General features: G+C 65.4%; 52 protein-coding genes, 1 pseudogene and 1 riboswitch (1 of these 54 only partly in view). Of the genes and pseudogenes, 26 read left to right on the top strand and 27 right to left on the bottom strand.

All coding sequences use genetic code 11. The features are described 5' to 3' along the window. Positions 1-942 precede the first annotated feature (942 nt). The 3 genes and pseudogenes from QJT78_RS15740 to QJT78_RS15750 all read left to right on the top strand — a co-directional run bounded on the left by QJT78_RS15740 (position 943) and on the right by QJT78_RS15750 (position 4681). The gene (locus tag QJT78_RS15740; RefSeq protein WP_028147278.1) at positions 943-3006 is read left to right on the top strand and encodes a M23 family metallopeptidase; all 2064 of its coding nucleotides are present in this window, start codon (positions 943-945) and stop codon (positions 3004-3006) included. A 185-nt stretch (positions 3007-3191) separates the two neighbouring features. Next, positions 3192-4331: pseudogene (locus QJT78_RS15745) on the top strand (hypothetical protein); the annotation flags it as partial. 83 nt (positions 4332-4414) lie between these two features. Then, entirely contained in the window at positions 4415-4681 is a 267-nt protein-coding gene (locus tag QJT78_RS15750; RefSeq protein WP_014491677.1) for a hypothetical protein, read from the top strand. A gap of 79 nt (positions 4682-4760) precedes the next feature. Here the strand turns inward: QJT78_RS15750 and clpB are convergent, their stop codons facing one another. Beyond that, complete coding sequence (clpB, locus tag QJT78_RS15755) at positions 4761-7403, bottom strand: ATP-dependent chaperone ClpB (protein ID WP_038942662.1); 2643 nt, start codon at positions 7401-7403, stop codon at positions 4761-4763. 241 nt (positions 7404-7644) lie between these two features. Between clpB and QJT78_RS15760 the strand changes: the two genes are divergently transcribed. Beyond that, on the top strand, positions 7645-8433 hold the full coding sequence (locus tag QJT78_RS15760) for an MOSC domain-containing protein (protein WP_028147280.1): 789 nt from the start codon (positions 7645-7647) through the stop codon (positions 8431-8433). Between the two features lie 124 nt (positions 8434-8557). On the opposite strand, the gene QJT78_RS15765 is transcribed toward QJT78_RS15760, so the two are convergent. Continuing rightward, a complete protein-coding gene (locus tag QJT78_RS15765) occupies positions 8558-9244 on the bottom strand; it encodes a TIGR02594 family protein (RefSeq protein WP_038942663.1) in 687 nt (228 codons plus the stop codon). A gap of 214 nt (positions 9245-9458) precedes the next feature. Here QJT78_RS15765 and QJT78_RS15770 point away from each other — a divergent pair, with 214 nt between their 5' ends. Next, on the top strand, positions 9459-10322 hold the full coding sequence (locus QJT78_RS15770; RefSeq protein ID WP_028147282.1) for an alpha/beta hydrolase: 864 nt from the start codon (positions 9459-9461) through the stop codon (positions 10320-10322). A gap of 59 nt (positions 10323-10381) precedes the next feature. On the opposite strand, the gene metW is transcribed toward QJT78_RS15770, so the two are convergent. Then, a complete protein-coding gene (gene metW / locus QJT78_RS15775; protein WP_014491669.1) occupies positions 10382-11044 on the bottom strand; it encodes a methionine biosynthesis protein MetW in 663 nt (220 codons plus the stop codon). Positions 11045-11059: 15 nt separating this feature from the next. Continuing rightward, the gene (locus QJT78_RS15780; RefSeq protein ID WP_028147283.1) at positions 11060-12262 is read right to left on the bottom strand and encodes a homoserine O-acetyltransferase; all 1203 of its coding nucleotides are present in this window, start codon (positions 12260-12262) and stop codon (positions 11060-11062) included. Between the two features lie 85 nt (positions 12263-12347). Next, positions 12348-12427: riboswitch (SAM riboswitch) on the bottom strand. A gap of 217 nt (positions 12428-12644) precedes the next feature. On the opposite strand from QJT78_RS15780, the gene QJT78_RS15785 reads away from it, so the two are divergent. From QJT78_RS15785 to QJT78_RS15795, 3 genes are read left to right on the top strand one after another with little or no spacing between them, the layout of a single operon-like run. After that, on the top strand, positions 12645-13493 hold the full coding sequence (locus QJT78_RS15785; protein WP_028147284.1) for a chorismate mutase: 849 nt from the start codon (positions 12645-12647) through the stop codon (positions 13491-13493). Positions 13494-13529: 36 nt separating this feature from the next. After that, positions 13530-14624 carry a histidinol-phosphate transaminase gene (gene hisC, locus QJT78_RS15790; RefSeq protein WP_028147285.1) on the top strand — a complete coding sequence of 365 codons (1095 nt, stop codon included), beginning with the start codon at positions 13530-13532 and terminating at the stop codon, positions 14622-14624. Beyond that, complete coding sequence (locus QJT78_RS15795) at positions 14621-15559, top strand: prephenate/arogenate dehydrogenase family protein (protein WP_038942665.1); 939 nt, start codon at positions 14621-14623, stop codon at positions 15557-15559. The genes hisC and QJT78_RS15795 overlap by 4 nt, the downstream gene beginning before the upstream one ends. A 103-nt stretch (positions 15560-15662) precedes the next feature. Here the strand turns inward: QJT78_RS15795 and QJT78_RS15800 are convergent, their stop codons facing one another. After that, positions 15663-16847: a DUF2125 domain-containing protein gene (locus tag QJT78_RS15800; protein ID WP_038942666.1), complete on the bottom strand. Its 1185-nt coding sequence runs from the start codon at positions 16845-16847 to the stop codon at positions 15663-15665. 110 nt (positions 16848-16957) lie between these two features. On the opposite strand from QJT78_RS15800, the gene QJT78_RS15805 reads away from it, so the two are divergent. Then, positions 16958-17569, top strand: a complete 612-nt coding sequence (locus QJT78_RS15805) for a gamma-glutamylcyclotransferase (RefSeq protein WP_028147288.1) — start codon at positions 16958-16960, stop codon at positions 17567-17569. Here QJT78_RS15805 and QJT78_RS15810 read toward each other — a convergent pair. The 4 genes from QJT78_RS15810 to ftsE form a co-directional block, all read right to left on the bottom strand. Beyond that, entirely contained in the window at positions 17566-18339 is a 774-nt protein-coding gene (locus QJT78_RS15810) for a lysophospholipid acyltransferase family protein (protein ID WP_028147289.1), read from the bottom strand. The two genes, QJT78_RS15805 and QJT78_RS15810, sit on opposite strands and share 4 nt — an antisense overlap. Before the next feature lie 11 nt (positions 18340-18350). After that, a complete protein-coding gene (locus QJT78_RS15815; protein WP_028147290.1) occupies positions 18351-19055 on the bottom strand; it encodes a YdcF family protein in 705 nt (234 codons plus the stop codon). Between the two features lie 72 nt (positions 19056-19127). Then, positions 19128-20096: an ABC transporter permease gene (locus tag QJT78_RS15820; protein ID WP_028147291.1), complete on the bottom strand. Its 969-nt coding sequence runs from the start codon at positions 20094-20096 to the stop codon at positions 19128-19130. After that, positions 20089-20748 (bottom strand): cell division ATP-binding protein FtsE, encoded by a 660-nt coding sequence (gene ftsE, locus QJT78_RS15825; protein ID WP_028147292.1) that lies wholly within the window; start codon positions 20746-20748, stop codon positions 20089-20091. The genes QJT78_RS15820 and ftsE overlap by 8 nt, the downstream gene beginning before the upstream one ends. 181 nt (positions 20749-20929) lie before the next feature. Between ftsE and QJT78_RS15830 the strand changes: the two genes are divergently transcribed. After that, positions 20930-21808, top strand: a complete 879-nt coding sequence (locus QJT78_RS15830) for an MJ0042-type zinc finger domain-containing protein (protein ID WP_028147293.1) — start codon at positions 20930-20932, stop codon at positions 21806-21808. Positions 21809-21867: 59 nt separating this feature from the next. Further along, positions 21868-22242: a response regulator gene (locus QJT78_RS15835; protein WP_028147294.1), complete on the top strand. Its 375-nt coding sequence runs from the start codon at positions 21868-21870 to the stop codon at positions 22240-22242. A gap of 135 nt (positions 22243-22377) precedes the next feature. On the opposite strand, the gene QJT78_RS15840 is transcribed toward QJT78_RS15835, so the two are convergent. Together QJT78_RS15840 and QJT78_RS15845 are read right to left on the bottom strand one after the other, a co-directional pair. Further along, the gene (locus QJT78_RS15840) at positions 22378-23283 is read right to left on the bottom strand and encodes a DUF4175 family protein (protein WP_038942667.1); all 906 of its coding nucleotides are present in this window, start codon (positions 23281-23283) and stop codon (positions 22378-22380) included. Between the two features lie 3 nt (positions 23284-23286). Further along, positions 23287-25404 (bottom strand): TIGR02302 family protein, encoded by a 2118-nt coding sequence (locus tag QJT78_RS15845; RefSeq protein ID WP_028147296.1) that lies wholly within the window; start codon positions 25402-25404, stop codon positions 23287-23289. A 177-nt stretch (positions 25405-25581) separates the two neighbouring features. Here QJT78_RS15845 and QJT78_RS15850 point away from each other — a divergent pair, with 177 nt between their 5' ends. Beyond that, entirely contained in the window at positions 25582-25965 is a 384-nt protein-coding gene (locus tag QJT78_RS15850; protein WP_014491654.1) for a carboxymuconolactone decarboxylase family protein, read from the top strand. 231 nt (positions 25966-26196) lie between these two features. Further along, a complete protein-coding gene (locus QJT78_RS15855; RefSeq protein WP_038942668.1) occupies positions 26197-27105 on the top strand; it encodes an NAD(P)-dependent oxidoreductase in 909 nt (302 codons plus the stop codon). 188 nt (positions 27106-27293) lie between these two features. On the opposite strand, the gene lysA is transcribed toward QJT78_RS15855, so the two are convergent. From lysA to argH, 3 genes are all read right to left on the bottom strand, one after another. Further along, complete coding sequence (gene lysA, locus QJT78_RS15860) at positions 27294-28559, bottom strand: diaminopimelate decarboxylase (RefSeq protein WP_028147298.1); 1266 nt, start codon at positions 28557-28559, stop codon at positions 27294-27296. A 23-nt stretch (positions 28560-28582) separates the two neighbouring features. Next, positions 28583-28876: a lipoprotein gene (locus QJT78_RS15865; RefSeq protein WP_028147299.1), complete on the bottom strand. Its 294-nt coding sequence runs from the start codon at positions 28874-28876 to the stop codon at positions 28583-28585. A 93-nt stretch (positions 28877-28969) separates the two neighbouring features. After that, on the bottom strand, positions 28970-30367 hold the full coding sequence (gene argH, locus QJT78_RS15870; RefSeq protein WP_028147300.1) for an argininosuccinate lyase: 1398 nt from the start codon (positions 30365-30367) through the stop codon (positions 28970-28972). 109 nt (positions 30368-30476) lie between these two features. Between argH and QJT78_RS15875 the strand changes: the two genes are divergently transcribed. After that, positions 30477-31142, top strand: a complete 666-nt coding sequence (locus QJT78_RS15875; protein ID WP_028147301.1) for a TlpA disulfide reductase family protein — start codon at positions 30477-30479, stop codon at positions 31140-31142. Positions 31143-31152: 10 nt separating this feature from the next. On the opposite strand, the gene QJT78_RS15880 is transcribed toward QJT78_RS15875, so the two are convergent. The 6 genes from QJT78_RS15880 to QJT78_RS15905 form a co-directional block, all read right to left on the bottom strand. After that, positions 31153-31347: a hypothetical protein gene (locus QJT78_RS15880; protein ID WP_028147302.1), complete on the bottom strand. Its 195-nt coding sequence runs from the start codon at positions 31345-31347 to the stop codon at positions 31153-31155. Between the two features lie 237 nt (positions 31348-31584). Continuing rightward, entirely contained in the window at positions 31585-32466 is an 882-nt protein-coding gene (locus QJT78_RS15885; protein ID WP_014491647.1) for a 3-hydroxybutyryl-CoA dehydrogenase, read from the bottom strand. A 209-nt stretch (positions 32467-32675) separates the two neighbouring features. Beyond that, positions 32676-33620: an FAD-binding protein gene (locus QJT78_RS15890; RefSeq protein WP_028147303.1), complete on the bottom strand. Its 945-nt coding sequence runs from the start codon at positions 33618-33620 to the stop codon at positions 32676-32678. Then, on the bottom strand, positions 33620-34369 hold the full coding sequence (locus tag QJT78_RS15895) for an electron transfer flavoprotein subunit beta/FixA family protein (RefSeq protein WP_038942669.1): 750 nt from the start codon (positions 34367-34369) through the stop codon (positions 33620-33622). Before QJT78_RS15895 ends, QJT78_RS15890 begins: the two co-directional genes overlap by 1 nt. Positions 34370-34494: 125 nt before the next feature. Next, positions 34495-35067: a cob(I)yrinic acid a,c-diamide adenosyltransferase gene (locus QJT78_RS15900; protein ID WP_028147305.1), complete on the bottom strand. Its 573-nt coding sequence runs from the start codon at positions 35065-35067 to the stop codon at positions 34495-34497. 2 nt (positions 35068-35069) lie between these two features. Further along, positions 35070-35264, bottom strand: coding sequence for a twin transmembrane helix small protein (locus tag QJT78_RS15905; RefSeq protein ID WP_028147306.1), 195 nt, complete (start codon positions 35262-35264; stop codon positions 35070-35072). Positions 35265-35584: 320 nt separating this feature from the next. On the opposite strand from QJT78_RS15905, the gene QJT78_RS15910 reads away from it, so the two are divergent. Next, positions 35585-36478 carry a YihY/virulence factor BrkB family protein gene (locus QJT78_RS15910; RefSeq protein WP_028147307.1) on the top strand — a complete coding sequence of 298 codons (894 nt, stop codon included), beginning with the start codon at positions 35585-35587 and terminating at the stop codon, positions 36476-36478. On the opposite strand, the gene QJT78_RS15915 is transcribed toward QJT78_RS15910, so the two are convergent. Both QJT78_RS15915 and gluQRS read right to left on the bottom strand, forming a co-directional pair. Further along, entirely contained in the window at positions 36405-37667 is a 1263-nt protein-coding gene (locus tag QJT78_RS15915; RefSeq protein ID WP_028147308.1) for an ATP-binding protein, read from the bottom strand. The two genes, QJT78_RS15910 and QJT78_RS15915, sit on opposite strands and share 74 nt — an antisense overlap. 103 nt (positions 37668-37770) lie before the next feature. Then, the gene (gluQRS, locus tag QJT78_RS15920) at positions 37771-38643 is read right to left on the bottom strand and encodes a tRNA glutamyl-Q(34) synthetase GluQRS (protein ID WP_028147309.1); all 873 of its coding nucleotides are present in this window, start codon (positions 38641-38643) and stop codon (positions 37771-37773) included. Positions 38644-38863: 220 nt separating this feature from the next. Between gluQRS and QJT78_RS15925 the strand changes: the two genes are divergently transcribed. Continuing rightward, positions 38864-39517, top strand: a complete 654-nt coding sequence (locus tag QJT78_RS15925) for a DNA-3-methyladenine glycosylase (RefSeq protein ID WP_028147310.1) — start codon at positions 38864-38866, stop codon at positions 39515-39517. Here the strand turns inward: QJT78_RS15925 and QJT78_RS15930 are convergent. Next, positions 39514-40401, bottom strand: a complete 888-nt coding sequence (locus tag QJT78_RS15930) for a LysR family transcriptional regulator (protein WP_028147311.1) — start codon at positions 40399-40401, stop codon at positions 39514-39516. The two genes, QJT78_RS15925 and QJT78_RS15930, sit on opposite strands and share 4 nt — an antisense overlap. 181 nt (positions 40402-40582) lie before the next feature. Between QJT78_RS15930 and QJT78_RS15935 the strand changes: the two genes are divergently transcribed. The 7 genes from QJT78_RS15935 to QJT78_RS15965 all read left to right on the top strand — a co-directional run bounded on the left by QJT78_RS15935 (position 40583) and on the right by QJT78_RS15965 (position 49242). Beyond that, positions 40583-41557: a nitronate monooxygenase family protein gene (locus QJT78_RS15935; RefSeq protein ID WP_028147312.1), complete on the top strand. Its 975-nt coding sequence runs from the start codon at positions 40583-40585 to the stop codon at positions 41555-41557. 51 nt (positions 41558-41608) lie between these two features. Further along, entirely contained in the window at positions 41609-42784 is a 1176-nt protein-coding gene (locus QJT78_RS15940; protein WP_028147313.1) for an ABC transporter substrate-binding protein, read from the top strand. A 10-nt stretch (positions 42785-42794) separates the two neighbouring features. Then, a complete protein-coding gene (locus tag QJT78_RS15945) occupies positions 42795-44321 on the top strand; it encodes an acyl-CoA synthetase (protein ID WP_038942672.1) in 1527 nt (508 codons plus the stop codon). Positions 44322-44419: 98 nt separating this feature from the next. Continuing rightward, entirely contained in the window at positions 44420-45505 is a 1086-nt protein-coding gene (locus tag QJT78_RS15950; protein ID WP_028147315.1) for a DUF2855 family protein, read from the top strand. Between the two features lie 77 nt (positions 45506-45582). Further along, a complete protein-coding gene (locus QJT78_RS15955) occupies positions 45583-47358 on the top strand; it encodes an NAD(P)/FAD-dependent oxidoreductase (RefSeq protein WP_038942673.1) in 1776 nt (591 codons plus the stop codon). Positions 47359-47486: 128 nt separating this feature from the next. Continuing rightward, the gene (locus tag QJT78_RS15960) at positions 47487-48464 is read left to right on the top strand and encodes a peptidyl-alpha-hydroxyglycine alpha-amidating lyase family protein (RefSeq protein ID WP_038975525.1); all 978 of its coding nucleotides are present in this window, start codon (positions 47487-47489) and stop codon (positions 48462-48464) included. Positions 48465-48684: 220 nt separating this feature from the next. After that, a complete protein-coding gene (locus tag QJT78_RS15965; RefSeq protein ID WP_014491631.1) occupies positions 48685-49242 on the top strand; it encodes an HNH endonuclease in 558 nt (185 codons plus the stop codon). A gap of 88 nt (positions 49243-49330) precedes the next feature. Here the strand turns inward: QJT78_RS15965 and QJT78_RS15970 are convergent, their stop codons facing one another. The 3 genes from QJT78_RS15970 to QJT78_RS15980 all read right to left on the bottom strand — a co-directional run bounded on the left by QJT78_RS15970 (position 49331) and on the right by QJT78_RS15980 (position 53344). Then, a complete protein-coding gene (locus tag QJT78_RS15970; protein ID WP_049807520.1) occupies positions 49331-50620 on the bottom strand; it encodes a hypothetical protein in 1290 nt (429 codons plus the stop codon). A gap of 241 nt (positions 50621-50861) precedes the next feature. Next, positions 50862-52340: a GH1 family beta-glucosidase gene (locus tag QJT78_RS15975; RefSeq protein WP_028147317.1), complete on the bottom strand. Its 1479-nt coding sequence runs from the start codon at positions 52338-52340 to the stop codon at positions 50862-50864. A gap of 2 nt (positions 52341-52342) precedes the next feature. Continuing rightward, positions 52343-53344 carry a glycoside hydrolase family 16 protein gene (locus QJT78_RS15980; protein ID WP_028147318.1) on the bottom strand — a complete coding sequence of 334 codons (1002 nt, stop codon included), beginning with the start codon at positions 53342-53344 and terminating at the stop codon, positions 52343-52345. A 332-nt stretch (positions 53345-53676) separates the two neighbouring features. Here QJT78_RS15980 and QJT78_RS15985 point away from each other — a divergent pair, with 332 nt between their 5' ends. Next, the gene (locus QJT78_RS15985) at positions 53677-54924 is read left to right on the top strand and encodes a glycosyltransferase family 87 protein (protein ID WP_028147319.1); all 1248 of its coding nucleotides are present in this window, start codon (positions 53677-53679) and stop codon (positions 54922-54924) included. Positions 54925-54929: 5 nt separating this feature from the next. On the opposite strand, the gene QJT78_RS15990 is transcribed toward QJT78_RS15985, so the two are convergent. Beyond that, positions 54930-55811 carry a DMT family transporter gene (locus QJT78_RS15990; protein WP_028147320.1) on the bottom strand — a complete coding sequence of 294 codons (882 nt, stop codon included), beginning with the start codon at positions 55809-55811 and terminating at the stop codon, positions 54930-54932. 146 nt (positions 55812-55957) lie between these two features. On the opposite strand from QJT78_RS15990, the gene QJT78_RS15995 reads away from it, so the two are divergent. Together QJT78_RS15995 and QJT78_RS16000 are read left to right on the top strand one after the other, a co-directional pair. Further along, a complete protein-coding gene (locus QJT78_RS15995; RefSeq protein ID WP_038942678.1) occupies positions 55958-56179 on the top strand; it encodes a dodecin in 222 nt (73 codons plus the stop codon). A 276-nt stretch (positions 56180-56455) separates the two neighbouring features. Continuing rightward, positions 56456-56694 carry the beginning of a helix-turn-helix domain-containing protein gene (locus tag QJT78_RS16000; RefSeq protein WP_028147322.1) on the top strand. It continues 793 nt past the right edge of the window, so only the first 239 of its 1032 coding nucleotides appear in the window; it begins with the start codon at positions 56456-56458; its stop codon lies beyond the right edge, outside the window.

Below are 56694 nucleotides of genomic sequence, written 5' to 3' on the forward strand. Positions count from 1 at the left end.
AGGACTCCGCCGTCCACGTTTCTCTTTCTTCATCTTCACTTGTCAAACAGCCCGGGACCAGGAGGCCCCAACCTTCCAGAGTGGAAGGGTTCCGACACCCTTACCGACGATTAATGAACTCCAATCGACTTACGTCGACTGTTGTGTCACTCAACAAGGTGAGGAGCATCAGTGGCGCGTTCGCTCGCCTTGGTCAGTGACCCGGCGGCGCCGCGCTCAGTGGTCGGGTTATAGCCCCCCCCGCCCGGGATTGTCAACGCCCATTGTCAACAAATCGTCGCACGGTGGAGCATCGAAAGAAAATCTAGCGATTCCAGTCAATTAGAAGGGCAGCCAGCGGCCGGATCGAAGCTGCACCGCAAAAAATCTCAAAAAAAGTTTGCCCGCCGGCGGGCTCCGGAGGGGGCTTTGGACGCCTCCCCGGGCACCCTCCCCCTGCGTCCTTCCAGACGCCCCCGGGCCCTGGCAGGCCGAGGCGCATCCGCGCCGGACCCAGCCCTCGTTCACGGCAGACGAGCCCCATCCCAGGCCGGACCGAGCTCCACCCCAGGCCAGACCTAGTCCCCCGGCGCCGGCCAGACGGGCTTCTTGCGCCCGGCCGTTCAGGAAACTTTTTCCATATTAGGCGCCGTACTAGAGCCACAATCCCGCGGCGTTCTGATACAGACAAGCTTGAATCGCGGGATGCCAGTGGGGGCTGCCGGCGATTTTCATGGGGTCAGAGGAAGGCGATCTTGCAGATGACGCGGCCTTCCTTCGACATTCGAGAGACATCGAGAGACCTTTACCCGTCCAGCTGTTCGTAATTTCGGCCGGCCCCATCGAGGGCTTTCTGAGCGCGGGCGCCTGTGCGGCTTGCCTTTTCCGGCGATCCCCCTTCAAGAGGGCGGCCAGGAGAGGTTCGAAAGCAGGCATCTTGGGTCGTTGATTGGGGGACTTGGTTTGAACCACAGGACGTCGCGCGGCGCTTACGGGCGTGAGACCGGGATCATCGATCTCGGCCACGAGCCGCCGCTGTCCGTCGATGGTTCCGAGGCCGCCGTCATCGATCGCCGCCGCGTTTCCGTGCAATGGTTCAGCGGGACAATTCTGACCGGACTCTGCGGCGCAGCCCTGATCGGCGGCGCCGTTTTCGCTTCTCTCGACGGTGAGATGACCTTCGCCAAGGTGCCTGAGCGCGTCGAAGGCGCGCTGCGCGGCGCATTCGGCGCGGCCGATCGCGCCGCCACGCTGCACAAGAGCGACCGCCTGCCGCCGCCGAACGAATCCACGGCCTCGCGCAACATCATGCGCGTCTCCACCGTCGCCCGCGTCGGCAACCGCGACGTGATGCGGGTGCGCCCGTTCGTCCGGATCGCCGGCAACCTGTCGATGACGACGAGCGATCTGTCGGCGAAAATCCCGCCGTTCAACGCCCAGCGCCTGCTCACCGATGTCGGCTCCGATCCGAAGACCGCGGCGGAAGATCCGAACAATCCCGAAGCCGTCGAGCCCGATGCCGAAGTCTCCTTCGTCACCAAGGACCTGTCGCCGGTGCTGCCGAAGGCCAAGATTTCCGCTGTGGTGGCGCTCGACGACATCCTGATGCGGGTGCGCGACGCCGCCAACTGGCGCGGCAATGGCGGGGTGCGCTACGCCTCGCTTACCAATGCCACCGCCGACGTCTCCGGCGCGACCGGCCCCTCCGACATGAAGATGGCCTACGCCACCGAAGCGTCGCCGTCCGATCCCTATGCCGGCTTCGAGACGCGCGTGGTGCCGGAAAACGTCACGCTGCTGCCGAAGACCAAGGAGCAGATCACCGGCGGCAATCCCAACGGCGAGCGCGTCCACGTGGTCAAGAAGGGCGACAGCGTCGGCTCGGTCCTGCGCGATCTTGGCGCGACGGCCGAGGAGATCAAGGCGATCACCGTAACGCTCGGCCCGCGCGGCCGCGATGGCGGCCTGAAGGAAGGCGAAAAACTCCGCATCCTGATGGCGCCCGCAAGCCCCGGCGCCCGCCTCCAACCCTATCGCGTCGTGGTTGCAAACGACACCATGGTCGAGGCGATCGCGGCGCTGTCCGATCTCGGCAAATACGTCGCGGTCGACGTCTCCAGCATGAACACCGTCGCCGATGCCGCGGCCAACGCCAACAGCGACGACGATGACGACGATGACGGCACCGGCGTAAGGCTCTACCAGAGCATCTACGAGACCGCGATGCGCAACAAAGTCCCGATGCCGGTCATCGAGGACATGATCAAGATCTACTCCTACGACGTCGATTTCCAGCGCAAGGTGCAGCCGGGCGACTCGTTCGACGTGTTCTATGCCGGCGAAGACGAGGGCGTGACGTCGAGCGAAAAGAACGACGTGCTGTTCGCCTCCCTCACGGTCGGCGGCGAGACCAAGAAATACTACCGCTACCAGAGCCCCGACGACGGCGTCGTCGACTACTACGACGAGACCGGCAAGAGCGCGAAAAAATTCCTGGTCAGGAAGCCCGTCAACAACGCGATCATGCGCTCCGGCTTCGGCGGCCGCCGCCATCCGATCCTGGGCTATGTGAAGATGCACACCGGCGTCGACTGGGCCACCTCCTACGGCACGCCGATCTTCGCTTCCGGCAACGGCGTGCTCGAGAAGGTCGGCCCCGAAGGCGGCTACGGCAAATATATCCGCATCAAGCACTCCAACGGCTACGAGACCGCCTACGGCCACATGTCGGCCTTCGCCAAGGGCATGGAGATCGGCAAGAAGGTGCGGCAGGGTCAGGTGATCGGCTTCGTCGGTTCGACCGGCCAGTCGACCGGCCCTCACGTCCACTACGAAATCCTGGTCAACGGCCGCTTCGTCGATCCGCTGCGCGTGAAACTGCCGCGCGGCCGTTCGCTGGAAGGCACGGTGCTCGCGGGCTTCGAGAAGGAACGCGACCGGCTCGACGCCATGATGAGCGGCCGCAACGGCGCCATCGCCCGCATTTCGGACGCGACCGGCGGCCCGTTGCAGGTCACCAACCGCTGATCCCTTAACCGGTCGAAATCGACCGGACATCTCTGGAAAACATGATCTGGGTGCGACGTCGTTTCACCGCGCCACAACGTCAAGTTTTGTTTGCCAAAGCGGCATCAGGGGCGAATACTTTCCAAAAAAGGGAGGTCTCGCCATGAAGAACAGGCTAGCCTGCGCAGCTTTCGTCACTGCGATTGATGGGCGGCCTCAACGGCTTCGAGTTCGGCCCCGACGACAAGCTCTACGGTCCGCTCTGGTTCAAGGGGCAGGTCGCAAAAGTCGACGTCGACAACGCCGAGCTGACCGTCGTCGCAGACGGCTTCAAGGTCCCGGCCGCGGTGAACTTCGATTCCAAGGGGAATCTCTGGGTGGTCGACACCGCGCTCGGCCAGCTCGTTCGGGTCGATCCCAAGTCGGGCGCCAAGACCATGGTCACGCAGCTGAAGCCGTCGCTGGACAATCTCGCGATCGACGACAAGGACCGCATCTACGTCTCCAACATGGCCGACATCGGCATCCAGGAGGTCGATCCCGCGACCGGCCAGGCCCGGCAGATCATCATCGGCAAGCTCGCTTTGCCCGGCGGCATCGGCGTCACCTCGGACAACGGCAAGGATACGATCCATGTCGCCGACGTGTTCGCCTATCGTACGGCGGACGGTGCGACCGGCGAGGTCACGGAGAAGGCGCGGATGCACGCCGACGGCACCACGCTCGAATATCCGATGAGCGCAACGGCGAAAGGCGACGACGTGGTCCTGTCGAGCTGGTTCACGGGCACGGTGCAGGTGATCGACGCCAAGACCGGCGCCACCCGCGACATGCTGCACGATTTCAAGGCGCCGCATGACGCAATCGTGCTCGCGGACGGCAGCATCCTGGTGGCCGAGCTCGGCACCAAATCGCTGGTCCGCGTCAGCGGCGAGCATGGCAAGGACCGCACCACGCTGATTGGCGGCCTCGAAGGTCCGGTCGGGCTCGTCGGCGGATCGAGCGGCGATGTCTACGTCACCGAAGCCTTCGCAGGTGTCGTTTCCAAGATCGAGACGAACGGCGAAAAGACCGTGCTCGCCAAGGAGTTGAAAATGCCCGAAGGCATCGCGCGCGGGAGCGACGGCAGACTGATCGTGGCGGAAGTGGGCGCCAGGCGACTGATCGAGATCGCGCCGGACAGCGGCAAGGTCACCGAGATCGCTGCCAATCTTCCGATCGGCCTGACGGGCGCCCCCGGCGGCCTGCCCAGCAACATCCCGACCGGCGTCGCCATCAGCGCCTCCGGCGTCATCTCCTTCTCCTCTGATATCGAGAACGCGATCTACAAGGTCACCAGGAAGTAGCGCGGAGGAAACCAGCCCGGTGGAACCGGCACACGCGTTTGCCGGTTAAATGCTGACGGAAGCCGACCAACAGGAGGATCCCCATGCGGCGCCTCTCACGCGACGATGTCGTCAAGACAGTGGATCGGGCCGACGAAGTCACCATCGCCCAGATCATCGGAACCGGCGCGACGGTCGAGGAACTCGCCGAAGCCCAGGCCTGGCTCGCCAATGACGAGCCCATGATCAACGATTTGCGCCCGCTGGCGCACGGACGCGTGCGCGAGCTTGTCGACATCCTGTCGGAGCTCGAAGAGGACAGCGACGAGCAAGGTCCAGCCGAACCCGGCTCAACATCCGCGGTCAGCTAGAGCGAACCTCGTCAAAGCAATTCGCCCCGGAGAGTTGGCCTCTCCGGGGCGATTTTTCGTTTTGCAGTGCGTGCAACGATCAGTTCAGCTTCCGCTTCGACGCCGGCGGCGCCTCGAACTGGGCGATCTCCGCGGTCTGCTGCGCCTTGCCGTTGAAGGTCAGCACGTTGCCTTCGGACGAGATCGCGACCGTATCCCCGTCCTTGACGTCGCCGGCCAGGATCATCTCGGCGAGCGGATCCTGGAGGTAGCGCTGGACCACGCGCTTCAGCGGCCTTGCGCCGTAGGCGGGATCCCAGCCCTTCGCAGCGAGCCAGTCGCGGCCCGCCGCATCGAGCGTCAGCACGATCTTGCGATCGGTCAGAAGCTTCTGCAGCCGGGCGAACTGGATCTCGACGATCCGCCCCATCTCGCTCCTCTGCAGGCGGTGGAACAGGATGATCTCGTCGACACGGTTCAGGAACTCGGGCCGGAAATGCCCACGCACCATTCCCATCACCTGCTCACGCACGGCTGAGGTGTCTTCGCCCTCCGGTTGATTCACCAAATACTCCGAACCGAGGTTCGAGGTCATGATGATCAGCGTGTTGCGGAAATCGACGGTGCGGCCCTGGCCATCGGTCAGGCGGCCGTCGTCGAGCACCTGCAACAGGACGTTGAAGACGTCAGGATGCGCCTTCTCGATCTCGTCGAACAGCACCACCTGATAAGGCCGGCGCCGCACCGCTTCGGTGAGCGCGCCGCCCTCGTCATAGCCGACATAGCCCGGAGGCGCACCGATCAGCCGCGAGACCGAGTGCTTCTCCATGTACTCGGACATGTCGAGGCGAACCATCGCGGTCTCGTCGTTGAACAGGTACTCCGCCAGCGCCTTGGTCAGCTCGGTCTTGCCGACGCCGGTGGGCCCCAGGAACATGAACGAGCCGGTCGGCCGGTTCGGGTCCTGCAGGCCCGCGCGCGAACGGCGCACGGCGGTTGCGACCGCACGCACGGCCTCGGCCTGGCCGACGACACGCTTGCCGAGCTGCTCCTCCATCTTCAGGAGCTTCTCCTTCTCGCCTTCCAGCATCTTGTCGACAGGCACGCCGGTCCAGCGCGAGACCACCTGCGCGATGTGGTTGGCGGTGACCGCCTCCTCCATCATATCGCCGGAGCCCTCACGCGCCTCGATCTCCGCCAGCTGCTTCTCGAGCTGCGGGATCCGGCCATAGGCCAGCTCGCCGGCCTTCTGGAATTCGCCGCGCCGCTGCGCGTCGGCGAGATCGACGCGTAACGCGTCCAGCTCCGACTTCAGCTTCTGGGCGTTGGAGAGCTTGTTCTTCTCCGCGCTCCAGCGCGACGTCAGGACCGCGGATCTCTCTTCGAGCTCGCTGAGCTCCTTCTGAAGCCCCTCGAGACGGGTCTTGGAGCCGAGATCGCTCTCCTTCTTGAGAGCTTCCTGCTCGATCTTGAGCCGGATGATCTCGCGGTCGAGCGAATCCAGCTCTTCCGGCTTGGAATCGACCTGCATCTTCAGCCGCGCAGCCGCCTCGTCCATGAGGTCGATCGCCTTGTCCGGCAGGAAGCGGTCGGTGATGTAGCGGTTGGACAGCGTCGTCGCCGCCACGAGCGCGGAATCGGTGATCCGCACGCCGTGGTGCTGCTCGTACTTGTCTTTCAGGCCGCGGAGGATCGAGATGGTGTCCTCGACGGAGGGCTCGCTCACGAAGATCGGCTGGAAGCGCCGCGCCAGCGCCGCGTCCTTCTCGACGTGCTTGCGGTACTCGTCGAGCGTGGTAGCGCCGATGCAGTGCAGCTCGCCGCGCGCGAGCGCGGGCTTGAGCAGGTTGGATGCGTCCATCGCGCCATCGCCCTTGCCGGCACCGATCAGCGTGTGCATCTCGTCGATGAACAGGATGAAATTGCCCTCGCTCGCGGTGACTTCCTGGAGCACCGCCTTCAGCCGCTCCTCGAACTCGCCGCGGTATTTTGCACCCGCAATCAGCGCGCCGAGGTCGAGCGAAAGCAGCTTCTTGTCCTGGAGGCTCTCGGGCACGTCGCCGTTGACGATGCGCAGCGCGAGACCCTCGGCGATGGCGGTCTTGCCGACGCCGGGCTCACCGATCAGGACGGGGTTGTTCTTGGTCCGGCGCGAGAGCACCTGGATGGTGCGGCGGATCTCCTCGTCGCGGCCGATGACCGGGTCGAGCTTGCCGTCGCGCGCAGCCTGGGTCAGGTCGCGGGCATATTTCTTCAGCGCGTCATAGGCGTTCTCGGCGGTCGCGGAGTCCGCCGTGCGGCCCTTGCGCAGCGCCTCGATCGCGGCGTTGAGGTTTTGCGGGGTGACGCCGCCCTTGGCCAGGATCGCGCCGGCCTCGCTGGTTTTTTCCAGCGCAAGGCCGAGCAGCAGCCGCTCGACGGTGACAAAGCTGTCGCCGGCCTTCTCGCCGGCCTTTTCGGCGGCATCGAAAGTGCGGGCGAGCTCGGGCGCCAGATAGATCTGGCCGGCGCCGCCGCCGGAGACCTTCGGCACCTTGTTGAGGGCGTCCTCGGTCGCCTTCAGGATGGCGCGGGAATTGCCGCCGGCGCGGTCGATCAGACCCGCAGCGAGGCCCTCATTGTCGTCCAGCAGAACTTTCAGGACGTGCAGGGTCGAAAACTGCTGATGCCCCTCGCGCACCGCAAGCGATTGCGCTGACTGGACGAAGCCCCTGGAGCGTTCGGTATATTTGTCGATGTTCATGTCTTTTCTTTCCCTCGGCCTGCCCCTGGAGCCCTCTAAGGCACTCCAAACGGCATCTTCATTGGGTTTCCGCTGGACGCGTTGACGTTCCTCAACCGGCAGCGATCGTTATCAGCCGGCGCTGGCGCCGGCCTGACCCAGATGTGGGAAGCTTGGCCTCGGATCGGAAGAGGCGTGTTCACAATTTCGTGCACGGGTCCGCCTGCTTGGCGCCAGCAGGTCGAATCCCTTAAGTAGCGACATGACAGCCAGCCAGACCGCCGAAATCACCGGCCTTTACCGTTACCCGATCAAGGGCCTGACGCCGGAATCCCTGCCCCGGGTCCCCTTGCGGATCGGCCAGACCCTGCCCGCCGACCGCCGCTACGCCATCGAGAACGGACCGAGCGGCTTCGATCCGGAGGCGCCGGCCTGGAAGCCGAAAATCCAGTTCCTGATGCTGGCGCGCAATGAGCGGCTGGCGTCCCTCGACAGCCGGTTCGAGGACGCGACCAACCGCCTGACCATCCGCAAGGACGGCCAGATCGTCGCCAGCGGCGATCTGGAGACCACGGCCGGGCGCACCGCGATCGAGGATTATTTCACGGAGAATTTTCAGCCGGAGCTGAAGGGCCCGCCAAAAGTTCTGTCCGGCCGCGACCACAGCTTTTCCGACGTCGCCCGCAAGGTCGTGTCGATCATCAATCTCGGCAGCGTCCGGGCGATCGAGACCATGCTCGGCGGCGCCGCAGTCAATCCACTGCGCTTCCGCGCCAATCTCTACGTGAAGGGCTGGCCCGCCTGGTCCGAGCTCGACCTCGTCGGCGAGACGCTGGCGATCGGCGAGGCCCGGCTCAAGGTGGTCAAGCGCATCGTCCGCTGCCCGGCGGTCAACGTCGATCCCAAGTCCGCGCAGCGCGATCTCGAGATACCGCCGACGCTCTCGCGCAATCTCGGTCACATGGATTGCGGCATCTATGCCGAGGTCATCGCCGACGGCGAGATCGGCGTCGGTGACGCGATCGCGGTGGAAGCGCCGAGATTGGTGTGAGCGGGTCGCCGCTGCCGTAGGGTGGGCAAAGCGAAAGCGTGCCCACCATTTCGGCTCTCGCACGTTGACACACCGCTGGTGGGCACGGCGCTTGCGCGCCTTTGCCCACCCTACGGCTCCGTCCTCAGTTCGGCATCACATACGCATAGATCCGGCCGCGCGAGACCGGCGCCTCGCGAACACGATTGCCGTTGTTGCCGGAAATCATGATCGGATTGCCCTGCGCGTCCACGCCGGTGATGATGCCGACATGGCCGCCCCGGCGACCGCGCGACATGACCGCGATGGCACCGACCTGCGGACCGGAGACACGCGTGCCGTAGCGCGCGAACGAGCTCGCCATGTCGGAGCCGGTGCCCTGATGGCCGGTGTGCTGCAGCACCATGTTCATGAAGCGCGCGCACCACAGGCTGCCGCGCCCGGTCGGATTGCCGCCGATATAACGGCGCGCCTCGGACACGAGTCCCGATCCGCCGCCGAAGCCGCCACCGCTATTGGCCATTCCGCTGTTGGTCATGCCGTTGTTGGCCATGCCGCCGACATTGGCATTCGGATTGTAGCTCGCCTGGGTGTCGGCGAAGCCGCTCGCCTGCAACTGCGCCGCGCCGCGCTCGAAGCGCGAGCTGCGGGCATGGTGCCGATAATGACGGTCATGATGATGTCTGGCGTGGTGCACGTAAGCGTGCCGCTCTGCGCTATGACGATGATGCGGCCGCGCTGAGGCCGGAGAAACGAACGCGGCAACCGCCGCGAAGAAAATCGCCAGCGCGACAGCACAACGCGACAGGCGAGACGCAAACAACTCCAACATACTTCATCCTTCGTTGACACCCCCACTCCAGCCGGCCCGTGCCGAGGCCGGCATCCGGCTGGCCGTTAAGCGGCCCGATGTGGCGAGAAAAAGACGCCACGCCCGCGAATAGCTGCGATGATTTTGTGCCGGTGCTGGTTTGAGGCTGCCGCATTGCGGACAACAACGTTAACTGCAATCCTGCAAAGGCGGCTTGAAGAGAGGGAAACAGTTAATGCCCCACGCCACGACCAGCGATGACGTCCGCATCTATTTCGAAGAAGCGGGTCAGGGAACGCCGATTATTTTTCTACATGAGTTCGCGGCCGACTACACCAATTGGGAGCCGCAGATGCGCTACTTCTCGCGCGGCCATCGCTGCATCACCTATTCCGCGCGCGGCTACACGCCGTCGGACGTACCAGATGGCGAAGTCTACAGCTACAAGCACTTCTACACCGACGCACTCGCGGTGCTCGATCATCTCAAGATCGAGCGCGCGCATCTCGTCGGCCTATCGATGGGCGCCTATTCGTCGCTCCAGATCGGGTTGAACGCGCCGCAGCGCGCGCTGTCGATGACGCTGGCCGGCGTGGGCTCGGGATCGGAGATCGAGAATCTCGACAACTGGCGCAAGCAGTGCCGCGCCAATGCCGAGCAGTTCGAGACGCTCGGCTCCGCCGAGGTCGCAAAGGTCACGCGCGAGGCGCCGAGCCGGATTCCGTTCCTTGTGAAGGACCCGCGCGGCCACGCCGATTTCTACGCCGCGCTGGCGCGCCACGATGCCAAGGGCTCCGCGAACACGATGCGCGGCTTCCAGGGCGGCCGGCCATCGATTTACACGATGCCGGATGCCATTCGAGGTGTGGCAACGCCCGCACTGATCATCTGCGGCGACGAGGACGATCCCTGCGTCGGGGCAAGCCTGTTCCTGAAGAAGCACCTGCCCGCGGCGGGCCTCGCGATGTTTCCGAAATCAGGCCACGTGCTCAATCTCGAAGAACCCGCGCTGTTCAACGAGAGCGTGGAGCGGTTCGTGACGCTGGTGGAAGCCGGGCGCTGGCCGGTGCGCGATCCGCGGTCGCTGGCGGCGCATTAGACTGCCAGCCGCTGTCATTCCGGGATGCGCCGACAGGCGCAGGCCCGGAATGACGGCAGCTACTTCCCCTGCCCGCGCGTGAGCAAGAACACGCCCTGCTCGCCGAACATGTTCCACACCCACCACGGCAAGCGCAGCCGCAATGGACGGCCGTAGAGATCCAGCGCCTCGGCGCGCTCCATCTTGACGTCAATCGCGTCGCAGAGCTCGACGAAATCCTTGATGGTGCAGAAATGGATGTTGGCGGTGTCGTACCAGGTCGCGGGCAGATTCTCGGTGCGCGGCATGTGGCCGCCGACCAGGAGCTGGAGCCGCATCTTCCAGAAACCGAAATTCGGGAACGACACGATGGCGCGGCGGCCGATGCGCAGCAGATTCTCCAGCACGACCCGCGGCTGCCGCGTCGCCTGCAGCGTCTGCGACAGGATGACGTAATCGAAGGCGTCGTCGGGATAGTTGACGAGGTCGGTGTCGGCATCGCCCTGCACCACCGCGAGGCCCTTGGCGACGCAGCGGTTGACGCCCTCGCGCGACAGCTCGATGCCGCGCCCGTCGATGCCGCGGGTCTCCAGAAGCTGGAGCAGATCGCCCTCGCCGCAGCCGACGTCGAGCACTTTCGAGCCGGGCTTGACCATCTCGGCGACCAGCAGATGATCGGCCCGAAACTGGCCGGACTGCTCCGTCGCAACGCCGCCCAGCGGCAGCACTTCCTGCACAGACATCGCTAGCCGTCCTTGTCAGTCAATCCTGGCGGTGAGCCCGCGCGCCTTCCCTGCCGATTGCAGGAAGGCTCGGGCGATATCGAAGAATTCGGGCACGTCGAGCAGAAAGGCGTCGTGGCCGCGATCGGTCTCGATCTCGGCGAACGACACCCGCGCGCTCGACGCGTTAAGCGCATGCACCAGTGCGCGCGATTCCGAGGTCGGGAACAGCCAGTCGCTGGTGAAGGAGACCACGCAGAAGCGCGTCTCGATGCCCGCGAACGCCTTCGCCAGCACGCCGCCGTGGTCGCCGGCGATGTCGAAATAATCCATCGCACGGGTCAGATAGAGATAGGAGTTGGCGTCGAACCGCTCGACGAAGGACGAGCCCTGGTAGCGCAGATAGCTCTCGACCTGGAAATCGGCGTCGAACGAGAAGGTCGGCAGCTCGCGGTCCTGCATGCGGCGACCGAACTTGCGATGCAGCGCGGCGTCCGAAAGATAGGTGATGTGCGCGGCCATCCGTGCCACCGCAAGTCCGCGATGCGGATGGATGCCCTGATCCGTGTAGCGGCCGTTGTGCCAGTCGGGATCGGCCATCACCGCCTGGCGGCCGAGCTCGTGGAAAGCGATGTTCTGCGCCGAGTGCCGCGTCGCGCAGGCAATCGCCAGCGCGGAGTACACACGCTTGGGATAGGCCGCGGTCCATTGCAGCACCTGCATGCCGCCCATCGAGCCGCCGACCACCGCGAACAACGTGTCGATGCCGAGCCGGTCGATCAGCATCGCCTGCGCGCGCACCATGTCGGGAATGGTGATGACGGGGAAGTCCAGGCCCCACACCTTGCCGGTCGCGGGATTGATCGAGGCCGGTCCGGTCGAGCCCATGCAGCCGCCGATCACGTTGGCGCAGATGATGAAGTAGTGCTGGGGATCAAGAGGTCGGCCGGGACCGACCAGCGTCTCCCACCAGCCCGACTTGCCGGTGACGGGATGCACGTTGGCGACATGCTGATCGCCGGTCAGCGCATGGCAGATCAGCACGGCGTTGGAGCGATCGGCGTTGAGCTCGCCATAGGTCTGGTAGGCGATCTGGAACGGGGTGAGATCGATGCCGCAATCGAGCCGCAGCTGCTGCTCGGCGCCGAACTGCGCGACCTGCGAATTCGGATGATCCGCCTCATGCGACCGGTCGTCGGCACTGATCGCGGGACTCGGCACGGGCTTCACGCCAACCATCATCGACCTCGTTTGCGGCACCCGTCAGGCTGCCGCTGGAATCAGGCCATGAAAAACCCGGCCTGAACGATAGGTTCGGCCGGGATCGGAAGCGTCCCCGGCCTGTTTAGCGAGTTTTTTAACGTGGCTGCAAGCCGGCCGGCTCAAATGACCACGGAACGGGCAAAAGCTACTGTCTTGGGCGGTTTTCGTCAAGTCACGGTCCGGATTAGCCAAATTCATCCCTGAAAGGCCGGCCCAAAAGGCCTGGTTTCCCTTTGCATTTCTCTTTGCTTTCGCCGCGCCGACTGCCTAATCAGGACGTCGACCGCAGCGGATCCGGCCTTGCCGATTGACCTTGGCCGACCCGCATTGGAACGCCTCTCACCAGCATCTCGCAGATATGTCCCAACGTCCGCCCGCGCCACCATCGCTCCAGGAATTGCGCAAGGAGATCGACGCGATCGACGAGGGCATGCATCGTCTCCTGATGCAGCGCGGCGACATCATCGACCGCCTGATCCAGGTGAAGCAGACCCAGGAGGTCGGCTCGGCATTCCGCCCGGCGCGCGAGGCCGCCATGATGCGCGAGATCGTGCAGCGCCATCGCGGCATCCTGCCGCTCGACACCGTCGAGAGCATCTGGCGCGTCATCATCTCGACCTTCACCTATGTCCAGGCGCCGTTCTCCGTGCATGCCGACATCTCGGTGAGCGAACCGGCTATGCGCGATTCAGCGCGATTCCATTTCGGCTTCACCGTGCCCTACGTCGCGCATTTCAGTGCGCAGGCGGCGGTCGAGGCGGTGGCAAAATCCAAGGGCGATCTGGCGCTGGTGTCGGCAACCTCGAGCCGCACGCCGTGGTGGCTGTCGCTGGAAGAAACCGGGGCGCCCAAGATCATCGCGCGGATGCCCTTCGTCGAGCGCGCGGACCATCCGGCCGCGCTGCCCGTGTTCGCGATCTCCCGCGTCGCCGACAGTGCCCTGGTGACTGAGGTTGAGACCTTCAGCGTGCGCGTATCAGGGTGGAACGCCGAGGTCGCGCGGGCGCTGTCGCCGCTCGCCGAGATCGTGGCGGTGCCCGATACCGCCTTCGACGGCGCGGCGCTGCTGGTCTCGGTCACGAGCGCCACCAGCATCGACAAAATCAGGGCTGCCCTGATCGAAGCGGGGGCCTCGGTGCGCTCCACGGCCCTCGTCGGCAGCCACGCAACGCGCTATACGGTGCCCCCGACCGGGTCGAAATCGTAGATCGCGAACCGCCTAAAGCTACTTCCGGAGTTGAAGATGTCCCGCCCCGTGCCGAATCCCGGCATTCTCGATATTGCGCCCTACACGCCCGGCAAGAGCCCGGTGGCTGAGCCGGGCCGCAAGGTGTTCAAGCTCTCGGCCAACGAGACGCCGTTCGGGCCCTCGCCCAAGGCGATCGAGGCGTTCAAGAACGTGGCGGCGCATCTGGAAGACTATCCGGAAGGAACCTCGCGCGTGCTGCGCGAAGCGATCGGCCGTTCTTTCGGGCTCGACCCCAACCGCATCATCTGCGGCGCCGGCTCGGACGAGATCCTCAATCTGCTCGCCCACACCTATCTCAGCCACGGCGACGAGGCGATCTCGACCACGCACGGCTTCCTGGTCTACCCGATCGCGACCATGGCGGTCGGCGCCAAGAACGTGGTCGCGCAGGAGACCAACCTCACCTGCAATGTCGACGCCATCCTCAAGGCGGTGACGCCGAAGACGAAGCTGGTCTGGCTCGCCAACCCAAACAATCCGACCGGCACCTATGTGCCGTTCGACGAGGTCAAGCGGCTGCGCGCCGGCCTGCCGTCGCACGTGCTGCTGGTGCTCGATGCCGCCTATTCCGATTACGTCTCGCGCAACGACTACGAGATGGGGATCGAACTCGTCGCCACCACCGAGAACACCGTGGTGACGCACACCTTCTCCAAGATCCACGGCCTCGCCGCGCTGCGCGTCGGCTGGATGTTCGGTCCCGAGCACATCATCGACGCGGTCAACCGCATCCGCGGTCCCTTCAACGTGTCGACGCCGGCGATGTATGCCGCGGTCGCCGCGATCGAGGACACCGCGCACCAGGCGATGTCGAAGCAGTTCACCGAGACCTGGCGCAACTGGCTCTCCGAGGAGATCGGCAAGCTCGGTCTGAAGGTGACGCCCGGCGTCGCCAATTTCGTGCTGATCCACTTCCCGGAAACGGGCAAGACCGCGGACGAGGCCGACGCGTATCTTACCAAGCGCGGGCTGGTGTTGCGCGCGCTGAAGAACTACCGCCTGCCGCATTCGCTGCGCATGACCATCGGCACCGAGGAGGCCAACCGCCTCGTCGTCGAGGCCTTGCGCGACTTCATGGCCGGCAAATGAGCACCACACCGCACTTCCAGCGCGTTGCGCTGATCGGCTTCGGCCTGATCGGCGGCTCGGTCGCGCGCGCTGCGAAGCTCCAGGGCTTGGCTGGCGAGATCGTCACCACCGCGCGCTCGGAGAAGACGCGCGCGCGGGTGATGGAGCTCGGCATCGTCGACCAGGTCGTGGCGACCAATGCGGAAGCGGTGGAGGATGCCGATCTCGTCATCCTCTGCATTCCCGTCGGTGCCTGCGGGCCGGTGGCGCAGGAGATCGCTGCGCATCTCAAGCCGGGCGCGATCGTCTCCGACGTCGGCTCGGTCAAGGGCGCGATCGTCAGGGACATGGCGCCGCATCTGCCGAAGACCATTCATTTCGTGCCGGCGCATCCCGTCGCGGGCACCGAGCATTCGGGTCCCGATTCCGGTTTCGCCGAGCTCTTCATCAACCGCTGGTGCATCCTGACGCCGCCGGAAGGCGTCGATGCGGCGGCCACAGATCGCCTGCGCGCGTTCTGGGCGGCGATGGGCGCCAAGGTCGAGATCATGACGCCGGATCATCATGATCTCGTGCTCGCGATCACCAGCCATCTACCGCATCTGATCGCCTACACCATTGTCGGCACCGCCGACGAGCTGGCGCAGGTGACGGAGTCCGAGGTGATCAAGTTCTCGGCCGGCGGCTTCCGCGATTTCACCCGCATCGCCGCGTCCGATCCGACGATGTGGCGCGACGTCTTCCTCGCCAACAAGGAAGCCGTGCTGGAGATGCTCGGCACCTTCACCGAGGATCTCGCCAAGCTCACCCGCGCGATCCGGCGCGGCGACGGCGAGGCGCTGTTCGACCACTTCACGCGCACGCGCGCCATCCGCCGCGGCATCGTCGAGATCGGCCAGGATTCGGCAGCGCCCGATTTCGGCCGGCCGCATGCGCAGCTCGGCAAGAAGCCGTAGCGTTCAAGTAGCCCGGATGGAGCGCAAGCGTAATCCGGGATCTCTTTCAGCGGCGCGACCCGCCCCGGATTGCGCTTCGCTCCATCCGGGCTACGGGAGACACCTAATACAGCGGTGGGATCTGGCCGACCTTGACCGGGCCAAGCAGCACAGCGCCGTCGACGAACTTCAGCGGGAAGCTCCTCGCCTTCTTGCCTTCAAGCGTGCTCTCGGTGCCGATCGAATTGATGCCGGCCGCGACGCCGGCATTGGCGTTCTGCTTGATGACCTTGCCGAGGCCGGGAACGGCGCGGTCGAGTGCGCCGAACAGATTGTTGAGGTCCTGCGACTTCACGCCCGGCGCAACGCGGTCGAGGGTTGCCTGCGGCACGCCCTCCTCCAGCATCTTCTCGATGCCAAGCGCCGGGATCACGCGTTCGAGGCCGGTCACCGTCATCTGCAATTCGCCGTCGAGTCGGCCATTGGCCGAGAGGCCGAGCGTGCCGGCCGCAACCGCGATCATCTCGCCCTGCTGGACGCGCGACTGCACGATCTCGATGTGACCGCCAGCGGCCTGGATCTCGCGGAAGCGTTGCGGCCACGGCTTTGGCGTGAGGTCGGAGAGGCCCGTGATCTTCGCACGCGTGTCCGCCTCGAACGGCTCGGCGAGCAAGGGATGAACGCCCTGGATGCTGCCCTGCGCGACGTGCAGCACGGTCTCGATCACAGGATGATCCGACGGCGACCCGTCCGCGAGACGACCGTGCAGCTCGACCTGCTTGGCGCGCGCGAGCGGCACCTGCACGCTGCCGTCGAGACGATTGATGACGGGATCGTCGAACACGATGGAGGCGCGATCCGGCACCGCCGGCAGGCCGACCACGCTGCTGCGGCCCTTGCTCCAATTCACCACGAAGGTGTTTTGCGTGACGCCGTCGGTGAGCGTCGCCGGTGCGGAGAATTCGGCGATGACGCGCTTGGGATCGTAGACCTGGGCGACGACCAGGATGTTGTCGAGCCTGGCCGTGAACGGCGTCTTGCTGGCGTTCTGCGACACCAGCGCGACGCTGGCGCCGGAACACTGGACCTCGAAGCGGAACGGGAAGCCGGCGATCGAGCGCTTGGCGCAATCATAGATGCGGCCGGACTTAGCCTCCTGCGCCCGCCAGGCGTCTGCAGCGATTTCGGCCTGCGAGGCCGCATAGAACCAGAAACAGCTCCACGCGACGGCGAGGATCAGGAGGATAATGGGGGCGATGAAAAGGCCCCAACGGGGGCGGCGGCCTGTGGCAACGGTCATATCTGACATGCGGCGACCCTTTGACCCCAGATTTTGTCAAATGTAAGCGGGGTTCGGCCGCGCCGAAAGGCCGAGAATTCGCTTCGCTTGGGGGCGTCGTTCTGGTAGCCGTGCCCGAAATGTCGGAAATCACCCTCCCCTCCGTCACCACAGCCAAGGGCGACCTCTGGGTGTTCGGCTATGGCTCGCTGATGTGGCGGCCGGGCTTCGAATTCAGGGAACGCGTCCCGGCGCGGCTGGTCGGCGAGCACCGCGCGCTCTGCGTCTATTCCTTCGTGCATCGCGGCACGCCGGAGCAGCCGGGCCTGGTGCTCGGGCTCGACCGCGGCGGCGCCTGCCGCGGCATTGCTTTTCGCGTCGCCGAGAAGGACCGCGCCGACGTCGTCGCCTATCTGCGGGCGCGCGAGCAGGTCACGTCCGTCTATCGCGAGGTGATGCGCTCGGTGTGGCTTGAGAACGATGCGCGACAGCGCGTCTCCGCGCTCGCCTATGTCGTCGACCGCGGCCATGTCCAATATGCCGGCCGGCTCTCGCTCGCCGACCAGCATCGCCATGTCGTCCAGGGCCACGGCCAGTCCGGCGCCAACCGCGACTACGTGACGGCAACGGTGAAAGCGATCGAGGCCGAAGGTTTTCGCGACACGCAATTGCATCAGCTCGCGACCATGCTGCATGGTGATGCGCATTCCCTGCACGCGCCGGCTCCCGCAGAAGATCGAGAGAACCGCTAGCCCTGCGACGGCGCGTAGCTCGGGGACGAGCCGATCAACTGCTCCTGCTCTTTCCGGCCCGCTTCGACGAGGCGAGCGGTCGCGTCTTCGATGGCGGTTTGCACGCGCGAGAGAAACTCATCTTTCGGCAGGCCTGACGGCAGCGGATCGAGGAACTCGACCACCAGCGTGCCGGGATAGCGCATGAAGGTGCGGCGCGGCCAGAACAGGCCGGAATTGAGCGCGATCGGCAGGCACCGCACGCCGCATGACGAATAGATCTGCGCAAAACCGGTCTTGTAATCGGGCGCAGCTCCGGGCGCCCGGCGTGTGCCTTCCGGAAAGATCACGAGCTGCCCGCCCGCGCGCACCGCCTCGCGCGCCCGCCGCGTCATATCCAGCAGCGCCTTCACGCCGGCCTTGCGGTCGATCGCGATCATTCCGGTCTTGACCAGGAACTGGCCGAACACCGGGATCTGCATGAGCTGACGCTTGAGGATGAAGATCGGACGGTTGAAGAAGCCCGGCAGCACGAAGGTCTCCCAGAACGACTGATGCTTCGCCGCGATCACCAGCGGCCCTGCCGGGATCTTCTCCTGCCCGCGGAATTCGACCTTGATGTTGCAGATCACGCGCATCAGGAACAGCGTCGCCTTCGCCCACCATTGCGCGACCGTCAGCATGGCGCGCGGCGGCAATGCGAAGGTCGGCAGCGCCACGATCGCGAGGCACACCAGCACGGCGTAGAACAGCACGTTGAACAGGAGCGAGCGCAGGAAAATCAAAAACATCGATGGTCCGATCAATTGGCCTGTGCCGTGGCGGGCCGCTTCGGCGCCACGCCAGCAGGCTGCTCCGACATCTCGGGCGAAACGTCAATCCCGAAATCCTCTAGCCGCACCCTCATCTCGGCGGCGATGTACTTGACGTATTCGGACAAGAGCAGCCGCAAGGTGGAGGCCGAGGTCCACCACGGCTCCTCACGCCATTTTTCGCCGACCACCGCGAACGGGATCAGCGTGGTCTCCGGCATCGCATGCGAGAACTCCACCAGCGCGCGCGGCATGTGATAGTTCGAGGTGACGACGATCAGCGATCTGAAGCCGCGCCCCTCGGCCCAGCGCCGCGCTTCCGCCGCGTTGCCGCGGGTCGAAACCGCGGTGCGGTCGAGATCGACACAGCAATGCATGAAGGACTGGTTCTCCGGCAGCGTCCGGGAGATGTCGCTCGCCGTCGAGGTCGGGTGCACGCCGGAGATCAGGAGCCGCTTGCCGTAGCCGGCCGCCAGGAGCTCCATCGCATCCGACACCCGCGAGGAGCCGCCGGTCAGGACCACGATGCCGTCCGCCTTGCGGTCCGGCGCGATCTCGGCGCCGCGCAATTGCGACAGGAAGGCGACGAAGCCCGCCGCCGCGCTGACGAAGACGAACGCGATCGCCGATACCAATGCCGCGCGCAGCCAGCCGCGCGGCAATTTCGGCGATCGATCGTCGGTCGGCGAGGTCATATGATGTCGGTGATCCCTTCCCTGGATGATTTTAGGACGTTTTGAGGCGAAGTGGAGTCTGGTTTATCGGGCTCAATCGACGTCATTCAGCGTCGCGAACAGCGTCTGGCGCGAGGCAGCCGCGGTGATGGCGCCGATCAGCACCGCCTGCACGGCGAGCACGATGTAGCCCGACGGCCGCAGCGAGAAGGTGCCGAGCAGAGCTGCGAACTGGTCGCCGACGGGGGTCCCGGAAAACCAGCCGGCGATCGACTCGGAGAAGCCGAACACCAGCATGGCGGCGCCGCCGCCGATCACGCCGCCCTCCAGGCCCAGCCTGAGGAAGTGACGCAGGAAGCGGTTCGCGATGTAACGGTCGCCGGCGCCGACGAAATGCAGGACCTCGACGATCGGGCGGTTCGCCGCCATGGCGCCGCGGGTCGCGAACGAGACCGAGATGATGGTCGCGATGATGACGAGGGCGAGGATGCCGATGCCGGCGAGCACGGTGGCGTTGGTCATCGAGCGCATCCGCTCGATCCAGGCGCGGTGATCGTCGACGCTGGCGCTTGGTGCGGCCTGGGTCACGCGCGCGCGCAAGGCGCCGAGATCGAGCGGCGTGCCGGGCTGCACGCGCGCGATGATCATGCGCGGCACCGGCAAATCGTCCATCGACAGGCCGGTGCCGAGCCAGGGCTCGAGCAGCTTGCCGCTCTCGTCCTTGGTGAACGGCTTGACCTCGATGATGCCGGCCTGCGCGCGGATGGCCTCCGTCACTGCCGCGGTGTCGCGATCGAGATCGCGGCCGGTCTGCGGGCGGACCTGGATGGTGATTTCGCTTGCAACGTCCGACTGCCATTCCGCGGCGGAGGCGCTGACGAGCAGCACCGTGCCCGTGGTCATCGAAGCGAGGAAGGTCATGATGGCGACGACGGCAACCAGCGCGCGGCCGTGGATCGAGGCGCGCGGCACGATCGGCGACATGTTGCGCGCCTTGGGCGGAAGCTGCGGACGCTCCTGTCCGAGATCGACCAGCACGCCGCGGTCTTCGGGCCTACTCATAGACGTGCAGCCGCCCCTGGTGCAGCACGAAGCGTCGCGCCTCGTACTGGTCCATCAGGCCGATATCGTGGGTGGCGATGATGACGGCGGTGCCCGATTTGTTGAGCTCGATGAACAGCCGCAGCAGCCGGCGGCCGAGCGTCGGATCGACGCTGCCGGTCGGCTCGTCGGCGAGCAGGAGTTGCGGCCGCGAGATCACGGCGCGCGCGATCGCCGCGCGCTGCTTCTCGCCGCCGGACAGGATCGGCGGCAGCGCGTCCATGCGGTCACCAAGGCCGACCCAGCGCAACAGGTCGATCACCTCCTTGCGGTAGCTCGACTCGCTGCGGCCCATGACGCGGAACGGCAAGGCGACGTTCTCATAGGTCGTCATGTGGTCGAGCAGGCGGAAGTCCTGGAGCACGATGCCGATGCGCTTGCGAAAATCCGCGATCTCGTCCTTGCCGAGCTGCGAGATGTCGTGGCCGAACAGGTTGACAAGGCCGCGCGTCGGCCGGTGCGACAGGAACAACAGACGCAGCAGCGAGGTCTTGCCGGCGCCGGATGGACCGGTGAGAAACTGGAAGGAATGCGCCGGAATTTCGAAACTGAGGTCGCGCAGAATCTCCGGCCCCAGTCCGTAACGCAATCCGACATTTTCGAACCGAACCAAGCTCAGCTCCGTTCGAGAGGGGGCGCGGGCCGCGCTGCTGCGCTCCGCCACACGCGATCAACGGGTTTTGCGGCCGTTATGGTTTCCGGTTCGTTAACGGTCGCTCTGTAGCATCTAGGATGCCCGGTTCTCTGCGACCGGAGCATCGTCAAGACCAGTCCGTGCATCAAGGCTCGTGTCCATGCATATCGTCTGCCCCCATTGTACGACATCCTACGCCATCAAGCCCGCGAGCCTGGGGGCGAACGGACGAACGGTCCGCTGCTCCCGCTGCAAGGAGACCTGGGTCGCCTATGCCGAGGATGCCATCGAGGGGGCGTCCGTCCCGGCCATGGCGGCGGCCAGCCAGGCCGACGACCAGTCCGACCTTGCCGAGCAGTGGAACTCCTACGCCAGGGACGACGGCGCCGCCGACACGCCGGTCGTCGACAGCCCCTCGATCGCCAGCGACTGGCCGGCCGAGGACACCCAGGAGACCGAGGACGAATGGTCAGCGGCGGCCCGCGCCGCCGAGGATGACGTCGCCGGCGCGCAGCACCAGTCCTGGTTCCGCGGCCTGTTCAGCCGCCGCGGGGCGCGGGTGAGGCGTCAAGCCCCCACCGAGGCTCCGCGAAAATCCCATTTCGGCCTGCCGACCGCCTGCGCCGCCATGGGCGCGCTGGTGCTGGCGCTGGTCATCTGGCGCGGCGACATGGTCCGGCTGCTGCCGCAGACGGCGGCGTTCTACAAGATGGTCGGACTCGAAGTTAATTTGCGCGGGCTGGCGTTCAAGGACGTCAAGCTCTCCAGCGAGACCGTGGACGGTAAGCAGGTGCTGGTGATCGAGGGTGTGATCGTGGGTCAAAGCAAGAAGCCGCTCGATATCCCGCGGCTGCGCTTTGCGGTGCGCGACGCGCAGGGAGCGGAAATCTACGCCTGGAACACCGTGCTGGAGCAGACCGTGCTGCAGCCGGGTGAGCGCGCCTTCTTCCGCTCGCGCCTGGCCTCGCCGCCGCCGGAGGGCCGCAATATCGACGTTCGCTTCTTCAACCGCCGCGACATTGCCGGCGGCAGCGTATAATCGATTTCGCAGATCCCGCGAGGAAGGTTGGCCGCGAGGTTCGTCCCAAGGTTGGTCTCATGCCGAAAATCCTGATCGCCGACGACGAGGATTCGATGCGCCAGCTGGTGGCGCGCGCCATCGCCATGGACGGCCACGAGACCGTCACCGCGCAGGACGGCGCCGAGGCGCTGGAAATCCTGACCCGCGAGAACGGCGCGTTCGATCTCCTGCTCACCGACATCCAGATGCCGGTGATGGACGGCATTGCGCTGGCGCTCTCGGCCGCGCGCGATTTCCCCGACCTGACCATTTTGCTGATGACCGGCTTTGCCGACCAGCGCGAGCGCGCCTCGAATTTGAATGCGCTGGTGCATGACGTCGTGACCAAGCCGTTCTCGGTCGCCGACATCCGTACGGCGGTTGCCGACGCGCTGGCAGCGAAGAAAGCGTAGCGGCGCGGCATATTCCGCTGTCAGGCCCCGGCCTTGACCGGGGCAGCCAGTACGCCGCGGTCTCTCGGTTCAATCACAACCGTCTCTGGAATACTGGATCGCCCGCCTGCGCGAGCGATGACACCGAGTGTGACGTCAAAAATCCTTCAGCAGACGCTCGAGGTAATCGAGCTCGATCTGCGGACGCGCGGGATCGCTCAGGCGGCGGCGGAGCTCTTCGAGGATGCGGCGCGCGCGCTGGGCATCGATCTCGCCGGGAATCTTGACCGTGTAGTCGTCGCTATATTCCTTGCCGCGCAGTGGCCGGCCCAGCGGATCGGTCCGTTCGCCGCCGCTCTGCTGGCGGCCGACAGCCTGACCGGGGCCGTCACCGTCGCCCGGATCCTGGCCTTCGCCGTTCTGCTGCCCGCCGAGCGCGTCGGCGAGATCCTGCATGCCCTTGCGCAGGGCGTCGATGGCCTTGCCCTGCGATGCCGTCGCACCGTCGGCATCGCCTTCGCCAATCTGATTGCCGGCGTCTCCCATGGCGTTCTCGGCGGCGTCGAAGCCGTCATCGCCATCCTGGTCGCCGTCCTGACCCTGACCTTGGCCCTGCTGACCTTGTTGGCCCTGCTGCCCCGGCTGCTTCTGCCCGCGCTGGCCTTTCTGGCCATCCTGCTGCAAGCCCATCTCGGCGAGCTTCTTCTTGAGGGCCTCCAGCCGCTTCTTCAATTGTTCCTGCCGGCCCTGCGTATCCTGCGACCCTTCGCGCGACGCCGAGGGATCGTTCGGGTCGGGATAGAGATATTTCTCCATGTCCCGGATCGCCCGGGACTGCTGGCCGATGCTCTCGTCCGAATTCTTGTCCTTCAGGCTGTCGGCGGATTGCTTCATCGACCGCTCGGCGCTGTCCAGCAGTGCATCCAGACTCTTCTGGTCGGCGCGCGACGACTGGGCGAGGCTAATCGAAGCCGTGGAACAGGACAGCATCAGCACGAGACAAGCCGTGGCGAGGCCTCCGCGCGCGAGCTTGCCGCTCTGCCAGATTGAAGTGTGTTTCATGAGCTATCTCGCTCCCTGGGATTCACGCCAGGTCCTGAGCTCTTCGCGCAAGGCGTCCTGCTGCCTTGCCAGGTCCTCCAGCTGATCGCTGGTCGCGCCGCGCGTCTTTTGCCGCAGCTCTCTCGATTTACGCAGGATCTCCGCGACCTTGGGCGGCAGAGGCTTGGTACGTTGGCCGCGCTTGGAGTCCTTGCTCTGCCGGTCGGTCTCGTCGCGAAGCGCGTTCTGTTCGCGGAGCAGATCGTTCAGCTCGCGCGCGATCTCGTCCATCTCTTTCTGCTCGGCGCTGGGCGGCCCCGGAGGATTTTCCAGCGCGCGGGCCAGACGGTCCAGCTCGCGCGCCGCCGCTTCACGGTTGCCGCGCTGGATCAGCCGCTCGATGCGCTTCATCTGGTCGTCGAGGCCGATGGCCGGCCGTGCCAGCGGATTGCTGCGCATCTGCTGCGCGTACTGGCGCATGTAATTGTCCAGCGCGGTCCGCAGATTGTCCATGAGCTTCTTGAGCTCTTCGTCGCTGGCGCCGCGCTGAAGCGCCTGCTTGAGCGCGTCCTGCGCCGCGCGTAGCGCCTTGGCGACGTCGCTGATGTTGCCGTCCTCGATCGTCACCGCGAGCGCCCACAGGCTCGCCACGACCTCACGCAGCGAGTCGTCGGTGCGCGCCGCCTCGAGCTGGCGTGCGACGCTGTGCAGGCCGAGATACTGCCCGGCTTCGGGCGTGAACATCTCGGGCGCGATCATCAGTGCGTCGAGCGCGGTATAGACGTCGGAATTCTTGTTGGCGTCGAGCGCCAGGACGCGGCGCTGCTCGATCAGCGCGCGGGCGAGCGGCTTGGTGAACAGCCGGCCCGGCAAGCGCATGTTGAAGGGCTCGCTCTTCGCCTCGTTGCCGGCCTCGTCCTTGGCGGTGAGCGTCAGCGTCACGTCCGCGCCGGAATAAGGATCCTCGCTAAGGTCCTTCACGGTCTGCCCGACGCCGTTGCGGGTCCGCGCATTGGGCAGGGTCAGCGCGAATTGCGGTGGCTGGAACAGCGGCCGCGCGGCCTTGCCGTCCGCGTCCTTGGTTCCGTCCTTGTCTTCGGTTGCGCGCGGAACGAATTGCGCGGCGGCGCCGGTGACGCCGTAATCGTCCTCGATCTTGTAGGAGAGCTGCAACGCGCCGTAGGCCTGACGCTCGGGATCCTTGGCGAGGGCGATCGTCGGCGGGCGGTCCGGCGTCGCCGCGAAGGCCCATTGCGGCTGGCCGGAGGGCGCGCGGACATGTGCGGTGCCATCGCCGGTGATGGTAAAATGCTTCTCGTTGGTGCCCTTCGGCGCGGCCTCGGTGGGCGCGACCTCCTTGAGGCCGCCGGCGGTGACGACATCGAGGTTGCTACCGGAGGAGCGCACGATCAGGGTCGAGCCGGCCGGAACTGCGAGCGGGCCGCTGGCAGGCAGCGCTGCCGCCTCCTTGTTGGCGGCCGACAGAATGACCGGCGGCTTGCCGGTGTAGAGCGGCGGGGTGATCCAGGCATCGACGCGGACGTTGGTGGGCGCCAGCACGCCGTTCCAGTCGAACGCGGCACCTAACCGCATCGCGCGCTCGTCGCCGGCGGCGAAGAAGGTCGCGACCAGCATCACCATGACCAGCGCGCGCAGCGCCCAGGGATCGTGCAGGGCGAGGCGCGGATGCGGCAAGCCGGCGCGGATGCGCTTGAGCGAAGCCAGCGTGCGCTCGCGCTGCGCCTGCCACAGCGCCAGCGCGACCGGGTCTTTCGAGCTCAGCGTGTCCGTCAGCGTCGTCGCCGGGCGGTGACGAATACCGGAGCCACGGTCGAGCCGGCTCAGAGCCTCGTCGCGGCCCGGCCAGCGGAAACGAATCAGCGGGACCAGAGCGGCGATTGCGATGCCGGCAAAAGCCACGAGACCGATGGCACGGATGATGGACGGCAGCACCAGCCAGAGGCCGGCCCACGACACCACCAGGAACAGGCCGACAACAGTCAGCACCCGCGCCAGATGTGGCCAGGCACGTTCCCACGCGATGGCATAAATGGCCCGATCGAGGGCCTGCGCCAGCTTCAGCCGCGACAGAGCGTCGCCATCGCGGATCGGGTCTGACGGGTCGGGGGTGACGCCGTTCAATCAACTCTCCAGGTTGCCCGGGACAAAAGCGTATCACAACGGCAGCACTGAGGCATCCGTTCCCGTACGGGAGAGACCCCTTTTCCCGCATAACACGAGGACGTGACTGGCCGGGCGCAACCCCGTAATTTCCGCGCGCCATTCCCGGGGAAACGCAAGGGAAATAGAGGAAACGCCATGGACAAGAAGATGCACGACAAGGGCCTGGAAGTCCGCAAAGCGGTGCTGGGCGAGGCCTATGTCAACAATGCCCTGAAGAACGTCGACGATTTCAACCGTCCGTTCCAGGAGATGCTCAACGAATATTGCTGGGGCACCGTGTGGGGCCGCGAGGAACTGCCGCGCAAGACCCGCAGCATGCTCAACATCGCCATGATCGCGATCCTCAACCGCCAGCACGAGTTTCGCGCGCATCTCAAGGGCGCGCTGACCAACGGCGTCTCCCGCGACGAGATCCGCGAGATCCTGATGCAGGTCGCGATCTATGGCGGCATGCCGGCCGCCGTCGACAGCTTTCGCATCGCGCGCGAGGTGTTCGCGGAGATCGACGGCAAGGCGTGAGGAAAGGCTTGAGGCCAACCTCTCTCCGACGTCGCCCGGGGCGCGCGAAGCGCGAGCCCGGGACCCATAACCACAGGCAGATGTGGTTAGCGGGACTCGGAGTGACCGCTTTCGCGCAACAACTCCTCCCTGCGGATATGGGTCCCGGGCTCATCGCTTCGCGATGCCCCGGGACGACGAGCGTAAAATGTGACCCCGCTCTCACGCACAACAACAAACAAAGGAAACACCATGCACATCGGATTCATCGGCCTCGGAAACATGGGTTTCCCGATAGCGCGGCGGCTGGTCGAGGCGGGACACAAGCTCGTCGTGTTCGACACGCGCAAGGAGGCCGTCGACAAGCTCGTGGCGCGCGGCGCCACCGCTGCAACCTCGCCGAAGGACGTCGCCGATCAGGTCGAGACGGTCATGGCGAGCCTGCCCTCGCTGCAGGCCTCGCTCGAGGTCGCCACAGGGGCTAACGGCGTGATCGAAGGGAGCCGCGCCAAGCGCTTCATCGATCTCTCCACCGTCGGCTCGACGATGGCGGCGAAGATCCACGGCCTGCTGGCAAAACGCGACATCGTGCAGATCGACTGCCCAGTCTCCGGCGGCGTCGGCGGCGCCGAGAAGGGCACGCTGGCGGTGATGGTCTCGGGGCCCAAAGCCGAGTTCGAGCTGCTCAAGCCCGCGCTCGACGTGATCGGAAAAGTGTTCTTCATCGGCGAGAAGCCGGGCGCGGCGCAGACCATGAAGCTCGCCAACAATTTCCTGTCGGCGACCGCGATCGTGGCGACCTCGGAAGCGGTGGTGATGGGCGTCAAGGCGGGGCTCGATCCCGCGGTGATGATCGACGTCATCAACGCCGGCTCCGGCATGAACACCGCGAGCCGCGACAAGTTTCCGCGCTCGGTGCTGCCGCGGACGTTCGACTTCGGCTTCGCCACGGGGCTAATGGTGAAGGACGTGCGGCTGGCGCTGGAGGAGATGAAGCAGCTCGGCCTGTCGATGGAAGTCGCCGATGCCGTCGGCCGATTGTGGGAGACCGTGATCAGCGCGGAAGGCGCCGAGTCCGATTTCACGGCGGCGATCAAGCCGATCGAGAAGAAGGCGGGAGTTGTGGTTGGCGGAGCGAAGGGCGGATTGGCCGGGAAGTAGCGCCACGCACTCAGCTCGTCGTCCCGGGGCGCGCGAAGCGCGAGCCCGGGACCCATAACCACAGGCGGACGTGGTTACGGGGACTCGGAGTTACAGCTCAGCCAACAACTACACCCTGTGGTTAGGGGTCCCCGCGTACGCGGGGACGACAGCGAAATTGTTGAAGCGCTTTGCCGCCCCTCAATCCCTCACAACCACGGCGCCGGCGTGTCCATCGCGATCAGCTGCTCGACCTCGATGCGCGGGCGCACGACGGCGTATTGATCGCCCTTTACCAGCACCTCGGGCACCAGCGGCCGCGTGTTGTAGGTGCCGGCCTGCACCGCGCCATAGGCGCCGGCGGTCATGATGGCGATGAGATCGCCAGGCTTCGGCGTCGGCAGCGTGCGATCCAGTGCGAGATAGTCGCCGGTCTCGCAGACGGGGCCGACGACGTCGGCCATGATCGTGGCGGCGCCCGCGGCCGGCTGCGTCACCGGCAGAATGTCGTGATGCGCCTCGTACAGCGTCGGGCGGATCAAATCGTTCATGGCGGCGTCGATGATGACGAAATTCTTGCCGTCGCCGTGCTTCACATAGATCACCTTGGCGACCAGGATGCCGGCATTGCCGACGATCATGCGGCCCGGCTCGAACATCAGCGTGCAGCCGAGATTGTGGCTGACGCGCTTGACCATGGCGGCATAGGCGTCGGGCGCCGGCGGCGCCTCGCGGTCCATGTAATAGGGAATGCCGAGGCCGCCGCCGAAATCGACGTGGCTGATGTTGTGACCGTCGCTGCGCAGGGTCTGCACGAATTCGGAGAGGATGCGGAACGCGGACTCCATCTTGGAGAGATCGGTGATCTGGCTGCCGATATGCACGTCGGTGCCGGTGACCTCGATGCCCGGAAGTTTTGCAGCGCGCGCATAGACCTCGCGGGCATAGGCGATCGGAATGCCGAACTTGTTCTCGGACTTGCCGGTCGAGATCTTGGCGTGCGTGCCGGCATCGACGTCGGGATTGACGCGCACGGAGATGCGCGCGGTCTTGCCCATCTCGGTCGCAAGCCGCGACAACAGCTCGAGCTCCGGCTCGGATTCGACGTTGAGGCAGAGGATGTCGGCGGCCAGCGCGGCACGTAATTCGGCCTCGGTCTTGCCGACGCCGGAGAACAGGATCTTGCTGGCGGGAATGCCGGCGGCCAGCGCGCGCTTCAATTCGCCGCCGGAGACCACGTCGGCGCCGGCCCCGAGCTTGGCCAGCGTGCGCAGCACCGACTGGTTGGAATTCGCCTTCATGGCGTAGCAGACCAGCACCTTCTCGCCGGCGAAGGCGTCGGCGAAGACGCGGTAGTGCCGCTCGAGCGTCGCGGTCGAATAGCAATAGAACGGCGTACCGACGGTTGCGGCCAGCTCGGACAGGTTCACGGCCTCGGCGTGCAGCACGCCGTTGCGATAGTCAAAATGGTTCATGGCGTCGGCTCAGCTATCCCGGCTCATTTCTTGCCGGGAGGTTCGTCCAGGAGCGGGTCGAGGATAAACGATTTCTTCTTGCCCTTGGCGGCCGCCGGCGCCGCGTCCGCACCGTAGGTGGGATTGAACACGCTCGGCGTCCTCTGGGCTTCGGTCTCGGTGTCGGTTGAAGGCGCGACATTGGCCGTGGATGCACTGGAGGCGGTCGGCGGCAGATCCAGCGGGCCCTTGCGGCCGCAGCCGGCAAGCGCGAGCGCCGTCAGGCTCAAGACAATGATGGCCCACCCCGAGCCGGCCGGGCGAAACTTTGACGTCACGACGAAATCCCCACTACGCGGGCCGCACCATACAGAGATTGGCGCGCTCTGGCGAGAGCCGGATGACCATGAAACATAAGCGAAATTTTGCCCTCAGCCCAATTTTCGCTCTTTTTCCAGCCGCTTCGCCCAGGCCTTGGCCTGCGACGCCACGTTCTTCGGCGCGGTGCCGCCGAAGCTGGTCCGGCTCTTCACCGACGATTCGACCGAGAGCACGCCGAGCACGTCCTTGGTGATTTTTGGCTCGATCGCCTGCATCTCCTTCAGCGGCAGCTCGTGCAGCGCCACGCCGCCCTCGGCGGCTTTCGCCACGATACGGCCGGTGACGTGGTGGGCGTCGCGGAACGGCATCTTCAGCGTCCGCACCAGCCAGTCGGCAAGGTCGGTCGCGGTGGCATAGCCCTCGCCCGCCGCCGCCTTCATCTTCGCTTCGTCGGGCGCGAGATCGCGGACCATGCCGGTCATGGCGCGGATCGCGAGCGACAGGGCAGCAAAGCCCTCCATCGCCCCCTGCTTGTCCTCCTGCATATCCTTTTGATAGGCGAGCGGCAGGCCCTTCATCACGATCAGGAGGCCATTGAGCGCACCGATGACGCGGCCGGTCTTGGCGCGCACGAGCTCGGCGGCATCCGGGTTGCGCTTCTGCGGCATGATCGAGGATCCCGTGGTGAACTTGTCGCTGAGGCGGATGAGACCGACCAGCGGCGAGGTCCAGATCACGATCTCCTCGGCAAAGCGCGACATGTGCACAGCGCAGATCGAGGCCGCCGACAGCGTCTCCAGCACGAAGTCGCGATCGGAAACCGCATCGAGCGAGTTCGCCATCGGGCGGTCGAAACCGAGCGCCTTCGCGGTGGCGTGGCGATCGATCGGGAACGAGGTGCCGGCGAGCGCGGCGGCGCCGAGCGGCGATTCATTGAGCCGCTTGCGGGCGTCCTGGAAACGGCCGCGGTCGCGCGCCGCCATCTCGACATAGGCGAGCAGATGATGGCCGAAGGTCACGGGCTGCGCGGTCTGGAGATGCGTGAAGCCAGGCATCACGGTCGCGGCATGTTCGAGCGCGCGATTGACGAGCGCGGCCTGGAACGCGGCGAGCGCCGCATCGGTCTCGTCGATGATGTCGCGGACATAGAGACGGAAATCGGTCGCAACCTGGTCGTTGCGCGAGCGCGCGGTGTGCAGCCGGCCGGCGGCGGGGCCGATCAGCTCGGACAGGCGGCTCTCGACGTTCATATGGATATCTTCGAGGGCGCGCTTGAATGTGAAGCCGCCCTTGCCGATCTCTGACAAAATCGTGTCTAGACCCTTGCCGATATTTTTCGCATCAGAGCCCGTGATGATGCCCTGCGCGGCAAGCATCGCGGCGTGCGCCTTGGATGCGGCAATGTCCTGGGCGAAGAGGTGACGATCGACGTCGATGGAGACGTTGATCTCTTCCATGATCTCATCGGGACGCTCCGAGAACCGGCCGCCCCACATCTTGTTGCTCATGATCCCCTGCTCACGCCTTGCTTGCCGCTGCTGCCGCACGTTTGCTGGCCGGAGCCAGCCGTATTAAGAGGCCCCTGATAGCCATATCTGCGACCGGATGACAAACGATATGCTCGACAAGACGCCCTCCGCCACGCGCCGGATCCCCCTCGTCATCGCCACCGTGGCGATCGGGGGGCTGGCCGGCTTTGCCGCGCTGTACGGGCTGGGCCTGAACCGGGCGCCCTCAGGCGATCCGGCCTGCCGGGCCGCGGTGGCAACGGCGCAAAAAATCGCCCCCCTCGCCCATGGCGAATTGGCCGCCCTGACCGTGGCGAGCGCGCCGCTAAAACTGCCCGACCTGGCCTTCGAGGACGCCGACGGCAAGCCGAAGAAGCTGTCCGATTTCCGCGGCAAGACGCTGCTGGTCAACCTCTGGGCCACCTGGTGCGTGCCCTGCCGCAAGGAAATGCCGGCGCTGGACGAGCTCCAGGGCAAACTTTCGGGCCCGAATTTCGAGGTAGTGGCGATCAACATCGACACCCGCGACGCCGAGAAGCCCAAGACGTTCCTGAAAGAGGCCAATCTGACCCGGCTCGGCTATTTTAGCGACCAGAAAGCCAAGGTTTTCCAGGATCTTAAAGCCATAGGCCGGGCCCTGGGCATGCCGACCTCGGTGCTGGTCGACCCGCAGGGCTGCGAGATCGCGACGATCGCGGGGCCGGCGGAATGGGCGAGCGAGGACGCGCTCAAGCTGATCCGGGCTGCGACGGGCAAGGTCGCCGCGTCGCTCTAGGAGGTGTGTCTTAAGCGGTGACGTTGAGGTTGCTGCCGACGCCGGCGCCGACATTGGCGAGCGAGGGCTGGCCGGCGCCGAGCAGCGTCAGGACGGTGGACTTCTCCGCGTCCGCATTCTGCTTCATCAGCGTCGCCGCAATATTCGACTGCAGCGCGCCTTGCTGAGCGGCCAGCATGGTGCTGACCATCGCCATCATGTCCATTACGCAAACCCTCTTACCGGGCGCAGCCTAGGGGCGAGCGGTTAACGCGACATGAATTGTCACGGTGCGGATGCGCGGCCGGAGGGCGAGAGCGCCGTAGGGTGGGCAAAGCGGCTTGTCCGCCGTAGCTCGAAGAGCGAAGGCGGAAGCGTGCCCACCAATTTCCACCGCATCATTGGAGAGATGGTGGGCATGGCGCTTTGCGCCTTTGCCCACCCTACGTCACCGGAAACTGGATCAGCGCGTCGGAACCGGCTTGGCGCCGCGGTAGTCGTAGAAGCCGCGCTGGGTCTTGCGACCGAGCCAGCCGGCCTCGACGTATTTCACCAGCAGCGGGCACGGACGATACTTGGAGTCGGCGAGGCCCTCGTGCAGCACCTGCATGATCGACAGGCAGGTATCGAGGCCGATGAAATCGGCGAGCTCGAGTGGGCCCATCGGATGATGCGCGCCAAGCTTCATCGCTGCGTCGATGGCCTCGACATTGCCGACGCCTTCATACAGCGTGTAGATCGCCTCGTTGATCATCGGCAGCAGGATGCGGTTGACGATGAAGGCCGGGAAATCCTCGGAGACCGCGACCTGCTTGCCGAGCTTGCCGACGAATTCCTTGGACGCCTCGAAGGTCTGGTCGTCGGTGGCGATGCCGCGAATCAGCTCGACCAGCTCCATCAGCGGCACCGGATTCATGAAGTGAATGCCGATGAAGCGCTCGGGCCGGTCGGTGGCCGCGGCAAGCCGCGTGATCGAGATCGAGGAGGTATCGGAGGCGACGATCGCCTCCGGCTTCAGCACCGCGCAGAGCTCGTGGAAGATCTTGCGCTTGACCTCTTCCTTCTCGACCGCGGTCTCGATCACGAGGTCGCAATCGGCGAGGTCGTCGAGCTTCTCGGCGAGCTTGATGCGCGCCATCGCCTTGGTCTTGTCGTCCTCGCTGACGGCCTTCTTGGAGACCTGGCGCGCCAGATTGCCGTTGATGGTGGCCATGCCAGACTTGAGCCGGTCGGCCGAGACGTCGTTGAGCACCACGTCGAAACCGGCCAGCGCCGCGACATGCGCGATGCCATTGCCCATCTGACCCGCGCCGATCACGCCGACCTTCTTGATCACTGCCGCCATAATGTCATCCACCGGAACGGCGCGCAGATCGCGCCTGCCTCATCCCCCGAGCCGGGAGGTCCGATTTAATCAGAAACTCGATTAGATCAGAATCCTGGCTCGAAACCTAGATTGGATCGCTTCCCCGGCGTGCCCCACGCCAAAGAAAACGCCTCGAAAAAGAAAAACCGGCCGGAGTGTACCATCCGGCCGGTGTTTTTAGCGCGTTTTTACTTGCCGAGCTTGGCGAGCGCGTCGGTGAGCTCAGGAACCGCCTGGTAGAGGTCGGCGACCAGGCCGTAATCGGCGACCTGGAAGATCGGCGCGTCCTCGTCCTTGTTGATCGCGACGATCACCTTGGAGTCCTTCATGCCGGCCAGATGCTGGATCGCGCCGGAAATGCCCACTGCGACATAGAGCTCGGGGGCCACGACCTTGCCGGTCTGGCCGACCTGCCAGTCGTTCGGCGCATAGCCGGCATCCACCGCCGCGCGCGAGGCACCGACGCCGGCGCCAAGCTTGTCGGCGAGCGGCTCGATGTACTTGGCGAAGTTCTCGCGGCTCTGCATGGCACGGCCACCGGAGACGATGATCTTGGCCGAGGTCAGCTCGGGGCGGTCGCTCTTGGCGACTTCCTCGCCGACGAAGGACGACAGGCCCGGATCGGCCGCCGCAGCGACGTTCTCGACGGCGGCGCTGCCGCCTTCACCCGCCGCCGCAAAGGTCGAGGTGCGCACCGTGATGACCTTCTTGGCGTCCTTCGACTTCACCGTCTGGATGGCGTTGCCGGCATAGATCGGGCGCTCATAGGTGTCGGGGGCGACCACCTTGGTGATCTCGGAGACCTGCATGACGTCGAGCAGGGCTGCGACACGCGGCATCACGTTCTTGAAGCGCGAGGTCGCGGGGGCGACGATCGCGTCATAGCCGGAAGCCAGCGAGACGATCAGCGCGGCCAGCGGCTCAGCGAGATCGTGGGCGTAAGTCTCGCCCTCAGCAAGCAGCACCTTCTTCACGCCGGCAAGCTTGGCGGCGGCATCCGCCGCAGCCTTAGCGTTCTGGCCGGCCACCAGCACGTCGACATCCGCGCCGAGCGCGGCAGCCGCGGTCAGGGCCTTGTTGGTCGCGTCCTTCAGCGACGCATTGTCGTGTTCGGCAATCAGAAGCGTCGTCATCAGAGCACCCCGGCTTCGTTCTTGAGTTTCGACACCAGCTCGGCGACGTCCTTGACCTTGACGCCCGCCTTGCGGCCCGCCGGCTCCGTCGTCTTGAGAACCTCGAGACGCGCGGCGACGTCGACGCCGTAATCGGCGACGGTCTTCTCCGCGATCGGCTTCTTCTTGGCCTTCATGATGTTGGGCAGCGAGGCATAGCGCGGCTCGTTGAGACGGAGATCGGTGGTGACGATCGCCGGTCCCTTCAGCTTGACGGTCTGCAGACCGCCGTCGACTTCGCGGGTGACCTTGAAGTCAGAACCTTCGACTTCGAGCTTCGAAGCAAACGTCGCCTGCGACCAGCCGAGCAGCGCGGCCAGCATCTGACCGGTCTGGTTGCTGTCGTCATCGATCGCCTGCTTGCCGAGGATGATCAGGCCGGGCTGCTCTTCGTCGGCGATCTTCTTCAGAATCTTCGCGACCGCGAGCGGCTCGACGGTGCCCTCGACCTTCACCAGGATGCCGCGGTCGGCGCCCATGGCGAGACCGGTGCGGATCGTCTCCGAGGCCTGCGCCGGTCCAATGGAAACCACGACGACCTCGGTGGCCTTGCCGCCTTCCTTCAGGCGCAACGCTTCCTCGACCGCGATTTCGTCGAACGGGTTCATCGACATCTTCACGTTGGCGAGTTCAACGCCCGATCCATCGCCCTTGACGCGGACCTTGACGTTGTAATCAACCACCCGCTTTACCGGCACCAAGACCTTCATCGATCCTCTTTCACTCAATTTGGGAGGGGGGTTATCAACTGGCGCGGAACCTAAAGGCCTGATCCGGCCCGGTCAACGCGCGACAGGGCCAAATTTTAGACCTTAGAAATATCGACCTCAATGGGTCAGCGGTTCTGGCCCGGAACCCAGAGCACGTCGCCGGCGCCATTGTGGTTAGCGGCGCGGCTGGCGACGAACAGAAAGTCCGACAGACGGTTCATATACTGGATGCCAGCGCTACCAACCGGCTCATTGGGCTGGGCTGCCAGTTCCACCATCACCCGTTCCGCCCTGCGGCATATCGTGCGCGCGACATGGAGGTAGGCGGCGGCCGGCGTGCCACCCGGCAGCACGAAGGAGGTGAGCGGCGCCAGCTTGTCGTTGAGCGCGTCGATGTCGCGCTCGAGCCGCTCGACCTGGCTTGCCACCACCCGCAGCCGCTCGGCCTTGCCTTCACGCTCGGGCACCGCGAGATCCGCGCCGAGGTCGAACAAATCGTTCTGGATGCGGCCGAGCATCGCGTCGAACTCGCCCATGTCATGGGTGTGGAGCCTGACGACGCCGATCGCGGCATTGGTCTCGTCCACGGTGCCATAGGCTTCGATGCGCAGATCGTATTTCGGACGGCGCTCGCCCGTTCCGAGCGCCGTCGTGCCGTCGTCACCGGTCTTCGTATAGATGCGATTCAGCGTGACCATTTTTACCGCCCCATCGCCCAGACCGCGAGCATGGCAATGACGATCGCCACGAACTGAAGCAGCACGCGCCAGCGCATCAGCTTCTGCGAGGTGTTGGGCGAGCCGCCGCGCATCATGTTGACGAGACCGAGCAGCAGCACCACCGCCACGGCGCCGGCCGCTACCGGCAGAATGAAGGTACTCAGGAGAGATGCCATTCGGGGTAGATAACACCGTGTGCGCTGGTCCGCCATGGCGTTCCCGATCTGGCTTTTAAGCCAATAATATCAGAAGCTAGCTGGATGATTTCCGATTTGCGCTCGTCGCCTGTCTTCTTCGCCTCTCCCCGCAAGCGGAGAGGGGCCAACGCGCGCCGAGCGATGCGAAGCACCGTCCGGAACGCGCGGCAGGTAATGGGGGCTCTCCACGGGGACGGTGATAGAGGGATTCGCGGAGACTCCCCCTCACCCGGAATCCGCGCTGCGCGCGCATTCCAGCCTCTCCCCGCAGGCGGGGAGAGGCGAATCCGGAGCAAGCTGTGAAGGCCATCCGCTACATCTACGTCGTCGTGGAGGACGCCTTCTACACCTTCCTCGCCGACGACGGCTGGGCGATCGCGAGCCATATCGCGCTGTCGACCCTGATGGCGCTGTTCCCGTTCCTGATCGTGCTGACTTCGCTCGCCGGCTTCTTCGGCTCCAAGGAACTTGCCGATCAGGCCGCAAGCCTAATGCTTCAGGTCTGGCCGAAGCAGGTCGCCGATTCGATCTCGGGGGAAGTCCATGACGTGCTGACCACGACCCGCACCGGCGTGCTGACGATCGGCGCAGCGCTGTCGGTATATTTCGCCTCCAACGGCGTCGAGGCGCTCCGCGTCGCACTGAACCGCGCCTATGCGGTGGTGGAGATGCGGCGCTGGTACTGGCTGCGCCTTGAATCGATCGGCTACACGCTGGTCGCGGCCTTCACCGCGCTCGCCATGGCGTTCCTGATCGTGCTCGGACCGCTCTTCATCGAGGCGGCGCGGCGCCATATCCCGCTTTTCGTCGAGTCCAACGAGAGCATCCTCACCTGGCTGCGCTACGGCATCACCGTGGGTGCGCTGGTGGTGGCGCTGATCATCCTGCATGCCTGGCTGCCGGCGGGACGGCGCACCTTTCTCCAGATCCTACCCGGCATCGTCTTCACCATCGTGGCGTCGCTGATCTCGGGCATCGTGTTCGGCCAATATCTGGCGCGCTTCGCCAACAACTACGTGACGATGTATGCGGGGCTCGCCTCGGTGATCATCGCGCTGGTGTTCCTGTATTTCATCGCCGCGATCTTCGTCTACGGCGGCGAGCTCAACGCCGCGATCATCAAGTCGCGGCTTCCTCACGGCGTTTCGCTTCAAGCAGCGCAGTCGCTAAAGCGCGCGGAGACACAGGCTTGACCAGGAAGGCGTCGGCGCCGGCCTCGCGCGAGGCCACCTCGTCCTCGCCGCGGCCGGACACGCCGATGATGGGGATCTGAGCCAGCGGCGGCGGCATGGTCCGGATCCGCCTGATGGCCTCGACGCCGTCGATGCCAGGCAGCACCATGTCCATCAGCACCGCATCGAAGGCGCCCTGCGCGAGCCGGTTCACCGCGTCCTCGCCGCGCCCGATGAACTCGGCATGGTGGCCGAGCTCGGTGAGGATGGTGTTGAGCACGACGCGGCCGAACGGGTTGTCCTCGACGCTGAGCACGCGCAGCGCGGCCATTGCATCCGCCTCGGCTTCGCCCTTCGACTTGCGGGATTTGCGCGATTCCGTCGCGTCGAGCGACATGGTCAATGTGAAGGTGGCGCCGCCGCCGCGCCGCGGTGCGACCGTAATGTCGCCGCCCATCGCGCGCGCCAGTTGCTTGACCGAGGAAAGGCCCAAGCCGGCGCCGCCGAAGCGCGAGGCGATGGTGACATTGGCCTGGGTGAAGGGGCGGAACAGCCGCTTGATCTCGGCCATGGTCAGGCCGATGCCGCTGTCGGACACCGCGAAGGCGACGCCGACCTTGCCCTTCGCCTTGTCTCTGGCCTTGACCTTGGCGGGACGCCAAGGCGCGACCGCGAGCGCGACACCTCCCTGCTCGGTGAACTTGACGGCATTGTCGATCAGGTTTTCGAGCGCGGCGCGCAGGCGCACGGAATCGCCGACCACCAGCCCCGGCAGCTTCTCGGAGATATCGACCTGGGCCTGGAGGCCCTTGGCCGCCGCGCGCCCGGCGAGCGAATCGCCGGCGCTGCGGGCGAGCGCGCGCAGATCGAACAAATCCTGCCGCAAGGCACTTCCACCCTTGCCGGTCCTGGCGGCATCGACGAACAGGGTGGCAAGGCTCGCCAGATGCTCGGCACCGGCCTTGATGGTGTCGGCCCAGCGCCGCTCGCGCTCGCCGAGATCGGAAGTGGCGAGCAGGTCGCTGATCGCGAGAATGCCGGTCAGGGGGGTACGGACCTCATGGGCGAAGGCGGCGAGCGCGGCCTGAACCACGTCCGGCGCGACGGCCTTGGCGCTGCGCTTGCGCAACCGGCCGGTGGCCCCGGACCGCTTCCGAGGCGGTCGCCTGGACGTTCGCGTGGTGCGCGCTGAGCGCGTTTTCGCCGCCATGAATCCCTTCGAAGGGTCCCCTTCGATCCCCAGGCTCTCAAGCAAGCATCGCACGGCGGAACCCCCGGAGTCACGGCGGCGTTTTGCTAACCCCCAGAGAAACTTAACCTAATCCCACCAACCGGCGGATGCCGGCGGGCGGGGCGCCGGCAGCGCGCAGCTCGCGCAGGCCGGTCGAGCGGTCCGATTTCGACAACTTCCGGCCCGCCTCGTCCAGAATCAGGGCGTGGTGGCGATAGGCGGGTTCCGGCAGATCGAGCAGGACCTGGAGCAGGCGGTGAACCGAGGTGGCGTGAAACAGGTCCTGCCCCCGCACGACCTCGCTGATGCCCTGAAGCGCGTCGTCGACGACGACGGACAAATGGTAGCTGGTCGGTGTCTCCTTGCGGGCCAGGATGACGTCGCCCCAGGCCTCCGGTCGCGCCGCGACGATGCCGCGCTCGCCATCGGGCCCCTCGCCAAGCTCGTTCCAGGTCAGACCGGCAACGCGCCGGCAGGCGGCCGCCATGTCGAGCCGCAGCGCGTAAGGCACGCCAGATGCAATGAGCCGGTCGCGCTCGCCGGCCGACAGCGATCTGGCGTCACCCGGATAAAGCGGTGCGCCATCGGGATCGCGAGGCCATGGCCCGGCGGCCTCGCGCGCGGCCACGAGCCTGGCGATCTCCGCGCGGCTTTCGAACGCGGGATAGACGAGACCAAGCGCGGAGAGTTTTTCGAGCGCGGCGCGATAACCCGCGAGATGCTCCGACTGCCGCCGCACCGGTATCTCCCAGGCAATGCCGAGCCAGGCAAGGTCGTCGTAGATCGCCGTCTCATATTCCGGCCGGCAGCGGGTCGCGTCGATGTCCTCGATCCGCAGCAACAGCCGCCCGCCGGTCTCGCGCGCGCGGTCGAAATTGAGCAGCGCCGAATAGGCGTGGCCGAGATGCAAGAGGCCATTCGGGCTGGGGGCAAATCGGAAAACGGGTGGCGCCATACAACAGATCTCGTCATGGCCGGGCATAGCCGTCCGAAGGGACGGCGTCGCTTCCGCTCGCCTATGTCCCGGCCATCCACGTTCTTCGTTGCCACACGCCGATCGTGTCAAGTCGCGGACAGTACGAACACGGTCACTCGTGCTAGATATGCCGTGTGGTGAGGCGTGGATGGCCGGGTCAAGCCCGGCCATGACGCCGGAGAGAGTTTGCCGAATTGTCATGACCATCCACCTCGAAACCCAGTCCGACCTCGAAGAGGCCGTCCACGCGCTGATCAAGCGCGACCCGCGCCTCAAGCCCGTCTTGGAGATCGCCGGCATGCCCGCCTTGCGGCGGCGTGAGCCGGGATTTACGGGGCTCGCCCACATCGTCTGCGGGCAGCAGCTTTCGACCGCGAGCGCCGCGGCGATCTGGGGACGGCTGTCGGCCGCCTTCGATCCGTTCGACCATGAGGCCGTGAGCCGCGCCCGCACCGACCGGCTGGGACGGCTCGGCCTGTCCGCCGCCAAGATCAAGACGCTGAAACATCTCGCGCGCGAGATCAATGCGCAGCGGCTGAACCTCGATGTGCTTGCCGAGGAAGACGCTGAGGCCGCGCACCATACGCTGATCGCGCTGCCCGGCATCGGGCCATGGACGGCCGACGTCTATCTGCTGTTCTGCCTCGGGCACGGCGATGCCTGGCCGGCCGGCGACATCGCCGTGCAGGAGGGGATCAAAGTTGGCCTGGGGCTCAAGGCGCGGCCGACGGAAAAGCAGATGGCGCCGCTCGCCGAACCATGGCGGCCGCTGCGCGGAGCAGCCGCGCATCTGTGGTGGAGCTATTATCGCGTGATCAAGAAGCGCGAAGGTGTCATCGGCAAGCAGCGCTAGCCCCGCAGCCGCTCGCGATCGGCGCGGGCGCATTCGGCCACGAAGTCGATGACGGCCCGCACCGCGGACAACTCGACCAGATCGGGATGGGCGAGCAGCCAGAGATCGGCGACGCTGACGAGTTTCTGCGGCGCGACGCGCACGAGGTCCGGATAGCTCTCCGCGACGAAGCAGGACAGCGCGGAGATTCCGATTCCGGCACGCACCGCCGCCAGCATGTCACCCTGCGACGAGCAGCGCATCACCATGGTTCCCTGGCGCGTGATCGCATCGCTCCAGCGCGCCAGCTGCGCGTTCGAATCCTGATCGGCAAAGCCGATGACGCTGTGCCCCTTCCACTCGCCGCTCCGCTCCGGCATGGACCGGCCCGCGGCATAGTCGCGCGAGGCATAGAAGCCGGTGCCGAGACGGCCGATCTTGCGGCCGACCAGGTTTTCCTCGCCGCTGTCGACCGGGCGCAGCACGACGTCGGCCTCCCGCCGCCGCACGCTGGCCGGAAACGGATGGGTGATGATCTCGAGCCGGATGTGGTCATGCGCGCCGAGAAACGAGCGCAGCCGCGGCATCAGCCAGTGCGAGGCCAGCGTCGCGCCGATCGACAGCTTGACCGTGCCACGTGCCTTGCGCCCTCCGGCGCCAACGGCGGCTTCGGCCCGGAGCGCGGCAACGGCCATCGCCTCCGCGTGCTCTCGCAGCGTACGTCCATCGGCGGTGAGCACGAATCCGTCCGCGGCACGCGCCAGCAGCTTGGTGCCGAGCTGTGCCTCCAGCGCCGCGATCTTGCGGCTGACGGTCGGATGGCTGGCGTGCAGACGCTTTGCCGCAGCGGTGAAGCTGCCGGTGTCGGCGACCGCGACGAAGGTCTTGCAGAGATCCCAATCCACTGCCGGCTCCGTACAAATCTGATGATAGGCTTGTTCAATATTGAACGATCCCCTGCGCGCCGTCCAACCCTATAGTGGCGTCAAACACGCCGGCGGCGGAGACCCGCCCGCGCGACAATCGACATGGAAGCGCTCAACCATCGGCCGGGAGGCCCTTGATGCGCGTCGTCAGGAGGATCGGATGGCACTGCCCGCTCTGCTCAAGAACAATCTGGAGCTGCCCGTGGTCGGCTCGCCCCTGTTCATCGTCTCCGGGCCGGAGCTGGTGATCGCCCAATGCAAGGCCGGCGTCGTCGGCTCATTCCCCGCGCTCAACGCCCGTCCGGTGGAAAAGCTCGACGAGTGGCTGAGCCGCATCGAGGACGAGCTCGGCGAATACAAATCGCGCAATCCCGGCAGGAAGGTCGCGCCCTACGCGGTCAACCAGATCTGCCACGCCTCCAACGACCGGCTGATGAAGGACATGGAAACCTGTGTGAAGCACAGGGCGCCCATCATCATCACTTCGCTGCGGCCGCCCGCCGAGATCGTCGAGGCCGCGCACTCCTATGGCGGGCTGGTGTTCCACGACGTCATCAACGTCAAGCATGCGCGCAAGGCCGCGGAGCAAGGCGTCGACGGCCTGATCCTGGTGTGCGCCGGCGCCGGCGGCCATGCCGGCACGCTCTCGCCGTTCGCGCTGGTGCGCGAGGTCAAGCAATGGTTTGACGGCGCGATCCTGCTGTCGGGCGCAATCAGCGACGGTTTTGGCATCGCCTCCGCGCTGACACTGGGCGCCGACCTTGCCTACATGGGCACGCGCTTCATCGCGACGAAGGAAGCCAATGCCGACGAAGCCTACAAGTCCGCGCTGACGCAGCACGCCGCGCACGACATCGTCTACACCAACCTGTTCACCGGCGTGCACGGCAACTATCTCGGCCCCTCGATCGCCGCCGCCGGGCTCGATCCGGACAATCTCCCGGTTGCCGACAAGACGAAGATGAATTTCGGCTCCGGCGGCAACATGAAATCCAAGGCGTGGCGCGACATCTGGGGATCGGGCCAGGGCATCGGCCAGATCCTGGATGCGCCGCCGGTCGCCGAGCTGGTCGACCGGATGAAGGACGAATTCGATCAGGCCCGGCAGGATTTCCTGATGCGCGCCAGCGCCTGACGGCTTGGTCCGACAAGAAAATTGGACTGACAAGACAAACGGGAGGACACCATGAAGCTGACAGCCGCGCTGACAGGCCTGTCGTTGCTGACGCTTGCCGCCGGCAGCGCCGGTGCGGACGAGATCCGGATCGGGCAGACCCTACCCTATAGCGGTCCGGCATCCGGCTTCGGCGCGATCGGACGGACGCAGGAGGCGTTCTTCGAGAAGGTCAACGCGGAAGGCGGCATCAACGGCCGCAAGGTCAAGTTCATCACGCTGGACGACGCCTACTCGCCGCCGAAGACGGTCGAGCAGACCCGCAAGCTGGTGGAGCAGGACGAGGTGCTGATGATGTTCGGCTCGCTCGGCACCGCCACCAACAGCGCCGTGCAGCGTTACCTCAACGCCAAGAAGGTGCCGCAGCTGTTCGTGCTCTCGGGCGCCACCAAATGGGCCGATCCGCAGAAGAATCCCTGGACGATGCCGGGCATGGCGGCCTACGAATCCGAGGGCGTCGTCTATGCCAAGTACATCTTGCAGTCCAAGCCCGACGCAAAGATCGCGATCCTGTCCCAGAACGACGATTTCGGCCGCGACTATGTCGCGGGCTTCAAGCGCGCACTCGGGCCCAAGGCCGCAAGCATGATCATCGCGGAAGCGAGCTACGAGACCAGCGCGCCGACGATCAGCTCGCAGCTCTCGACGCTGAAAGCGTCAGGCGCCAACGTGCTGTTTGGCGTCGTGCTCGGCAAGTTCACCTCGCAGATGGTCAAGGGCGTAGCCGAGATCGGCTGGAAGCCGGAGCTGTTCTTCGTGCCCACCTCGGCCTCCTCGATCTCGTTCCTGGAGCCGGCGGGGCTGGACAATGCGGTCGGACTGATCTCGTCGAGCAACCAGAAGGACACGATGGACCCGCAATGGGCCGACGATCCCGGCGTGAAGTCCTATTTCGCGTTCATGAAGCAATACATGCCGACCGCGGATCTCTCGAACTCCAACTATGCGGCGGGCTATCACTATGCCACGCTGCTGATGACGGTGCTGAGCGCCTGCAAGGACGATGTCAGCCGCGACAACATCTTGAAGCAGGCCGCGTCGTTGAAAGAGGTGAAGCTGCCGCTGCTGCTGCCCGGAATGAGCGTGTCGACCGGTCCGGACGACTATCTGCCGTTCCAGCAGCTTCAGCTCCGCCGCTTCAACGGCAAGAGCTGGGTGCCGTTCGGCGGCATTCTCGATGACCGGTAGAGGACGTCCCATGATCATCAGCGGCGAGCGCCGGATCGGCTATAACGAGATCCAGGCCCGCATCAGGCGGGCCGCGAGCGGACTTCGCGGGCTCGGCCTCGCCGAGGGTGCTCCGGTCGCCATGATGCTGCGCAACGATTTTGCGCTGTTCGAGGTGGTCGCGGCTTCCGCCGCGCTCGGCAGCCCGGTGGTGCCGATCAACTGGCATCTCAAGGCCGACGAGGTGCGCTACATCCTGACCGACAGCGGCGCAAAGATCCTAGTCTGCCATGCCGATCTGCTGCCGCAAATCCGTTCCGGCCTGCCAGCCGACGTCGACCTTCTCGTCGTAGCAACACCGCCCGAACTCGCGGCGACCTTCGCAATTCCGGCCGAGCTGACAAACGTTCCGGCCGGACTGACCGATTGGGATCGCTGGCGCGAGGACCATCCGGAAATGCAGGAGCCGCCCCGCCGGGCCGCAGCGATGATCTACACCTCAGGGACGACGGGCATGCCGAAGGGCGTGCGGCGCAGGCCGATGCAGCCCGAACAGGCAGCCGCCTCCGAACGGATGGGTGCGATCGCCTATGGCATCAGGCCGAGCGACAATCAGGTCGTGCTGATCAACGGGCCGATGTATCACTCGGCGCCGCATTCCTACGGCATGCTGGCGTTCCGCAGCGGCTGCACCATCGTCCTTCAGGCGCGGTTCGATGCCGAGGAGCTGCTGGCGCTGATCGAGCGCCACCGTGTCACGCATATCCACATGGTGCCAACCATGTTCGTTCGGCTGCTCCGGCTGCCCGACGCGATCAAGCAGCGCTACGACCTCTCCTCGCTGCGCTTCGTCGTGCACGGTGCGGCGCCCTGCCCGCCCGACATCAAGCGCGCCATGATCGATTGGTGGGGAATGGTCATCAACGAATATTTCGGCTCGACCGAGACCGGCATTCCGGTGTGGCATTCGGCCGAGGAGGCGCTGAAGAGGCCGGGTACGGTCGGCCGCGTTATCGAAGGCGGCATCGTCAAAATCTTCCGCGAGGACGGCAGCCTCTGCGGCGCCGGCGAGGTCGGCGAGATCTACATGCGCCAGATGGCGGTGCCGGATTTCGACTATCACGGCAAGGCCGAGGCGCGCGCCGAGGCCGGCCGCGACGGTCTCGTCAGCGTCGGCGACGTCGGCTATCTCGACGAGGACGGCTATCTGTTCCTGTGCGACCGCAAGCGCGACATGGTGATCTCCGGCGGAGTCAACATCTACCCCGCCGAGATCGAGAACGCGCTGATCGGAATGCCCGGCGTGCGCGATTGCGCGGTGTTCGGCATTCCCGACGCGGAATTTGGCGAGCGGCTCTGCGCCTATGTCGAGCCGGAGCCGGGCGCAGCGCTCTCGTCCGCCGCCGTTCAGTCGTTCCTGCGCGAGCGGCTCGCCAATTTCAAGGTGCCGAAGGACGTCGAATTCCGCGACGCGCTGCCGCGCGAGGCGACGGGAAAGATCTTCAAACGCAAGCTGCGGGAACCCTATTGGGCGGGCCACGCAGGCGCCGGCGCGTAACGAACGGCTGCGAACGGCGTTTTAAACTATGTTGCTGTTGCAAAAGGATCATGGGTGAACCATCAAATGCCGGCACGGACAAAGCCGGGATCAAAGCCATGACATCGATCGACTTCGTCGTTGCGAAAGATAACCTCGACCAGTGCAAGGTGGTCACGACCGAGCTTCCCGGCGCGGATGCGCTGCCGCCTGACGCCCTGCTCGTGAAGGTCGACCGCTTCGCCTTCACCGCCAACAACATCACCTATGCGGTGATGGGCGACGAGTTGAAATACTGGCAGCTCTTTCCCGCGCCGAACGGTTTTGGCAACATTCCGGTATGGGGCTTTGGCGAGGTGGTCGCCTCAAGGCATCCGAACGTTGCCGTGGCCGAGCGCCTGTTCGGCTATTTCCCGATGGCGACGCATCTCGTCATCGAGGCGACCGACGTGAGCAAGCGCGGCCTTCGCGACGGTGCCGCACACCGGCAGGGCGTGGCGCCGGTCTACAATGCCTATGCACGCGTCAGCGGCGATCCCGCTTACGCCGGCCGGAAGGGCGATTACCAGGCGCTGCTGCGGCCGCTGTTCATGCTGTCGTTCCTGGTCGACGACTTTCTGGCCGAGAACGACGACTTCGGCGCACGCACCGTGCTGCTCTCGAGCGCCTCGAGCAAGACCGCGTTCGGCCTCGCCCATCTGCTGCACACCCGCGGCCGCAACGTGATCGGGCTGACGTCCGCCGGCAATGTCGACTTTGTCTCGTCGCTCGGTTGCTATGACGAGGTCGTCACCTATGACGGCATTGCGTCGTTGCCATCGGATGCGCCGGTCGCCTTCGTTGACATGGCCGGCAACAGCGCGCTGCGCGCCGGATTGCATCAGCACTTCGGCGACCGGATGAAATGCTCCGTACGCGTCGGATTGACGCATCGCGCCACCGAGCCCGACGAAGGCGAGCTGCCCGGTGCAAAGCCGCGCTGGTTCTTCGCGCCCGACCAGATCCGCAAGCGCGCCAGGGAATGGGGCCCGGGCGGCATCGAGCAGCGCTTTGGCGCGGCATGGTCCGGCTTTGCGCCGCGGCTGGAGAGAAGCCTGACCGTGGTCGAGGGCCGCGGCCCCGAGGCGGTGCGGCAGGTGTTTCTCGATACGCTGAAAGGGCGTATTCCGCCGGAGCAGGGCCACATGCTCTCTCTGCTCGGGTAAACCGCTTTCGAGGCCCGTCGAACCGGTATAGCGTCGACCTCAGAGGAAACGCCGCGAAGACGGCCACGAGGTCGCGCATGCTGGACAAGACGAAAGATATATCCGTCTCGGCGCAAGCCTGGCTCGATGAGTTCGAGCGCACGCTCGGCAAGCCTGATCCGGCCGCACTCGACCATCTCTTCCTTGCCGACAGTTTTTGGCGCGATGTGCTGGCGCTGAGCTGGACCTTGCAGACGATTGCGGGCCACGACCGGATTGCCCAAGCGCTGAGGGCGCTCGCGCCACGGGCGGAGCCAGCCAGCTTCACGATCGCGCCCAACCGCGCGGCGCCACGCTGGGTCACTCGCGCTGGCACCGGCAATATCGAGGTCATCTTCAATTTCGAGACCGTGATCGGCCGCGGCAGCGGCATCGTCCGGCTCGTGCCCGATACCGGCGATGGCGACCGGCTGAAGGCGTGGACACTGCTCACCGCGCTCGATGAGCTCAAAGGGTTCGAGGAGCAACTCGGCACGTCGCGGCCGCGGGGACAGGCCTATTCGCGCGATTTCCGCGGGCCGAACTGGCTCGATCTGCGTAACGCAGCCCGCGACTATGCCGATCGCGATCCTGCCGTGCTGGTGGTCGGAGGCGGCCAGGCCGGCCTTGCGATTGCAGCACGGCTGAAGCAATTGAAGATCGACACACTGATCGTCGATCGCGAGACGCGGATCGGCGACAATTGGCGTAAGCGCTATCACGCGCTGACCCTGCATAACCAGGTGCAGGTCAATCATATGCCCTACATGCCGTTCCCGCCGAACTGGCCGACCTACATCCCGAAGGACAAGCTCGCCAACTGGTTCGAAGCCTATGTCGACGCGATGGAGCTGGATTTCTGGACCGGCACCGAGTTCGAGGGCGGCACCTACGACGACGCGAAGGGCTGCTGGACCGTCACGCTGCGGCGCGCCGACGGCAGCAAGCGCACCATGCAGCCGCGCCATGTGGTGATGGCGACCGGCGTCAGCGGCATCGCGAATGTGCCTGATATTCCGACCCTCGCCAATTTCAAAGGCACGCTGCTGCATTCGAGCCGCTACGAGGACGGCGAGAACTGGACCGGCAAGCGCGCCACGGTGATCGGCACCGGCAACAGCGGCCACGACATCGCACAGGATCTCTGCTCCAGCGGCGCCGAGGTGACACTGGTGCAGCGGTCGCCGACGCTGGTCACCAATATCGAGCCGTCGGCCCAGCTCGCCTATGCGACCTACAACGAAGGCACCCTCGAGGACAACGACCTGATCGCGACCTCGATGCCGACGCCGCTCGCGAAGAAAACCCATGTGATGCTGACCGAGCAGTCGAAGGAGCTCGACAAGGAGCTGCTCGATGGCCTGAGCAAAGTCGGATTCAAGCTCGACTTCGGCGAGGCCGGCACCGGTTGGCAGTTCAAATACCTCACCCGCGGCGGTGGCTATTATTTCAACGTCGGTTGCTCCAACCTGATCGTCGAGGGCGCGATCGGGCTCAGGCAGTTTGCAGACATCGAGAGCTTCACGGCCGAAGGCGCTCGGATGAAGGACGGCTCGATGATCGCGGCCGATCTCATCGTGCTGTCCACCGGCTACAAGCCTCAGGAATATCTGGTGCGAAAACTGTTCGGCGACGGCGTCGCCGACCGCGTCGGACCGGTCTGGGGCTTTGGCGACGGGTTCGAGCTGCGCAACATGTATGCGCGCACCGGGCAGCCCGGCCTCTGGTTCATCGCCGGCAGCCTCGCGCAGTGCCGGATCAACTCGAAATATCTCGCGCTCCAGATCAAGGCGATCGAGGAAGGGATTTTGGGGCGTGAGGCGGGCGCCGCTTAAGCCTCGTCATTGCGAGCGCAGCGAAGCAATCCAGGATCTTTCCGCGGAGACAGTCTGGATTGCTTCGCTGCGCTCGCAACGACAGTGTAGAGACGATCGCGCCGCTGAAACGAAGAAGAGGAAAACAAATGCCTGCCATTCTCGGCACCGGCGAGCACCGCTACCGCGTCGTCGAAAATTTCGCAAAGCTGCCCGACGGCTGGACGCTGACCGACGTCGCCTCGGTCGCCGTCGACAGCAAGGACCGCGTCTACGTCTTCAACCGCGGGGCCCATCCGATGGTGGTGCTGGATCGCGAGGGTAATTTCCTCCGGAGCTGGGGTGAAGGCCTGTTCTCCCGCGCGCACGGCCTGCACATCGATGCCGACGACAATCTCTACTGCACCGATGACGGCGACCACACCGTGCGCAAATGCACCACCGACGGCAAGGTGCTGCTGACGATCGGCATCCCCGAGAAGCCGTCGCCGTTCATGAGCGGCGAGCCGTTCCATCGCTGCACCCACACCGCGCTGTCGCCGAAGGGCGAGATCTACGTTTCCGACGGCTACGGCAATGCGCGCGTGCACAAGTTCACGCCCGACGGCAAACTGATGAAGAGCTGGGGCGAGCCCGGTACCGATCCCGGCCAGTTCAACATCGTGCACAACATCGCCACCGACGCAGACGGTTTTGTCTATGTCGCCGACCGCGAGAACCATCGCGTGCAGGTGTTCGATGGCGAGGGCAAGTACGAGACGCAGTGGAACAACCTGCACCGGCCCTGCGCGCTATGCTGCTGCGGTGGAGCCAAGAGTCCGACCTTTGTGATCGGCGAGCTCGGACCCGGCCTCGACATCAACCGCAACGTGCCCAATCTCGGCCCGCGGCTGTCGATCGTGGACGCCAAGGGCAACCGCATCGCGCGGCTCGGCGGCGAGAACGGGCCAGGCGTTGCCAGCGGGAAGTTTTTGGCACCACACGGCCTCGCGCTGGACTCCAGGGGCGACATCTATGTCGGCGAAGTCGGCGTCACCAACTGGAAGGCCAGCTTCGGAGACCAGGAAACGCCGGCCGTGGTGCGCGCGACGCGGTGTTTGCAGAAGCTGGAGCGGGTGCGGGAATAGCTGGGCGGGCGAGGCCGCGATGCGCTGTCGGGTCGACCGGCCTCTCCCCGGCGTCGTCCTCGCCTCCCAAATCACGGCGGTTTTGAGCGCTTTGCCACCCCGCCGCCGCATTGCTTGCACCTGAATAAGTCGCTCAACGGGCTTCACAATCCCGTCACGCTGCATGTAGTATGTCAGTACATGCTGCTTCGCAGCGTATATTGGAGGCCGGGAGCGTTACTTGAACGCACATGTCTCGCAAGGCAGTTGGCCGGTGTTGGTGCTGAATGCGGACTTCCGGCCGCTGAGTTACTACCCGCTGTCTCTCTGGTCGTGGCAGGACGCGATCAAGGCGGTGTTCCTCGACCGCGTCAACATCGTCGCGCATTACGATCAGGCGGTTCACAGTCCCACGCTGCAAATGCAGCTGCCGAGCGTCGTCTCGCTCAAATCCTTCGTCAAGCCGACCACGCATCCCGCCTTCACCCGGTTCAACGTCTTCCTCCGCGATCGTTTCAATTGCCAGTATTGCGGCTCGCCGGAAGACCTCACCTTCGATCACATCATTCCGCGCAGCAAAGGCGGCCAGACCACTTGGGAGAACGTGGTCGCGGCATGCTCGCCCTGTAATCTGCGCAAGGGCAATCTCACGCCGGCGCAGGCAAAGATGTTTCCGCGCCAGAGCGCGTTCGCGCCGACCGTGCACCAGCTCCACCGCAACGGCCGCCTGTTCCCGCCGAACTATCTGCACGATAGCTGGCTGGATTATCTCTACTGGGATACGGAGCTGGATCCGTAGGGTCGGCACAGCGCGCCTGGCCTTTCGTGCGACCTGCTCAGATCAAAAGAACGAGGACCCCTCGGGTCCTCGTTTCATTTCATGAGCGTCACGCATTCTGTGCCAGCGAATGAGCCTCGATTCGTCCGCGGATATCAGGCTCACTCAGCAAGTCGAACGGCTCCATGAGCTGCACGACATCGGAGAACGCCCTCTGGACCACCGGATCGGCCACGACAGCCCGGAATAGAGCAGCCTCGAACTGCCGGCTCTCCTCGTACCGCTCCGGGCGCTCGCCGCGCGTGGTCGGATAGGCGAAGTCGGCGCTCACGCCCATGTTCCAGGGCGCCTGAAGCAGCGCGCCCACTTCGGACATGAACGCAGCCTGGAGGGCCTCGATCGGGTCCACCTCCCCGGCGACGCGATCCAGGATGTCGCGCAGCAGCTTTGCCTCCCGCGCGGCGACCGTCATGCCCTGTCCGTAGACCGGATTGAACCGGCACAGCGAGTCCGCCACTGGGAGAATCCCGCGCGGCAGCCGCTTGAGCCGTTCGAAATGCCGCCAGCGGCTCGCATCGAACACGAAATGCCGAAGACCCCCGGGTGGCAAAAGCTTGTAGACCGCGTTGTAGACCGCCGGCGTCTTCAATTGGCGAGCAGCCGCAAGATACTCCTCCCACGTGCCTGGGCGATCCGTCGCGCCGTGGTGGGAGATCGATGTAAACCAGCGCCCGCCTTCGAGAGGAATGATCAAGCCGGCTGTCGCCGACGCGGCGGGATCGGGCAACGTGACCAGATTTTGCCAGTCGAACGAGGTTCGCCCCGGCCGCAGAACCGCGGTGGTGTAGCTGATGTCGACGCCCACGACGGTCTCCTGCAGCCGCTCCCAGCCAAGCACATCGAGCAGGCCGAGCGTCGGCGCGCCGCGGCCGGATGCGTCCACCACGAGATCCGCCTCGATCGCCGCACCAACGCCTGCGTCGTTCTCGAATTTCACCATCGGCCGGGTTGCGGCCGGCACAATCTCCGTCACGCGGCTCTGCGATTGCACTTTGACATTGGCGATCGCAGTCACCTTTCGGCGCAGCGTATGCTCGATCAGCGGCCGCGAGCCACACAGCAGCGACGTCCCGCAGTCGCGCCTTGGCAGCGCGCCGACATCTGGCCGCTCGTACTGGACGTCCTTGAAGACATTCACGGGAACTGCACCGGCGGCGGCAAGATCCTGGGCGAAACCCGGGAAAAGGGAGTCGAGGGCCTGCAGCCCACCGGCCAGAAGAAGATGCGGATGCCGATCTTGGGGAACGCCGGCGCGGGACATGATCGAAGCCGGCAGGACATCGCGTTCGAGAATGGCGACTTCCTGGAAGGCGGAAGAAAGCGCACCGGCGGCAGACAATCCTCCAATCCCCGCTCCGATGACAACCGCGCGTTGCCCAAAATGACGGCTCATATCTATTCCTTTGGTTCGATTCACCACCTTTCTGTGCGTAGACCGCACTACGGGAATGTTTCCAATCGCGGGATCTTTGTTTCGATTGCAACGGAGCGGCCGCGATGCGCGCTTCAAGGAGAAACGAACGGCGCCGTGGCGCGGGTCTATTGTGGGCCAGGAGAGTAGCGGGGGCTAGGCGTCCAGCTCACACCCCGATCGCATTCCGCATCACCACGTCCCGATAGAACGCCGCGCTCAGCTTCGGCACGCGCGCTTGGGTCTCGAAATCGACCCGGTAGAGGCCGAACCGCTTGCCGTAGCCATAGATCCACTCGAAATTGTCCATCAGGCTCCACAGGAAATAGCCGCGAACCGGCACGCCCTCGGCGATCGCACGCTGCATCTGGGTCAGGTAATTGCGCAGGAACATGATGCGGTCGAGATCGTAGACCTGACCGTCGGCGGAAACCTTGTCCTCGGACGAGGTGCCGTTCTCGCTGATATAGATGGTCTCGATGTTCCAGATTTTTGCGGCGAGACGCGGGGCCCAGTAGATCACCTCAGGGCCGACCCGCAGCCATTCCGAGTTCATGTGCGGGAACGAGGTTGGGAACGGCAGCACGCGGAAGCCCGACGCGCGCTCGGAGGCCGTGACGTAGTATTGCGGCGCGTAGATGTTAAGCCCGACGAAATCGTTCGGCGTGCCGATGATCTTCAACTCGTCAGGGGTGAATTTCGGTGCATCCGCCCCGGCATAGGCGAGGAAGCCGTCGGTGTACTTGCCCTCCAGCACCACGCCAAGAAAGCCGGCGTTGAGCTCACGCGTTGCGATCTCGGCAGCGCGGATATTTTCCGGCGTCGCGATCGCGGGCACGCAGGCCGCGATGTTTTCGGCGGCACCGACGCGGGTGCCGGCGCGCCCGGAGGCGCGGATCGCCCGCACGGCAAGCCCATGCGCCAGCGCGACGTGATGGCGCGCCTGGTTGAGCTGCGCCGCCGGCAGCTTGAGGCCGGGCGCGTCGATGCCCCAGCCATAACCGAAATTCACGAAGCGCCCGACCTCGTTCACGGTGAAGATGGTTTTGACGCGATCGGTCAGGCGTGCGGCGACGTAGGCGGCGTAATCTGCAAAAGCCTTCGACGTGTCGCTCGACTGCCAGCCGCCGACGCGATCCTGGAGCGCCTGCGGCAGGTCCCAGTGATAGAGCGTCGCATAGGGCTCGATGCCGTTCGCGAGCAGCTCGTCGACGAGCCGGTTGTAGAAATCGAGCCCCTTCGGATTGGGTTGACCCGATCCATCCGGAAACACCCGCGGCCACGCAATCGAGAAGCGGTAGGCCTTGACGCCGAGTGCCTTGATCAGCGCGACGTCGTCCTTGTAGCGGTGATAGTGCTCGTTGGCGCGGTCGCCGGTCGAGCCGTCCTCGATCTTGCCGGGCGTGTGGCTGAAAATGTCCCAGATCGATTTGCCGCGTCCGTTCTCGTCGACGGCGCCCTCGATCTGGTAGGACGAGGTTGCCGTGCCCCACAGAAAATCCTTGGGAAAGGGCGCGTGGCGATCGGCCGGTGCGGGCGTCTCATTATCTGCAGCCTTGTTGTCTGCCGCCTTGGCACCCGCCGCTGCACCAAGCGCGGCGAGCCCCGCGAGCTTCGCAAGATCGCGCCGCGAGACATCAGCTGACATCGCTATCTCCGAGCCTGCTCCATGTCGATCTGATAGGCGGAAATCCGGTCGATCTCGAATGCGACAGTGGGCGGCGATTCCGCATCGACCGGGCCGACACCGAGAAAGAATTTCGATCCGATCGCGAGATTGACGATCATGTACATGGGATCGTCGAAGCCGATCGGCACCTTGATGTCGGAGACCGGCTTGCGGTCGATGAAATAGACCAGGCGATCCTCCTCCCACAGCACACCGTAATTGTGGAACGTGCTCGAAGCGTCGCCGACCGCATAGTCGAAGCCGCAGGACTGGATCTTCTGGGTCGACGGAATCCGCCAATGCGTCGTCATCACGAGATCGCCGGGCCGCTCGCCGCGGCCTTCCAGCACGTCGACCTCCGGCGGCCAGCCGCCGTCGTCCGCCAGCATCCAGAACGCCGGCCAGACCGCATGGCCAACCGGCACCTTGGCGCGGATTTCGAAATAGCCGTGCTTCTGCGCGAATGTGCCCTGGGTCGTCAGGAGTCCCGAGATGTACTCGTTGTTGAACAGAACGGACTTCAGTTCCGGCGGCGTGCGGCTGGCGACGATCGAGAGCACGCCGTCCTTCACCTTGAACGGATCAAGCCCAAGCGGCGTCCCCGCACGCCCCGAATAGCGCGGATCAACGTAGATCTGCTGCTCGCCATTGGTGCTGGTCTTGCGCTTGAAGTCGGAGCCGTCACCGCCCCAATAGCGCGCTTCCGGCCAGGCCGCGCCGCCGGCGTAATGCGGCACCCAGCGACCAGTCGCAAGCGGATGCTCGTCAAAATCATCGTTGAAAGTCCGGCGCAGCGGCAGGAACGCGAGCAAGGCGGGATTGGCCGTCTCAAGCTTGCGGCACTCGATCATGGAGGGATCGGTGGTCACTTGCAGCGTCATCGTGCCGGGCGCGGCATCGAGATCGTCCTGCGCGACGCCCGGCGCGGGCACGGCAGACAGGCCGATCGCGACCAGAGCGCCCTTCGTCCAACTGTCGATCATCACCGCACATCGAACTTGGCAGAGAACTTGGCAGGATATGCGCAGGTTAGCTCGCCTGTCTTCGAGAGGGCAAGCACGGCCATCTGTGCGGGCGGGCGATTTCGAAAAGGTCATCTCGACCTCGCATTCAGGTCGGCCGGAAATCGCGTCACCCCGGCGCAAGATCGGCGGTTAACCGGGCCCAGTTCCGCGCGCCCCAGCTCCGCCAGAGAGGCGCCGGCGCCAAATCCTTCCGCATTCGTTACCGTCCCTTAAGCCTCCGATGGCAGTTTGGCCGGGATCCGCGGCCCTGCCCGTCCAACCGCCGATCCATCAGGTCAAGGTCGTCGCTCATGTTTGCCGAGACGCTGGAAGCGGTTCAGTCCTCGCCGTCGAAGCGGACTGCCTATATCCGCTTCGTGCTGGCGGCGCTGGCGTCGATCGCCGTCTTCAAGGCCTTCTGGTTCGCACGCTTCGGCGGCTGGACGGATCGCGAGCTCGCCGATTTCGATGCCTTCCACATCGTCGCGCAGCACGTCTGGCGCGGCGACCTCGACCAGGTCTATCATTTCGATGCCCTGCTGAAGATGCAGATGGAGGCCGCCGGCGGCGCCACCGGCTTCATGCCCTGGACCTATCCGCCGCAATACGACCTCCTGCTCGCGCCGTTCGCATTCCTGCCGGTCGGCGTCGGCTATCTCCTGTTCACCGCCGCGACACTTGCACTCTATCTCGTGACGCTCCGGGCGATCGCCGGCCAGAATTTGGCGCAGGTGCTGGTGATCCTGTTTCCGGCGATGGCGATCACCATCGGCTGCGGGCAGAACGGCTTTCTGACGGGAGCGCTGATCGGGCTGGTCTGTCTCAACGTGGAGCGGCGGCAGCTGTTGGCGGGCCTCGCGCTCGGCGCCATGGTGATCAAGCCGCACCTGGCGATTGCCGCCGGCGTCTATCTGCTGGTGACGCGGCGCTGGATTGCGCTCGGAACGGCCGCGGCCGTCGTATTGGCGAGCTCACTGCTCTGCACGCTCCTCTTCGGGTGGCAGATCTGGTTCGCGTGGCTCGGAGCGATCAGGGAATCGGCGGGCTATCTCGAGCAGGGCTTCTACCCGCTCTTCCGCATGATCTCGACCTATGCGGCGCTGTACAAAGCCGGCCTTCCCGCAAGCGCCGCCTTCTGGGGACAGACGGCCGTGGCCGGGCTGGCCTTGTTCGCCGTCCTTCTCGGTGCGGCGCGGGGCGCTTCACCGGCCTTTACGCTCGGTGCCGCCGTGATGGTATCCGTGATGATCAGCCCCTATGCGTATGATTACGATCTGCCGATGGTCGGGATCGGTCTGGCCCTGATGCTGCCCGATCTCGCCAGGATGGCGAGCCCGCGCGAGCGGAGCGTCATATACGGGCTGATCCTGTTCGCAGGAGCCTATGGGCTGTTGCAGTCGGGGCGGCTCGCGGTGCAATTCGGGCAGAAGGCCGATCCCGACCAACATTTCGCGCCCGCCCTGGGCGGCTTCGCCCTGATGGCGCTCCTGGTCCTGCTGCTGCGGCTGCTGTGGCGCGGGACGCAGCCGGCGCCCATGCTGTCGCAGGCCGCGGAGTAACGCCTCTAGGCCCGCTGCAACGCCAGCGTCACGCCGCCGAGCGTGAGCGCCATCGCCGCCCATTCGCGCAGGCCCAGCGGCTCGCCCAGGATGATCGTGGCGGAGACGACGCCGATCACGGGGACGATCAGCATGCCGGTCGAGGCCGAGGTCGGCGGCAGGCGGCGCAACGTCTCGAACCAGGTGACGTAACAGACACCCATCGGCACCAGCGTCATATAGACGAAGCAGCCGAGTCCCAGCGGAGTGATCGCGGTGATATCGGGATGCTCGAACAGGATGCCGAGGATCAGCATCGTGGCGCAGCCGAGCCCAACCTGCCAGGCGACGACCACGAGCGGCGGCATCGGCAGCGGCTTGCGGTTAAGCTCATTGCCGAGCGCGAACAGGATGGCGCAGAGCAGTGCGAGCGCGATGCCGAGCAGCTTGTCGGCGCCGAACGCAAAGCCGTTGCCGCCGAGGAGCAGCGCGACGCCGGCGACACCGAGGACGAGACCCGAAATATCCCGCATGGTCGGCCGCGTACCCAGCACCGGCCAAGCGAACAGCATGGCCCAGATCGGCATCGTATAGGCGAGCAGAGCCCCCTCGCTCACGGTCACATATTTCATCGCGACCGTGCCGAGCCCCATCCAGGCAAGGACGTTGGTGAGGGTCGCAAACAACAGCCGCGGAATCGCCTCGCGCGGAACGGCGAAGGATTCCTCCCGGCTCAGTGCCAGCGCGCCGAGAATGAGCGAGGCGCAGACGCCGGCCAGCCCGCGCGCGAATAGCGGCGGCCATTGCTGGAGCAGCAGCTTCATCAATGGCCAGTTCAGCGCCCAGCCGAACGCCGTCACGCCGAGGCAGAGAGAGCCGATCGTCCTGTCGCGCCGCGCCGAATCCATGGACAGCGCTTAGCAGGCGGGTGCGGCGCACTCCACCTCGGCTGGCGCATGCGGGCCATGGCGGACGATGGAACCGGGAACGCCGGTACCCGTTCAAATGGGAGCGGGTGGCGGTGGTGCCGCAACGCAAACGAGGGAGACGTACCATGCCCACAGCCGAGTCGGATCACGTCTACAAGATCCTGGAGCTGGTCGGATCATCCGAGACCTCCATCGAGGATGCGATCAAGAACGCGATCAGCCGCGCCGCCAAGACCGTTCGCGAAATGAAATGGTTCGAGGTGGTGCAGACACGCGGTCACATCGAGAATGGCGCTGTCCGCCACCACCAGGTGACGCTACGCGTCGGCTTCACGCTGGTGGGCTGACGCGGCAGACGCGCGCGAAGCCGTCATGCCGCGGCGACGTGGTTAACATCCGGCGATGAGAGTCGATCAAAATATCGACGACCTCATCCGGCGGACTACGGGGCTAACGCGGTGTGCACATCCGGCACATCGGCGCGCGCCAAATCCTGTCCGCCATCGCTTGCGCACTGATTTCTGAATGGCTACATCCCGAGGCGATGTTGGGGGGCCGCCGGACTTCGACGATCGGGTCCATGCGGTACGGCCTCATCGTGGGGCAATGCAGACGAGACGGCCGTGAACGAGACCATGTCGGCGGACATCCCGGGGCGCGGGGTGGACGCGCTGAGGCAGTTGCGCGCCATGACGGCCGACATCTGCGATGTCGTTCCGCTCACCACGGAGGACGACTTCCATGTCACCACCGTGACGATGATGACCCGCAATGCGTTGCTGGTCGATACCCGCGCGACCGACCAGGAATACGACCGGACGCCCGCGCACGTCGCCCGCGGTGCGATGGATCACTTTCAGAT

Origin of the sequence: Bradyrhizobium sp. Mp27, from assembly GCF_029953005.1 — a bacterium.
In the GTDB taxonomy this organism is placed as follows: Bacteria; Pseudomonadota; Alphaproteobacteria; order Rhizobiales; family Xanthobacteraceae; genus Bradyrhizobium; species Bradyrhizobium barranii.

Bases quoted from the DNA above. Each gene is read 5' to 3' on its own strand.
- QJT78_RS15785 (WP_028147284.1), top strand. From the start codon at position 12,645: ATGTCCCAACGTCCGCCCGCGCCACCATCGCTCCAGGAATTGCGCAAG.
- QJT78_RS15935 (WP_028147312.1), top strand. From the start codon at position 40,583: ATGGCACTGCCCGCTCTGCTCAAGAACAATCTGGAGCTGCCCGTGGTC.
- QJT78_RS15990 (WP_028147320.1), bottom strand. From the start codon at position 55,811: ATGGATTCGGCGCGGCGCGACAGGACGATCGGCTCTCTCTGCCTCGGC.
- QJT78_RS15955 (WP_038942673.1), top strand. From the start codon at position 45,583: ATGCTGGACAAGACGAAAGATATATCCGTCTCGGCGCAAGCCTGGCTC.
- QJT78_RS15900 (WP_028147305.1), bottom strand. From the start codon at position 35,067: ATGGTCACGCTGAATCGCATCTATACGAAGACCGGTGACGACGGCACG.
- QJT78_RS15980 (WP_028147318.1), bottom strand. From the start codon at position 53,344: ATGATCGACAGTTGGACGAAGGGCGCTCTGGTCGCGATCGGCCTGTCT.
- QJT78_RS15945 (WP_038942672.1), top strand. From the start codon at position 42,795: ATGATCATCAGCGGCGAGCGCCGGATCGGCTATAACGAGATCCAGGCC.
- QJT78_RS15750 (WP_014491677.1), top strand. From the start codon at position 4,415: ATGCGGCGCCTCTCACGCGACGATGTCGTCAAGACAGTGGATCGGGCC.
- QJT78_RS15835 (WP_028147294.1), top strand. From the start codon at position 21,868: ATGCCGAAAATCCTGATCGCCGACGACGAGGATTCGATGCGCCAGCTG.
- gluQRS (WP_028147309.1), bottom strand. From the start codon at position 38,643: ATGGCGCCACCCGTTTTCCGATTTGCCCCCAGCCCGAATGGCCTCTTG.
- QJT78_RS15815 (WP_028147290.1), bottom strand. From the start codon at position 19,055: ATGACCTCGCCGACCGACGATCGATCGCCGAAATTGCCGCGCGGCTGG.
- QJT78_RS15770 (WP_028147282.1), top strand. From the start codon at position 9,459: ATGCCCCACGCCACGACCAGCGATGACGTCCGCATCTATTTCGAAGAA.
- QJT78_RS15810 (WP_028147289.1), bottom strand. From the start codon at position 18,339: ATGTTTTTGATTTTCCTGCGCTCGCTCCTGTTCAACGTGCTGTTCTAC.
- lysA (WP_028147298.1), bottom strand. From the start codon at position 28,559: ATGAACCATTTTGACTATCGCAACGGCGTGCTGCACGCCGAGGCCGTG.
- QJT78_RS15830 (WP_028147293.1), top strand. From the start codon at position 20,930: ATGCATATCGTCTGCCCCCATTGTACGACATCCTACGCCATCAAGCCC.
- QJT78_RS15760 (WP_028147280.1), top strand. From the start codon at position 7,645: ATGACAGCCAGCCAGACCGCCGAAATCACCGGCCTTTACCGTTACCCG.
- QJT78_RS15915 (WP_028147308.1), bottom strand. From the start codon at position 37,667: ATGGCGGCGAAAACGCGCTCAGCGCGCACCACGCGAACGTCCAGGCGA.
- QJT78_RS15765 (WP_038942663.1), bottom strand. From the start codon at position 9,244: ATGTTGGAGTTGTTTGCGTCTCGCCTGTCGCGTTGTGCTGTCGCGCTG.
- QJT78_RS15875 (WP_028147301.1), top strand. From the start codon at position 30,477: ATGCTCGACAAGACGCCCTCCGCCACGCGCCGGATCCCCCTCGTCATC.
- QJT78_RS15960 (WP_038975525.1), top strand. From the start codon at position 47,487: ATGCCTGCCATTCTCGGCACCGGCGAGCACCGCTACCGCGTCGTCGAA.
- QJT78_RS15795 (WP_038942665.1), top strand. From the start codon at position 14,621: ATGAGCACCACACCGCACTTCCAGCGCGTTGCGCTGATCGGCTTCGGC.
- QJT78_RS15780 (WP_028147283.1), bottom strand. From the start codon at position 12,262: ATGGTTGGCGTGAAGCCCGTGCCGAGTCCCGCGATCAGTGCCGACGAC.
- clpB (WP_038942662.1), bottom strand. From the start codon at position 7,403: ATGAACATCGACAAATATACCGAACGCTCCAGGGGCTTCGTCCAGTCA.
- QJT78_RS15985 (WP_028147319.1), top strand. From the start codon at position 53,677: ATGTTTGCCGAGACGCTGGAAGCGGTTCAGTCCTCGCCGTCGAAGCGG.
- QJT78_RS15940 (WP_028147313.1), top strand. From the start codon at position 41,609: ATGAAGCTGACAGCCGCGCTGACAGGCCTGTCGTTGCTGACGCTTGCC.
- QJT78_RS15975 (WP_028147317.1), bottom strand. From the start codon at position 52,340: ATGTCAGCTGATGTCTCGCGGCGCGATCTTGCGAAGCTCGCGGGGCTC.
- QJT78_RS15880 (WP_028147302.1), bottom strand. From the start codon at position 31,347: ATGGACATGATGGCGATGGTCAGCACCATGCTGGCCGCTCAGCAAGGC.
- QJT78_RS15925 (WP_028147310.1), top strand. From the start codon at position 38,864: ATGACCATCCACCTCGAAACCCAGTCCGACCTCGAAGAGGCCGTCCAC.
- QJT78_RS15855 (WP_038942668.1), top strand. From the start codon at position 26,197: ATGCACATCGGATTCATCGGCCTCGGAAACATGGGTTTCCCGATAGCG.
- QJT78_RS15850 (WP_014491654.1), top strand. From the start codon at position 25,582: ATGGACAAGAAGATGCACGACAAGGGCCTGGAAGTCCGCAAAGCGGTG.
- QJT78_RS15890 (WP_028147303.1), bottom strand. From the start codon at position 33,620: ATGACGACGCTTCTGATTGCCGAACACGACAATGCGTCGCTGAAGGAC.
- argH (WP_028147300.1), bottom strand. From the start codon at position 30,367: ATGAGCAACAAGATGTGGGGCGGCCGGTTCTCGGAGCGTCCCGATGAG.
- QJT78_RS15805 (WP_028147288.1), top strand. From the start codon at position 16,958: ATGTCGGAAATCACCCTCCCCTCCGTCACCACAGCCAAGGGCGACCTC.
- QJT78_RS15995 (WP_038942678.1), top strand. From the start codon at position 55,958: ATGCCCACAGCCGAGTCGGATCACGTCTACAAGATCCTGGAGCTGGTC.
- QJT78_RS15895 (WP_038942669.1), bottom strand. From the start codon at position 34,369: ATGAAGGTCTTGGTGCCGGTAAAGCGGGTGGTTGATTACAACGTCAAG.
- metW (WP_014491669.1), bottom strand. From the start codon at position 11,044: ATGTCTGTGCAGGAAGTGCTGCCGCTGGGCGGCGTTGCGACGGAGCAG.
- QJT78_RS15820 (WP_028147291.1), bottom strand. From the start codon at position 20,096: ATGAGTAGGCCCGAAGACCGCGGCGTGCTGGTCGATCTCGGACAGGAG.
- QJT78_RS15840 (WP_038942667.1), bottom strand. From the start codon at position 23,283: ATGAAACACACTTCAATCTGGCAGAGCGGCAAGCTCGCGCGCGGAGGC.
- QJT78_RS15905 (WP_028147306.1), bottom strand. From the start codon at position 35,264: ATGGCATCTCTCCTGAGTACCTTCATTCTGCCGGTAGCGGCCGGCGCC.
- QJT78_RS15885 (WP_014491647.1), bottom strand. From the start codon at position 32,466: ATGGCGGCAGTGATCAAGAAGGTCGGCGTGATCGGCGCGGGTCAGATG.
- QJT78_RS15950 (WP_028147315.1), top strand. From the start codon at position 44,420: ATGACATCGATCGACTTCGTCGTTGCGAAAGATAACCTCGACCAGTGC.
- hisC (WP_028147285.1), top strand. From the start codon at position 13,530: ATGTCCCGCCCCGTGCCGAATCCCGGCATTCTCGATATTGCGCCCTAC.
- QJT78_RS15800 (WP_038942666.1), bottom strand. From the start codon at position 16,847: ATGTCAGATATGACCGTTGCCACAGGCCGCCGCCCCCGTTGGGGCCTT.